This window comes from Pseudomonas fungipugnans (assembly GCF_029955235.1).
Taxonomy (GTDB): Bacteria; Pseudomonadota; Gammaproteobacteria; order Pseudomonadales; family Pseudomonadaceae; genus Aquipseudomonas; species Aquipseudomonas fungipugnans.
In genome coordinates this window covers 1,322,178-1,379,848 of record NZ_JARBWL010000001.1, presented here as the reverse complement: position 1 = coordinate 1,379,848, position 57,671 = coordinate 1,322,178, and the positions used below count along the sequence as shown (strand labels likewise).

Annotated in this window: 46 protein-coding genes and 2 pseudogenes (2 of these 48 cut by a window edge); 17 read left to right on the top strand and 31 right to left on the bottom strand. The window is 60.0% G+C overall.

The genetic code is table 11. The features are described 5' to 3' along the window. Positions 1 to 328 carry the 3' end of a hypothetical protein gene (locus POF45_RS05510; RefSeq protein WP_282315279.1) on the top strand. The gene continues 1,010 nt to the left of window position 1, outside the view, so 328 of the gene's 1,338 nt are visible here — the last part of the coding sequence; the start codon falls outside the window, past its left edge; the stop codon is at positions 326 to 328. A gap of 308 nt (positions 329 to 636) precedes the next feature. Here POF45_RS05510 and POF45_RS05505 read toward each other — a convergent pair whose 3' ends face one another. Continuing rightward, a complete protein-coding gene (locus POF45_RS05505) occupies positions 637 to 1,788 on the bottom strand; it encodes a M14 family metallopeptidase (RefSeq protein ID WP_259495013.1) in 1,152 nt (383 codons plus the stop codon). Positions 1,789 to 2,050: 262 nt separating this feature from the next. Here POF45_RS05505 and POF45_RS05500 point away from each other — a divergent pair. The 3 genes and pseudogenes from POF45_RS05500 to POF45_RS05490 all read left to right on the top strand — a co-directional run. After that, positions 2,051 to 2,208, top strand: a pseudogene (locus POF45_RS05500) (FCD domain-containing protein); the annotation flags it as partial. Positions 2,209 to 2,229: 21 nt separating this feature from the next. Next, positions 2,230 to 3,840, top strand: a complete 1,611-nt coding sequence (locus POF45_RS05495; RefSeq protein WP_282316005.1) for a gamma-glutamyltransferase family protein — start codon at positions 2,230 to 2,232, stop codon at positions 3,838 to 3,840. Between the two features lie 78 nt (positions 3,841 to 3,918). Next, a complete protein-coding gene (locus tag POF45_RS05490; protein WP_259495011.1) occupies positions 3,919 to 4,140 on the top strand; it encodes a hypothetical protein in 222 nt (73 codons plus the stop codon). A gap of 162 nt (positions 4,141 to 4,302) precedes the next feature. Here POF45_RS05490 and POF45_RS05485 read toward each other — a convergent pair whose 3' ends face one another. After that, positions 4,303 to 4,644, bottom strand: coding sequence for a DUF3077 domain-containing protein (locus POF45_RS05485; protein WP_259495010.1), 342 nt, complete (start codon positions 4,642 to 4,644; stop codon positions 4,303 to 4,305). Positions 4,645 to 4,773: 129 nt separating this feature from the next. Between POF45_RS05485 and POF45_RS05480 the strand changes: the two genes are divergently transcribed. Then, positions 4,774 to 5,421, top strand: a complete 648-nt coding sequence (locus POF45_RS05480; RefSeq protein ID WP_259495009.1) for a LexA family protein — start codon at positions 4,774 to 4,776, stop codon at positions 5,419 to 5,421. 42 nt (positions 5,422 to 5,463) lie between these two features. Here the strand turns inward: POF45_RS05480 and POF45_RS05475 are convergent, their stop codons facing one another. The 4 genes and pseudogenes from POF45_RS05475 to POF45_RS05460 all read right to left on the bottom strand — a co-directional run bounded on the left by POF45_RS05475 (position 5,464) and on the right by POF45_RS05460 (position 11,125). After that, complete coding sequence (locus tag POF45_RS05475; protein WP_282315278.1) at positions 5,464 to 7,413, bottom strand: acetyl/propionyl/methylcrotonyl-CoA carboxylase subunit alpha; 1,950 nt, start codon at positions 7,411 to 7,413, stop codon at positions 5,464 to 5,466. Further along, positions 7,413 to 8,228: a gamma-carboxygeranoyl-CoA hydratase gene (locus POF45_RS05470; RefSeq protein ID WP_259495007.1), complete on the bottom strand. Its 816-nt coding sequence runs from the start codon at positions 8,226 to 8,228 to the stop codon at positions 7,413 to 7,415. The genes POF45_RS05475 and POF45_RS05470 overlap by 1 nt, the downstream gene beginning before the upstream one ends. 112 nt (positions 8,229 to 8,340) lie before the next feature. Next, positions 8,341 to 9,949 (bottom strand): annotated as a pseudogene (locus tag POF45_RS05465) (carboxyl transferase domain-containing protein). 12 nt (positions 9,950 to 9,961) lie between these two features. Next, entirely contained in the window at positions 9,962 to 11,125 is a 1,164-nt protein-coding gene (locus POF45_RS05460; protein WP_259495004.1) for an isovaleryl-CoA dehydrogenase, read from the bottom strand. 294 nt (positions 11,126 to 11,419) lie between these two features. On the opposite strand from POF45_RS05460, the gene POF45_RS05455 reads away from it, so the two are divergent. After that, entirely contained in the window at positions 11,420 to 13,114 is a 1,695-nt protein-coding gene (locus tag POF45_RS05455; protein WP_259495003.1) for an AMP-binding protein, read from the top strand. 656 nt (positions 13,115 to 13,770) lie between these two features. On the opposite strand, the gene POF45_RS05450 is transcribed toward POF45_RS05455, so the two are convergent. The 3 genes from POF45_RS05450 to POF45_RS05440 form a co-directional block, all read right to left on the bottom strand. After that, positions 13,771 to 14,670 (bottom strand): hydroxymethylglutaryl-CoA lyase, encoded by a 900-nt coding sequence (locus POF45_RS05450; RefSeq protein ID WP_259495002.1) that lies wholly within the window; start codon positions 14,668 to 14,670, stop codon positions 13,771 to 13,773. A 150-nt stretch (positions 14,671 to 14,820) separates the two neighbouring features. Beyond that, positions 14,821 to 15,219 carry a MerR family transcriptional regulator gene (locus POF45_RS05445; RefSeq protein WP_259495001.1) on the bottom strand — a complete coding sequence of 133 codons (399 nt, stop codon included), beginning with the start codon at positions 15,217 to 15,219 and terminating at the stop codon, positions 14,821 to 14,823. A 257-nt stretch (positions 15,220 to 15,476) separates the two neighbouring features. Continuing rightward, positions 15,477 to 16,406: a LysR family transcriptional regulator gene (locus tag POF45_RS05440; protein WP_259495000.1), complete on the bottom strand. Its 930-nt coding sequence runs from the start codon at positions 16,404 to 16,406 to the stop codon at positions 15,477 to 15,479. A 154-nt stretch (positions 16,407 to 16,560) separates the two neighbouring features. On the opposite strand from POF45_RS05440, the gene POF45_RS05435 reads away from it, so the two are divergent. Further along, positions 16,561 to 17,790 (top strand): acyl-CoA dehydrogenase, encoded by a 1,230-nt coding sequence (locus POF45_RS05435; RefSeq protein WP_259494998.1) that lies wholly within the window; start codon positions 16,561 to 16,563, stop codon positions 17,788 to 17,790. A gap of 112 nt (positions 17,791 to 17,902) precedes the next feature. Here POF45_RS05435 and POF45_RS05430 read toward each other — a convergent pair whose 3' ends face one another. Next, on the bottom strand, positions 17,903 to 19,243 hold the full coding sequence (locus tag POF45_RS05430; protein WP_282315277.1) for a substrate-binding domain-containing protein: 1,341 nt from the start codon (positions 19,241 to 19,243) through the stop codon (positions 17,903 to 17,905). A gap of 192 nt (positions 19,244 to 19,435) precedes the next feature. Continuing rightward, positions 19,436 to 20,248, bottom strand: a complete 813-nt coding sequence (xthA, locus tag POF45_RS05425) for an exodeoxyribonuclease III (protein WP_259494995.1) — start codon at positions 20,246 to 20,248, stop codon at positions 19,436 to 19,438. A gap of 310 nt (positions 20,249 to 20,558) precedes the next feature. Between xthA and POF45_RS05420 the strand changes: the two genes are divergently transcribed. From POF45_RS05420 to POF45_RS05385, 8 genes are all read left to right on the top strand, one after another. Further along, complete coding sequence (locus POF45_RS05420) at positions 20,559 to 21,209, top strand: GNAT family N-acetyltransferase (protein ID WP_282315274.1); 651 nt, start codon at positions 20,559 to 20,561, stop codon at positions 21,207 to 21,209. Positions 21,210 to 21,274: 65 nt separating this feature from the next. Beyond that, the gene (locus POF45_RS05415) at positions 21,275 to 23,002 is read left to right on the top strand and encodes an autotransporter assembly complex protein TamA (RefSeq protein WP_259494993.1); all 1,728 of its coding nucleotides are present in this window, start codon (positions 21,275 to 21,277) and stop codon (positions 23,000 to 23,002) included. Beyond that, positions 22,999 to 26,670 (top strand): translocation/assembly module TamB domain-containing protein, encoded by a 3,672-nt coding sequence (locus POF45_RS05410; RefSeq protein ID WP_282315273.1) that lies wholly within the window; start codon positions 22,999 to 23,001, stop codon positions 26,668 to 26,670. Before POF45_RS05415 ends, POF45_RS05410 begins: the two co-directional genes overlap by 4 nt. Before the next feature lie 83 nt (positions 26,671 to 26,753). Next, complete coding sequence (locus tag POF45_RS05405) at positions 26,754 to 28,082, top strand: HdeD family acid-resistance protein (RefSeq protein ID WP_282315272.1); 1,329 nt, start codon at positions 26,754 to 26,756, stop codon at positions 28,080 to 28,082. Positions 28,083 to 28,253: 171 nt separating this feature from the next. Then, the gene (locus POF45_RS05400) at positions 28,254 to 28,727 is read left to right on the top strand and encodes a MarR family winged helix-turn-helix transcriptional regulator (RefSeq protein WP_259494987.1); all 474 of its coding nucleotides are present in this window, start codon (positions 28,254 to 28,256) and stop codon (positions 28,725 to 28,727) included. Beyond that, positions 28,724 to 30,193: an efflux transporter outer membrane subunit gene (locus POF45_RS05395; protein ID WP_259494986.1), complete on the top strand. Its 1,470-nt coding sequence runs from the start codon at positions 28,724 to 28,726 to the stop codon at positions 30,191 to 30,193. Before POF45_RS05400 ends, POF45_RS05395 begins: the two co-directional genes overlap by 4 nt. A gap of 15 nt (positions 30,194 to 30,208) precedes the next feature. Continuing rightward, positions 30,209 to 31,426, top strand: coding sequence for an HlyD/EmrA/EmrK family protein (locus POF45_RS05390; RefSeq protein WP_282315271.1), 1,218 nt, complete (start codon positions 30,209 to 30,211; stop codon positions 31,424 to 31,426). 64 nt (positions 31,427 to 31,490) lie between these two features. Further along, positions 31,491 to 33,020 (top strand): DHA2 family efflux MFS transporter permease subunit, encoded by a 1,530-nt coding sequence (locus POF45_RS05385; RefSeq protein WP_259494984.1) that lies wholly within the window; start codon positions 31,491 to 31,493, stop codon positions 33,018 to 33,020. A gap of 126 nt (positions 33,021 to 33,146) precedes the next feature. Here POF45_RS05385 and lpxH read toward each other — a convergent pair whose 3' ends face one another. Then, on the bottom strand, positions 33,147 to 33,899 hold the full coding sequence (gene lpxH, locus POF45_RS05380; RefSeq protein ID WP_282315269.1) for a UDP-2,3-diacylglucosamine diphosphatase: 753 nt from the start codon (positions 33,897 to 33,899) through the stop codon (positions 33,147 to 33,149). After that, positions 33,896 to 34,399, bottom strand: coding sequence for a peptidylprolyl isomerase (locus POF45_RS05375; protein WP_259494980.1), 504 nt, complete (start codon positions 34,397 to 34,399; stop codon positions 33,896 to 33,898). Before POF45_RS05375 ends, lpxH begins: the two co-directional genes overlap by 4 nt. 251 nt (positions 34,400 to 34,650) lie before the next feature. On the opposite strand from POF45_RS05375, the gene POF45_RS05370 reads away from it, so the two are divergent. Both POF45_RS05370 and cysS read left to right on the top strand, forming a co-directional pair. Beyond that, on the top strand, positions 34,651 to 36,351 hold the full coding sequence (locus POF45_RS05370; RefSeq protein ID WP_259494978.1) for a glutamine--tRNA ligase/YqeY domain fusion protein: 1,701 nt from the start codon (positions 34,651 to 34,653) through the stop codon (positions 36,349 to 36,351). An 18-nt stretch (positions 36,352 to 36,369) separates the two neighbouring features. Then, positions 36,370 to 37,752 carry a cysteine--tRNA ligase gene (gene cysS, locus POF45_RS05365; protein WP_282315268.1) on the top strand — a complete coding sequence of 461 codons (1,383 nt, stop codon included), beginning with the start codon at positions 36,370 to 36,372 and terminating at the stop codon, positions 37,750 to 37,752. 132 nt (positions 37,753 to 37,884) lie between these two features. Here cysS and POF45_RS05360 read toward each other — a convergent pair whose 3' ends face one another. The 18 genes from POF45_RS05360 to POF45_RS05275 all read right to left on the bottom strand — a co-directional run. Beyond that, positions 37,885 to 38,757, bottom strand: a complete 873-nt coding sequence (locus POF45_RS05360) for an undecaprenyl-diphosphate phosphatase (RefSeq protein WP_259494973.1) — start codon at positions 38,755 to 38,757, stop codon at positions 37,885 to 37,887. Positions 38,758 to 39,063: 306 nt separating this feature from the next. Then, positions 39,064 to 39,378: a helix-turn-helix domain-containing protein gene (locus tag POF45_RS05355; RefSeq protein ID WP_282315267.1), complete on the bottom strand. Its 315-nt coding sequence runs from the start codon at positions 39,376 to 39,378 to the stop codon at positions 39,064 to 39,066. Next, positions 39,368 to 39,718, bottom strand: a complete 351-nt coding sequence (locus tag POF45_RS05350; protein WP_282315266.1) for a type II toxin-antitoxin system RelE/ParE family toxin — start codon at positions 39,716 to 39,718, stop codon at positions 39,368 to 39,370. Before POF45_RS05350 ends, POF45_RS05355 begins: the two co-directional genes overlap by 11 nt. Before the next feature lie 337 nt (positions 39,719 to 40,055). Then, entirely contained in the window at positions 40,056 to 41,519 is a 1,464-nt protein-coding gene (gene nuoN, locus POF45_RS05345; RefSeq protein ID WP_259494970.1) for an NADH-quinone oxidoreductase subunit NuoN, read from the bottom strand. Between the two features lie 7 nt (positions 41,520 to 41,526). After that, positions 41,527 to 43,059 (bottom strand): NADH-quinone oxidoreductase subunit M, encoded by a 1,533-nt coding sequence (nuoM, locus tag POF45_RS05340; protein WP_259494969.1) that lies wholly within the window; start codon positions 43,057 to 43,059, stop codon positions 41,527 to 41,529. Positions 43,060 to 43,098: 39 nt separating this feature from the next. After that, complete coding sequence (nuoL, locus tag POF45_RS05335) at positions 43,099 to 44,952, bottom strand: NADH-quinone oxidoreductase subunit L (RefSeq protein ID WP_259494967.1); 1,854 nt, start codon at positions 44,950 to 44,952, stop codon at positions 43,099 to 43,101. Further along, on the bottom strand, positions 44,949 to 45,257 hold the full coding sequence (gene nuoK, locus POF45_RS05330; RefSeq protein ID WP_003223790.1) for an NADH-quinone oxidoreductase subunit NuoK: 309 nt from the start codon (positions 45,255 to 45,257) through the stop codon (positions 44,949 to 44,951). Before nuoK ends, nuoL begins: the two co-directional genes overlap by 4 nt. A 3-nt stretch (positions 45,258 to 45,260) precedes the next feature. Then, positions 45,261 to 45,761, bottom strand: coding sequence for an NADH-quinone oxidoreductase subunit J (nuoJ, locus tag POF45_RS05325; protein WP_259494966.1), 501 nt, complete (start codon positions 45,759 to 45,761; stop codon positions 45,261 to 45,263). 9 nt (positions 45,762 to 45,770) lie between these two features. Continuing rightward, positions 45,771 to 46,319 carry an NADH-quinone oxidoreductase subunit NuoI gene (gene nuoI / locus POF45_RS05320; protein WP_259494965.1) on the bottom strand — a complete coding sequence of 183 codons (549 nt, stop codon included), beginning with the start codon at positions 46,317 to 46,319 and terminating at the stop codon, positions 45,771 to 45,773. A 12-nt stretch (positions 46,320 to 46,331) separates the two neighbouring features. Next, positions 46,332 to 47,339 carry an NADH-quinone oxidoreductase subunit NuoH gene (nuoH, locus tag POF45_RS05315; RefSeq protein WP_201204594.1) on the bottom strand — a complete coding sequence of 336 codons (1,008 nt, stop codon included), beginning with the start codon at positions 47,337 to 47,339 and terminating at the stop codon, positions 46,332 to 46,334. Next, positions 47,336 to 50,050 (bottom strand): NADH-quinone oxidoreductase subunit NuoG, encoded by a 2,715-nt coding sequence (gene nuoG / locus POF45_RS05310; RefSeq protein ID WP_282315264.1) that lies wholly within the window; start codon positions 50,048 to 50,050, stop codon positions 47,336 to 47,338. The genes nuoH and nuoG overlap by 4 nt, the downstream gene beginning before the upstream one ends. A gap of 136 nt (positions 50,051 to 50,186) precedes the next feature. Next, on the bottom strand, positions 50,187 to 51,545 hold the full coding sequence (gene nuoF, locus POF45_RS05305) for an NADH-quinone oxidoreductase subunit NuoF (protein ID WP_259494961.1): 1,359 nt from the start codon (positions 51,543 to 51,545) through the stop codon (positions 50,187 to 50,189). Beyond that, positions 51,542 to 52,039 carry an NADH-quinone oxidoreductase subunit NuoE gene (gene nuoE, locus POF45_RS05300; protein WP_253429228.1) on the bottom strand — a complete coding sequence of 166 codons (498 nt, stop codon included), beginning with the start codon at positions 52,037 to 52,039 and terminating at the stop codon, positions 51,542 to 51,544. Before nuoE ends, nuoF begins: the two co-directional genes overlap by 4 nt. A gap of 2 nt (positions 52,040 to 52,041) precedes the next feature. Next, a complete protein-coding gene (gene nuoC / locus POF45_RS05295; RefSeq protein WP_259494960.1) occupies positions 52,042 to 53,826 on the bottom strand; it encodes an NADH-quinone oxidoreductase subunit C/D in 1,785 nt (594 codons plus the stop codon). Between the two features lie 73 nt (positions 53,827 to 53,899). Then, positions 53,900 to 54,574, bottom strand: coding sequence for a NuoB/complex I 20 kDa subunit family protein (locus POF45_RS05290; protein ID WP_008146035.1), 675 nt, complete (start codon positions 54,572 to 54,574; stop codon positions 53,900 to 53,902). Between the two features lie 10 nt (positions 54,575 to 54,584). Then, complete coding sequence (locus tag POF45_RS05285) at positions 54,585 to 54,998, bottom strand: NADH-quinone oxidoreductase subunit A (RefSeq protein WP_003223812.1); 414 nt, start codon at positions 54,996 to 54,998, stop codon at positions 54,585 to 54,587. A gap of 558 nt (positions 54,999 to 55,556) precedes the next feature. Beyond that, positions 55,557 to 56,882, bottom strand: a complete 1,326-nt coding sequence (aceA, locus tag POF45_RS05280) for an isocitrate lyase (RefSeq protein ID WP_259494959.1) — start codon at positions 56,880 to 56,882, stop codon at positions 55,557 to 55,559. A 492-nt stretch (positions 56,883 to 57,374) separates the two neighbouring features. After that, positions 57,375 to 57,671: the 3' portion of a secretin N-terminal domain-containing protein gene (locus POF45_RS05275; RefSeq protein WP_282315263.1), read on the bottom strand. Its footprint extends 465 nt past the window's final position; 297 of the gene's 762 nt are visible here — the last part of the coding sequence; its start codon lies beyond the right edge, outside the window; the stop codon is at positions 57,375 to 57,377.

Genomic DNA, 57,671 nt, shown 5'->3' with positions numbered 1-57,671 from the left:
AACTGCCGACACAGCGCGTGTTTGGCGTGAAAATGCTGAGCGACTTTCGTCTTATGTACACTTTGTCCCAAAAACACCTCAAATTGTTGATGGGCTAAGCGGGTATGATAGCGTTCGTTTCAAATGGAGTTTATCGCCACGGGCTGTGAAGTATGAAATATTTGTAAGGGGGGTATTGATTCCAACAAAAGTGGGGGAGAGTATCACTACGGAAGGTGTCGCAAAAGGTGTTCCAAGAGGCATGTGGTCATATTTTGTTGTTGCGGTTTATGCGGATGGAACGAAATCCCCGAGAAGTAATTATTTTCTGGCTAAGCCATATGACTAGTTTGGTTGTAGTTTGGATGTGAGTTGCTGCGTTTGGTGTCTTATTACTCGGTTTTTTATACCTATATTGAGGGTGAAAAAGGCGCAGGCAAGCGATGGTTAAATATGACCTCTATTGAGGTCATATTTAATTGTCTTCATAGCGCAATGTGGCGAGGACGAGTGTTTGTTGGGCTTGGAAGATCGTGTGCGGATGCGCGGCGCATGGAACGTCATAAAGATTGCAGGCTGCGCCAGCGCCTACAGGGTTTTTTGTACACCCGTAGGCGCTGGCGCAGCCTGCGATCTTTTGATCTGGTAGCTTAAGACTCAACGCAACGTATCAACCATATCGGCAACCGTGGTCAGCACATCCTTGCCCAGTTGCTTGGAGCGCTTGCCCGACCAACCCGTCAGCGGATTCGGCGCGTCGTTGTTGTCCTTGAACGGCATTTCCAGGGTCAGCGACAGGCAGTCGTATTTCTCGCCGACGCTGTTGCAGGCCAGGGTCATGTTGGCTTTGCCCGGTTCGTCGCGGGTGTAGCCGTGCTTGGTCTGGAAGTCCTTGGTCAGGTGCTTCAGGTGATCGCGGAAATGGGTTTCCAGCTTTTCGATCCGTGGCGTGTAGCCAGGATTGCCTTCGCAACCGGCGGTGAACACGTAGGGGATTTCTTCGTCGCCGTGGATGTCGAGGAACAGATCAACGCCGTATTGCGCCATCTGCTGCTGAACGAACAGCACTTCCGGGCTGATTTCCTGACTGGCGCTCTGCCAGGCGCGGTTCAGGTCCTGGCCCATGGCGTTGGTGCGCAGATGGCCGTGGAAGGCGCCGTCCGGGTTCATGTTCGGCACCAGATACAGGTCGGCGCCGGCCAGCAGTTTGTTCAGTACCGGATCGTCGTGTTTTTCCAGGCGCTCGATGACGCCTTCCATGAACCACTCGGCCATGTGTTCGCCGGGGTGTTGCTGGGCGATGATCCAGATTTTACGCCGGCCTTCGGCGCCGCTGCCCTTGCGCAACAGTTGAATGTCGCGACCTTCGGCACTTTTGCCGGTGGCCAGCAGTTCGGTGCCGGCCTTGGTCAACGCCTGCTCGATCAGCCAGTCATGGCGACCACGGCTGTAGGGTTCGAAATAGGCGAACCAGGCGTGGGTGGCAGTGGCTTCGAGGCTGAAGCGCAGGCAGTCGCCTTCGAAAATGGTCGGTACACGGAACCAGTTGACGTGATCGTAGGAGGCCACTGCCTGATAACCGTCCCAGGCCTTGTTGTACGAGGATTTGCTGGCGTTGCTCAGGCGAAACCAGTGTTCCTGGCCGACGTGAAGGCCGCTGGCCTTGAAGTGGAACCACTGGAAATGCGGGCTGCGGGTGTCTGGCTTGATGGCCAGCAGGGCTTGTAGCGGATTGCTGATGTCCAGTACTTCGATATTGCCGCTGTCGAAGTTGGCGCTGATATCGAAAGAGGATTTAGCCACGGTCATGGTCGGTTCCTGATTATGATTTTATGGCGCTACTTTACACGCAAGCGCCTGTTACGCCGTGCACCTTTTTTGCACCCCGCGGGTGACATATCGGGTCGTTTCAACTCGTTGCCCAAGCGGGCACCGGGCTTTGCCGCGCTACTCGATTTTTCAATAATTGCATTCAAACAATGGCCTGCAAGCCGCGCGTGTCAACTGGCGCGCAATGTGCTTTTTGGCTTTATGGATGATTGGATACAAAAATGCAAAAGGTGCATTCGATGAAATGCGCAACGCCCTCGAAGGCCTGGCGATCCGGGTGGCGGTGACGAACATCACGGAATGGCACTTCAGCCATCTGGAGCGCCTGCTCGATGAGATGGACGACTGCGCGAAGACGGCGCCGAGCGGGTCAGCCGGGTTCGTGAGTCCTTCAAATATTCCTTTTGTGTGAGTCCTGCCATGTTCGACTTTTCTGCTCATGAATATCCTTACGCCTCCCAACGGCAAAGTGTGTTTGCCAGACGCGGCATGGTCGCCGCTTCCCAGCCTCTGGCCGCGCAAGCGGGAATTGAAATCCTGCGCCGGGGTGGCAATGCCATTGACGCGGCGATTGCTACGGCCGCAGCGCTGACTGTGGTGGAGCCGACCGGCTGTGGTATTGGCGGCGATGCCTTTGCGCTGGTCTGGACGCAAGACAAGTTGCATGGTTTGAACGCCAACGGTGCGGCCCCCCAAGCCCTGACGATTGATGCAGTGAAAGCGGCTGGCCATCAGCAAATGCCCTTGCATGGCTGGACGCCGGTGACAGTGCCAGGCTGTCCTTCGGCGTGGGCCGAGCTGTCGCGGCGGTTCGGGCGCCTGCCCTTTGTCGACGTGTTGCAACCGGCCATCAGCCTGGCGCAAGACGGCTTTCCTGTGTCGCCGGTGGTTGCCCTGCAATGGCAATCGGCGCTGGAGAACTTCACCCTGAGCCGGGATGCCGTACTCGACAGCTGGTTCGAGACCTTTCTGATTGATGGCCGGGCACCGCGCGCCGGTGAGCTGTTTCGCAATCCGGCACAGGCACGGACATTGACCGAGCTGGCCGCCACCGAGTGCGACAGCCTTTATCGTGGTGCGCTGGCACAACGGCTGGACGTACATTCCCGGGCCACGGGCGGTTATCTGCGTGCCAGTGACTTGCACGATTACCGCGCGCAGTGGGTTGAGCCGATCAAGGTCAATTATCGCGGCGTCGACGTCTGGGAGATTCCGCCGAGTGGCCAGGGGCTGGTCGCGTTGATGGCCCTGAAAATTCTCGAAGGCTTTGATTTCGATCATCGCGACAGCCAGCAGACCTGGCACCGTCAGCTCGAAGCCATGAAACTCGCTTACAGCGATGGCCTGCACTACATCACTGACCCGGAACATATGCGGATCGCGGTGGACGATCTGCTGAACGAGTCTTATATCGCCCACCGGCGGTCGCAGATTGGCGAGCGAGCAGTTGCGCCGCAACCGGGTGATCCCCACGCCAGTGGCACTGTGTACCTGGCCACCGCTGATGCCGAAGGCAATATGGTTTCGTTTATCCAGAGCAACTACCACGGGTTTGGCTCAGGCGTGGTGCTGCCTGACAGCGGCATAGCCCTGCAAAATCGTGGCGAGGAGTTCAGCCTCGATCCAGCGCATGCCAATTGCCTGGCCCCTGGAAAGAAGACTTTCCACACCATCATTCCGGGCTTCCTCAGCAAGGACGGTGTGGCAATGGGGCCGTTTGGTGTGATGGGCGGCTACATGCAACCCCAGGGGCATGTGCAGATGGTCATGAACCTGGTGGATTTCGGCCTCAACCCGCAAGCGGCGCTGGATGCACCGCGTTGGCAGTGGCTGGGCGGGTTGAAGGTCGGCATCGAGCAGAACGCGTCACGGGACATGGCCGCAGCCTTGGCGCGTCGTGGGCATCAGGTTCAGGTGGTGTGCGATCTGACCCGCTACGGGCGAGGGCAGATCATCCTGCGTGATCCGCAAACCGGTGTGTTATGTGGTGGGACCGAGCCACGAGCGGACTCGCATATCGCCGTGTGTTGACGGCCAGGGGGCGGCGCGGGCGTGATGTTCTTGCCTGCCTGCTGCATTCGAGTTGCAGCGAAATGGGGGGCGTCCTCCTTGACGCAGACGCAGCTTAGAGGCTGCAGGATTGATTCTCAAGTGCTATTTGTCGTTAGTTTCAGCCAATGTGGCCGGGCATCTCTTGCCAACAGATATTCTTTTGATATCATCCGCGCCATCGAATTTGCAGCACCTGAAGACTTCATTAGCCTGAAGCCAAAGCCAGACCAACTGGCAAAAAAAGACCCGGCAAAAAGCCGGGTCAAAAACCGTGATTAGCCTGATGAGGAGATAGTCCAGGAGACCGACCTAAGGTCCCTGGTCCATCGACTGATCTCGCGATCAGCTGAATGCAATAATAATCATTATCATTTGCAAGTCAAATGTTTTTACCTGCCCGATTGGAAAATTCTTTCCCGTCGTCTTCAGATATCCCTCGTTTCAGTCGTTGCGGTCGTCATCCAGGGACCGGTCTACCAACGCCTGCGCCATATCGACCATGTGCACCACCGAGAACGCCAGGGCACGCTGTGGGCCTTGCAGGTTTTCGGCGGACTCATGCGCGGTCGCTGCGGCGCACCGCAGCAGGTCTGAAGCATGCACCAGTGCTTCCTCACGAGAAATGTTGCGGTTGACGTCGAAGAAACGCGACTCGATGGGTGCTTCTGAAACAGCTGGTTTCAAGTAATAGTCCAACGCCCTCTGCGCCGCCGCACTCCCTTGGGGCGAGGTGAAAGTGGTGTCTATCTGCATGTCGGACAAGTCAGTGCTGGCAATTGTCATGGTGATGGGAAACTCCGTAATAGGTTCAAATCCGTGAGATAATCCTAATACCAACTGTATTTGTGACGAGAATTTAAATACTACAATTTGTGTTTTGTTGGGCGGAGCCCCCCGCGTATCGTGCCGCACATGGATAAATGGATTGAATTGGTCAAGGCCAAGATGAGTGAACTCAAAATCACTCAGGAAATACTCGCAGAGCGTCTCGGGATGTCACAGGGTGGCATCGGGCACTGGCTGAATAGACGCCGGCAGCCGGGTATCGATGACATGAACCGCGTACTGCGGGCGCTCGGTATGGACTTTCTCGAAGTGGCGCTGGTCATCCGCGAGCCCGAGGTTTCGGCGCAGGATGAAATGCCTCTGGCGCACAAGTACAACCCGTACTTCCGTTACCCGGTCAGTGATTGGCGGCAACCGGCCGAGGTACGCGATGGCGAGGTGACGGCGTATGGCAAGGAGCGCTTCGAGCTTTCCGATTACCATGCCCAGGGCGCAGCGTTCTGGCTGGTAGTGGTCGGGGATGCGATGACGGCTTCCAGTGGCATCAGCATCGCCGAGGGCACGCTGATTCTGGTAGACCCGGCGATCGTGCCGGTGCCGGGAAAGCTGGTGATTGCCCAGTGGTCGGGCAGCAGCGTGGCGACGTTCCGCAAGCTGATCGAAGAGGGCGGGCAGCGTTATCTGGTCCCGCTCAATCCGACGTATCCGAAAGTCGTTTATACCGATGCGTGTCGAATTATCGGCGTTGTGGTTCAGGCAACTGCCAGATTCTGATCAGATCGGTCCTCACACGGTGTAGGACCGATCTTTATTTCCTCAGGCGAGTTCCAGCTCCACCAAGGCGCTGCCCTCGCTGACCATCTCGCCTTCCTGGCAAAACAGCGCTTTGACGATACCGGCGTGGGGTGCGCGGATACTGTGTTCCATTTTCATGGCTTCCAGCACCACCAGTTGCGCCCCGGCTTCGACTGATTGCCCGGCTTCCACCAGCACCCGCACGATGCTGCCATTCATTGGCGCGGTCAGCCCGCCCTGATGACTGTTGCTCGCCTCGACTGCCGAGATCGGGTCGTAGGCTTCGATACGGCGCAATTCACCTTCCCACTGCAGGTACAGCACATCACCCCGGCGAATGGCGCGATGCTGGCGGCGCACGCCATGTTGTTCGGTCAGTAATTGATCGCCTCGCAATTGTGCGGTGTGGGCGCCGCTCAGCGTCAGCGCCCGATCCTGACCTTCGCAGCTCAGGTGCAGGGTGATTTCGCTGGGCAACCCGGCCCGAAACCCATTATTGACCGCCCACAGTGATCCCGGATCTTCATCACGCGTGGCAGATGCCTGGCTTTGCGCGAACGCCTGGGCGGCGGCTTGCCAGAACGCATCGCTCAGCTCAGCGGGGGCGGGCAGCAGTTGCTCCTGATAACGCGGAATAAACCCGGTATCCAGTTCGGCTGCCGCAAACGCCGGATGCGCGATGATCCGACGCAGGAAGTTGACGTTGGTCTTGAGTCCGCCAATCGCGAACTCATCGAGCATGCTCAACAAACGCAGCCGCGCCTGTTCGCGGTCTTCGCCCCAGGCAATCAGCTTGCCGAGCATCGGGTCATAGAACGGCGAAATCTGATCACCTTCCTCAACACCGCTGTCCACTCGCCGTCCGGGACCTTCGGCCGATTCGCGGTACAGCGCCAACCGGCCGGTGGCCGGCAGGAAATCATTGGCAGGGTCTTCCGCGTACAGCCGTACTTCGATGGCATGGCCGATCAGCGGCACGTCGGCCTGGGACATCGGCAGCGGTTCACCGCATGCCACGCGAATCTGCCAGGCCACCAGGTCGAGGCCGGTGATGGCTTCAGTGACCGGGTGTTCCACCTGCAAACGGGTGTTCATCTCCATGAAGAAGAACTCGCCCCGCGAATCCAGCAAGAACTCCACGGTGCCGGCACCCACGTAGCCGATGGCCTGAGCCGAACGCACGGCAGCTTCGCCCATGGCGCGCCGCAGCTCAGGGCTCAGGCCGGGGGCGGGTGCTTCTTCAACGACTTTCTGATGGCGGCGCTGAATCGAGCAATCACGCTCGTTCAGGTACAGGCAGTTGCCGTGTTGGTCGGCAAAGACCTGGATTTCCACGTGACGTGGTTTGAGCAGGTATTTTTCCACCAGCATCCGCGAGTCGCCGAATGACGATTGCGCCTCACGCTGGGCCGAGGCCAGCGCTTCGGCCAGTTGGCTGACGTCCTCGACCACTTTCATGCCTTTGCCGCCGCCGCCCGCCGTGGCCTTGAGCAGCACTGGATAGCCGATGCGTTCGCAGGCAGCGCTGAAGGTGTCCAGGTCCTGCGCTTCGCCGTGATAACCCGGCACCAGGGGCACGCCAGCAGTTTCCATCAGCGCCTTGGCCGCAGATTTGCTGCCCATGGCATCGATGGCCGAGGCGGGCGGGCCGAGGAAAATCAGGCCGGCGGCTTCGATGGCGCGGGCGAACCCGGCGTTCTCCGACAGAAAACCATAACCGGGGTGAATCGCCTGAGCGCCGCTGGCCTGGGCGGCGGCGATCAGTTTGTCGATTTGCAGGTAACTGTCGGCGGCCTTGCTGCCGCCCAGGTCGACGCGAATATCCGCTTCGCGGCTGTGCCGGGCGTCACGGTCGGTGGCGCTGTGCACGGCCACGGTGGTCAGGCCCAGGGCCTTGGCGGTGCGCATCACGCGGCAGGCGATTTCGCCACGGTTGGCCACCAGCAGGGTGGTGAGAACAGGTGCGCTCATCAACGCGGCTCCTTGGAGGGGGTTGCGGCTTGCCAGCTCGGTGGGCGTTTTTGCAGAAAAGCCCGCAGGCCTTCCTGGCCTTCAGGACTGACGCGAATTCGGGCGATGGCGTTTTCGGTGTAGCGGCGCAGCGCCGGGGTCAGTGCGCCGTTGCTGACTTCACGCAGCAAGTCCTTGCTGACGCGCATGGCGGCGGGGCTGTTTTGCAACAGGTTGTCGATCCACTGATCGACGCGCTGCTCCAGCTCAGCCACCGGATAACTTTCCGACAACAAACCGATTTCCCGAGCCCGCTGGCCGCCGAACCGCTCGGCGGTCAGTGCATAGCGACGGGCCGCACGCTCGCCAATGGCTTGCACCACGAACGGGCTGATCACCGCCGGTGCCAGGCCGATGCGCACTTCCGACAGGCAGAATTGCGCGTCATCGACGCCGATCGCCATGTCGCAGCAGCTGATCAGCCCCAGCGCGCCGCCGTACGCCGCGCCTTGCACCACCGCCAGGGTCGGGATTTTCAGTTTGGCGAGGTTGTACATCAGCTCTGCCAGTTCCCTGGCGTCGTCGAGGTTGGTGTGGTAATCGAGTTCAGCCGATTGCTGCATCCAGGCCAGGTCGGCACCGGCGCTGAAATGCTTTCCACGGCCACGCACCAGCAGAAAACGCAGGCTGGCGTCGCCGGACACTTTGTCCAGCGCAAGGATCAGCTCGCGGATCATTTCGGCGTTGAAGGCGTTGTTCTTTTCTTCACGACTGAGCCACAGCGTGGCGAAACCACGCGGGTCGGTCAGCAGTTCGAGGGTGTTGAAGTCGCTCATGTTGGTCCGTCTCCACACTTGTGGGAGCAGGCTTGCTCGCGAAGAGCGATAACGCGGTGGTTCACATAAACCGCGGTGAACCCTTCGCGAGCAAGCCCGCCCCCACAGAAAATCACATCCGGAACACGCCGAAGCGGCTCGGTTCGATAGGCGCGTTCAGCGACGCGGACAAGGCCAGGGCCAATACGTCGCGGGTCTGCGCCGGGTCGATGACGCCGTCGTCCCACAGCCGTGCGCTGGAATAGTAGGGGTGACCCTGCTCTTCGTACTGATCGAGGATTGGCTGCTTGATCTCGGCTTCCTGTTCGGCGCTGAAACCCAGGCCGCTGCGTTCAGCTTGCTCGCGCTTGACCTGTACCAGCACGCCAGCGGCCTGCTCGGCACCCATCACGCCAATCCGTGCGTTCGGCCACATCCACAGGAAGCGCGGGTCGTAGGCCCGCCCGCACATGCCGTAGTTACCCGCGCCGAAGCTGCCGCCGATGATTACCGTGAATTTCGGTACCTTGGCGCAGGCCACTGCGGTCACCAGTTTTGCGCCGTGTTTGGCTATGCCGCCGGCCTCGTATTTCTGGCCGACCATGAAACCGGTGATGTTCTGCAAAAACAGCAGTGGAATGCCGCGCTGACAGGCCAGTTCGATGAAGTGCGCGCCTTTCTGCGCGGCTTCGGCAAACAGGATGCCGTTGTTGGCGAGGATCGCGATCGGGTAACCGTGCAAATGCGCGAAGCCGCACACCAGCGTCGTGCCGAACAATGCCTTGAATTCATCGAACACCGATCCGTCCACCAGACGGCTGATGATTTCGCGCACATCGAACGGTTGCTTGGCGTCCGCCGAGACCACGCCATACAACTCGTCGCTGCCGTACAGCGGCGCGACGGGCGTACGTTGTTGCAACTCGCCGAGCTTGCGCCAGTTGAGGTTGGCGACACTGCGTCGAGCCAGCGCCAGCGCGTGTTCATCGCTCTCGGCATAATGGTCGGCGACGCCGGAAATCTTGCAGTGCACATCGGCCCCGCCCAGGTCTTCGGCGCTGACCACTTCACCAGTCGCGGCTTTCACCAGCGGCGGGCCGGCGAGGAAAATCGTCGCCTGATTGCGCACCATGATCGCTTCGTCGGCCATCGCCGGCACATAGGCGCCGCCGGCGGTGCACGAACCCATGACCACCGCGATCTGCGGGATGCCCATCGCACTCATGTTGGCCTGATTGAAGAAGATCCGCCCGAAGTGCTCGCGATCCGGGAACACCTCGTCCTGACGCGGCAGGTTGGCGCCGCCTGAGTCCACCAGGTAAATGCACGGCAGACGGTTTTGCTGGGCAATCGTCTGGGCGCGCAGGTGTTTTTTTCACAGTCAGCGGGTAGTACGAACCGCCTTTCACCGTGGCGTCGTTGGCGACGATCATGCATTCAACGCCTTCGACACGCCCGATCCCGGCAATCACGCCGGCAGCTGGCACCTCTTCGCCGTAGACCGCATACGCAGCCAGTTGGCTGATCTCCAGAAACGGTGAGCCTGGATCGAGCAGGCGATTGATGCGCTCGCGGGGCAGCAATTTGCCCCGCGAGGTGTGGCGTTCTTGAGCTTTTGTACCACCGCCTTGCTGCACTTGAGCGAGCAGGGTGTGCAGGGCATCGACCTGTTTGAGCATCGCCGCGCTGTTGGTCGCGAACTCCGCTGAGCGAGGGTTGAGCTGGGTGTGCAGGATCGCCATGGTCAGCTCCGTTTAGCGGGTTTCGTTGAACAGTTCGCGACCGATCAGCATGCGACGAATCTCACTGGTGCCGGCGCCGATTTCATACAGCTTGGCGTCACGCAGCAGACGACCGGCCGGGAATTCGTTGATGTAGCCGTTGCCGCCGAGAATCTGGATGGCGTCGAGGGCCATTTGCGTGGCGCGTTCAGCACTGTAGAGGATCACCCCGGCAGCGTCCTTGCGCGTGGTTTCGCCGCGCTCGCAGGCCTGGGCCACCGCATACAGATAGGCGCGGCTGGCATTGAGCTGGGTGTACATGTCGGCGACCTTGCCCTGGATCAGCTGGAATTCGCCGATGCTCTGGCCGAACTGCTTGCGGTCGTGGATGTAGGGCACGATCAGGTCCATGCACGACTGCATGATCCCGGTCGGGCCGCCGGACAGCACCACGCGTTCGTAGTCGAGGCCGCTCATCAGCACTTTCACGCCGCCGTTGAGCACGCCGAGAATGTTTTCTTCCGGCACTTCGACGTCATCGAAAAACAGCTCGCAGGTGTTCGAGCCGCGCATGCCGAGCTTGTCGAACTTGTTGCTGCGGCTGAAGCCTTTGGAATCACGTTCGACGATGAAGGCGGTGATGCCATGGGCGCCCTTTTCCAGGTCGGTCTTGGCGTAGATCACGTAGGTGTTGGCATCGGGGCCGTTGGTGATCCAGGTCTTGCTGCCATTGAGCACGTAGTGATCGCCACGCTTGTCGGCGCGCAGTTTCATCGAGACCACGTCGGAACCGGCATTCGGCTCGCTCATGGCGAGGGCGCCGATGTGTTCACCGCTGATCAGTTTGGGCAGGTATTTGGTTTTCTGTTCGTGATTGCCGTTACGGTTGATCTGGTTCACGCACAGGTTGGAGTGCGCGCCGTAGGACAGGGCAACGGACGCCGAACCCCGGCTGATTTCTTCCATGATTACCACGTGGGCCAGGTAACCCAGGCCAGCGCCGCCATACTCTTCCGGGACGGTGACGCCCAGCAGGCCCATGTCACCGAACTTGCGCCACAAGTCAGCGGGGAACAGGTTGTCGATGTCGATTTGAGCGGCGCGGGGAGCGATCTCCTTGGCGACGAAGGACTGAACCTGATCGCGCAGCATGTCGATGGTTTCACCGAGGGCAAAGTTCAGGGAGGGGTAGCTCATGGATCACCTTTTGGCTTTTTTGTAGGGTGGGGAGGGCGGTGTTTCAGCTCTCTCCTTTACGTTAACGTAAGCCTGCGGTGGGTGACTGTCAATCACCTTTACGTTAACGTCAACTTGGGCGAGAGTAGGACCCGCTCAAGGTAGAAAAGCGGACCAGACCTGTGGGGAGCGAGCCTGCTCGCGAAGGCGGCTTTACATTCAACATTGATGTTGACTGGCATAACGCATTCGCGAGCAGGCTCGCTCCCACAGGGGATGGTCGCCCGCTCATCAATAAAGACAACAGGGGTCAACATGGATCAACCCAGTGCACATCCGCCGCGCAGCTATACCCGTGGCTCCCAGGAAAAAGCCTTGCTGGCGATGACCATCGGTGAGGCGTTCGATCACACCGTCGCGCAATACCCTGGCGGGGAGGCGCTGGTGGTTCGGCATCAGCAGTTGCGTTACACCTGGCAGCAATTGGCTGATGCGGTGGATCTGCACGCCAGGGCGTTGCTGGCATTGGGCCTGAAAACCGGCGACCGTCTTGGCATCTGGGCACCGAACTGTGTTCAGTGGTGCATCAGTCAGTTCGCCAGCGCGAAAATCGGCGTGATCCTGGTCAACATCAATCCGGCCTATCGCAGCTCGGAACTCGAATACGTGTTGAAGCAATCCGGCTGCCAATGGCTGGTGTGTGCCGGGGCGTTCAAGACCTCGGACTATCACGGCATGTTGCAGGAGCTGCTGCCGGAACTGGCGGAGCAATCCATCGGCCAGTTAAACAGCGAACGCCTGCCGGACCTGCGTGGCGTCATCAGCCTGGACCCCCGGCCACCCTCGGGTCTGCTGCCGTGGTCGCAACTGGCGGACCTGGCGGCCAGCGTCTCGGTGGCGCAATTGCACGAACGCCAGCACAGCCTGCACTTCGACCAGGCAGTGAATATCCAGTACACCTCGGGCACCACCGGTTTTCCCAAGGGCGCGACCCTCAGTCATTACAACATCCTCAACAACGGCTACATGGTCGGCGAGAGCCTCGGGCTGACGGCCAATGACCGGCTGGTGATCCCAGTGCCGCTGTATCACTGCTTCGGCATGGTCATGGGGAACCTGGGTTGCATCACCCACGGCAGCACCATGATTTACCCCAACGATGCGTTCGATCCGCTGCTGACACTGACCACCGTCGCCGAAGAACGGGCCACCGGACTTTACGGCGTGCCCACCATGTTTATCGCCATGCTTGATCATCCGCAGCGCGGCGGGTTCGATCTGTCGAGCCTGCGTACCGGCATCATGGCCGGGGCAACCTGCCCGATCGAAGTGATGCGCCGGGTCATCAGCGAGATGCACATGAGCGAGGTACAGATTGCCTATGGCATGACGGAAACCAGCCCGGTGTCGTTGCAGACCGGTCCCGCCGACGAACTGGAACTGCGCGTCACTACCGTGGGCCGGACCCAGCCGCAACTGGAAAACAAGATCATCGACGAGGCCGGCAATCTGGTGCCGCGCGGCACCCTCGGCGAACTGTGTACCCGTGGTTACAGCGTGATGCTCGGTTACTGGAACAACCCTGAAGGCACGGCTCAGGCCATTGATGAAGCTGGCTGGATGCACACCGGCGATCTGGCGACCATGAATGAAGACGGCTACGTGTGCATCACCGGGCGCAACAAGGACATGATCATTCGCGGCGGCGAGAATGTTTATCCGCGCGAACTGGAAGAGTTTTTCTTCACTCATCCGGCAGTGGCGGACGTGCAGGTGATTGGCATTCCAAGCTCGCGATATGGCGAAGAAATTGTTGCCTGGATCAAGTTCCATCCTGGTCACAGCGCCACTGAGCAAGAGTTGCAAAGCTGGTGCAAGGCGCGCATCGCCCATTTCAAGACGCCGCGTTACTTCAGGTTCGTCGAGGAGTTTCCGATGACCGTGACCGGCAAGATCCAGAAATTTCGCATGCGCGAGATCAGTATCGAGGAACTCAAGGCGATACCGTAGGAGCTGCCCGCGGGTGATTTGTGTGAGTCCGTCGAAAACGATGTTGAATGACAAATCGTTTTCGCGGGCAGGCCTTGCACCTGCAAAAACCGGTTTTACCAAACGCCAGAAAGCACAAAGGGGAGCCGAAGCTCCCCTTTAATTTGTCGTTGCGTGCTCTTTTTTATTATTGAGGGGCGGTCTGTTGTTGTTTTTGGCAACCGTGGCCCTTTACCGCTGTTTTTGTCGATCCCCATCCGGGATCAAGAGCAAACGTATTTTTTTGAGCGCTGATCTGCTTTTTCGCCAAGCGATCCAACCGATTCGGGAGCTACCTGACGGTAGTTTTATTGTTCTCTGCCCGGTTGCGGGTTGCTCCGAAAAGCACCCTGAAAAGCACACCTTCTCCAAAAAAATCTGTTAGCTGCGTCTCTGCCGTGTTGTTCTTGTTATGTCAGAGTCGTTACGTCTTATTTTTATTAGGTTTGCTGCTTTTTATTCTTGTTATGTCATAGAGATAGCAGGAGCCATGCCAACTTTTAAAAACCATTTAAAATCAATATGTTGACGTTTTTGGTGGTTTTTTATGTAAAGGCGAAACTGACAATTTGTTTCCGTGTTACTCGTTTGTACCCGCACCTCAGACATTGCGGTAACACCCGGACACACCCACCCTCCTACTGTGCGCTGCGCGCCTTGGCCACGCGCGAACCGGTAGGCCGCCCGAGTACGCTGCAAATCTGCTGACCTGCCGCAATCAGGGCGTCCAGGTCGATACCGGTCTCGATGCCCAGGCCGTTGAGCAGGTACACCACGTCTTCAGTAGCGACATTACCGCTGGCGCCCTTGGCGTACGGGCAGCCGCCCAAGCCGGCAATCGAGCTGTCGAACACCGCAATCCCTTCCAGCAGGCTGGCGTAGATATTGGCCATGGCCTGGCCATAGGTGTCGTGGAAGTGCCCGGCCAGTTTGTTGCGTGGTACATCGGCCGAGACCACTTCAAACATCCGGCGGGTGGCGCCAGCGGTGCCGGTGCCAATGGTGTCCCCCAGCGAGACTTCGTAGCAGCCCATGGCATAGAGTTCTCGGGCGACGAAGGCGACCTGTTCCGGGGCGACGTTGCCCTCGTAAGGGCAACCCAACACACAGGACACGTAACCACGCACGCTTACGCCATGTTGTCTGGCCGCGTCCATGATCGGCACGAACCGCGCCAGGCTTTCACTGATCGAGCAGTTGATGTTGCGCTGCGAGAAAGCTTCGGACGCGGCGGCAAACACGGCCACTTCCTTGACGCCCGCGGCGATGGCGTCTTCGAAGCCGCGCAGGTTCGGCGCCAGTGCGCCGTAGGTGACACCGGGCTTGCGCTGGATCTGCGCAAAGACCTCGGCGGAACCGGCCATCTGCGGCACCCACTTGGGTGACACAAAACTGCCGACTTCTATATAGCCAAGACCAGCGGCGCTGAGTGCATCGACCAGTTGCACCTTGTCGGCGACGCTGATGGGTTGGGCTTCGTTCTGCAGACCGTCGCGGGGGCCGACTTCGATCAGGCGTACGTGGGAGGGGAGAGTCATCGTGATTGACCTGTGGTGATTTTTGAATGTTCGCCGTTCCCTGTGGGAGCGAGCTTGCTCGCGATGAGGACGTCACATTCAATAATGATGGTGGCTATCGGTCCGCTATCGCGAGCAAGCTCGCTCCCACAGGGGATTTGTATAAGTCCGCTAAATGACTTGCTGGCTCTGAATCGTCTCCGCCAGCGCCTGGGTGCAACGCTCCTGCGCGGTATCCAGTTCCAGTTTCATCTGCTCGATGTCGAGCATCTGCTGTTCCAGTTGCTCGCGGCGTTCGGCAATTTTGCTGAGCATGGTTTGCAACTGCTTCTGGTTACCGCCGGCCGGGTCGTAAAGCTCGATCAGTTCGCGGCATTCGGCCAGGGAGAAGCCGATGCGCTTGCCCCGCAGGATCAGCTTCAGGCTGACTTTGTCGCGGGGTGAATAGATGCGTTCCTGGCCACGGCGTTCCGGGCTGAGCAGCCCTTGCTCTTCATAAAAACGGATGGCCCGGGTAGTGATGTCGAGCTCGCGGGCGAGGTCGGAAATGCTGTAGGTCTGGCTGCTCATGGGCGCGCTCGGAGAAGGTCATTGCGTTAAGCTAATGGCAGGTTGACGTATACGTCAAGGGTCATGATTCGTTGGTGTTCCTGCTGGCCTCTTCGCGGGCAAGCCCGCACCCACAGGGGCGGTGTGTTACGTCAGATCCAGTGTGGAAGCGAGCCTGCTCCCACAGGGGATCTATGTCATGCACCCAATGCTGTGTTCACAGCAGATCAAATGTGGGAGCTGGCTTGCCTGCGAAGAACGATAACGCGGTCCAACGGTTACGCCTTGTCCAGCTTCTTCTCATGCGCCGTCACCTGCTGGCACAACTCGATCATCTGCTCACGCATCCAGCGGTTGGCCGGGTCCTGGTCGGTGCTTTCGTGCCAATACAGATGCGTCTCCACCGGCGGCACGTCGTTGACCGGCAAATGGAACCAATGCAAGTCATTACGCCGGGCAAAGCGTTCCGGCACGGTCATGACCATGTCCGTCTGCTGCAACACCTGGGACGCCATCAGGTAATGCTGGGAGCGCAGGGCGATCTTGCGCTGGATGCCCATTTTACCCAGCGCCAGGTCCACATGCCCGAGGCCGTTGCGGCGGCTGGAAATATGAATGTGGGTCATGGACAAATAGTCATCGAGCGTGAATTTCTCCTTGCCCGCCAGCGGATGCCCCTTGCGCATCGCACACACGTAGCGGTCCTCCATCAGTTTGACGTGACGTACCTGGGGGTCGGTGTTGAGCGGCGCATCCACGGCAAAATCGAGACGTCCGGCTGCCAGTTCCTTGGTGGTTTCCCGGCGTTTGGAGAGGAAACTCTCGATGATCACCGCCGGTGCCAGACGCCGCAGACGCTGGAACAGCGCCGGCAGGATCACCGCTTCGGTGAGGTCGGTCATGCTGATGCGGTAGGTCTTGACCGCTTGCAACGGGTTGAAGATGCGGCTTTCCTGCACCGATACCCGCAGCAGCGAAAGCGCATTGCGCACCGGCCCGATGATGTTCTGCGCCATCGGCGTCGGCACCATGCCCTGGGCGGTTCGCACGAACAAGGGGTCGTTGAAGGTCTCGCGCAGCCGGGCCAGAGCGTTCGATACCGCCGGCTGGGTGATGCCGACAATCTGCCCGGCGCGGGTCAGGTTGGCTTCGGTATAGATCGCGTCGAAGACGATGAAAAGGTTGAGGTCGACCTTGCTCAGATTCATTGCGCGGCTCTCTTATTGTACGGCTGACATCAGCCGATCATATATCGGTGATGAATGTTAATACACGCCGAGAATAGGCTAGGTAAATTTTCGTAGCTCATCTAGCATCAATCTCATGATCTAAACCACCGCTTTCCCAACAAGGTAGATGCTCATGGATTTCGCTTATTCGCCCAAGGTTCAGGAACTGCGTGAGCGCGTGACCGCGTTCATGGACAGCTACGTTTATCCCGCCGAAGCCGTGTTCGAGCGCCAGGTTGCCGAGGGCGACCGCTGGCAGCCGACCGCGATCATGGAAGAGCTCAAACGCAAGGCCAAGGCTGAAGGCTTGTGGAACCTGTTTCTGCCCGAATCCGAGCTCGGCGCCGGCCTGACCAACCTCGAATATGCGCCGTTGGCGGAAATCATGGGCCGTTCGCTGCTGGGGCCGGAGCCGTTCAACTGCTCGGCGCCGGACACCGGCAACATGGAAGTGTTGGTGCGTTACGCCAATGAAGAACAGAAGCAGCGTTATCTCGAACCGCTGCTGCGCGGTGAGATCCGTTCCGCGTTCGCCATGACCGAGCCGGACGTGGCCTCGTCCGATGCCACCAACATGGCCGCCCGGGCCGTGCGTGATGGCGATGAGTGGGTGATCAATGGCAAGAAATGGTGGACCTCAGGCGCGTGCGATCCGCGCTGCAAGATCCTGATCTTCATGGGCCTGAGCGATCCCGAGGCACCGCGCCATGCCCAGCACTCGATGATTCTGGTGCCGGTGGATGCACCGGGCGTGAAGATCGTCCGTCCGCTGCCGGTGTTCGGCTACGACGACGCGCCGCACGGTCATGCCGAGGTGCTGTTCGACAATGTGCGGGTGCCGTACGAAAACGTCTTGCTGGGTGAAGGGCGTGGTTTTGAAATCGCTCAGGGTCGCCTTGGCCCAGGCAGGATTCACCATTGCATGCGCTCGATCGGCATGGCTGAACGTGCACTGGAATTGATGTGCAAACGCGCGGTGACCCGCACGGCGTTCGGCAAACCGCTGGCGCGGCTGGGCGGCAACATCGACAAGATTGCCGATTCGCGGATGGAAATCGACATGGCGCGGCTGCTGACGTTGAAAGCGGCGTACATGATGGACACCGTCGGCAACAAGGTGGCCAAAAGCGAGATTGCACAGATCAAGGTCGTGGCGCCGAACGTGGCGCTGCGGGTGATCGACCGGGCGATCCAGATTCATGGCGGGGCAGGGGTGTCCAACGACTTCCCGCTGGCCTACATGTACGCCATGCAACGCACCCTGCGCCTGGCCGACGGCCCGGACGAAGTGCACCGTGCGGCGATTGGCAAGTTCGAGATTGGCAAATATGTGCCTAAAGAGATGATGCGTAGCGGGCACTGACTGGCACCGAGTCATCGTTCATCGCGGGCAAGCCCGGCTCCCACATGATTGCACTGAACCTGTGGGAGCCGGGCTTGCCCGCGATGGCGCCGGCTCATTCAGCACAGCAATATCAGTAAACCCAAACCTCAACCCGCCGATTCCTGATCCGCCCCTCATCGGCCGTGTTCGTCGCTACCGGCATCTCGGCGCCAAAACCACGAATCTCGCGAAACACCACGCCGCTTTTCACCAGTTCCCGCCGTACCGCCATGGCCCGCAGTTTCGATAGCAGATCCGCCCGTGCCGGGTCGTTCTTGGCGTCGCCGAACCCCACCAGCGTCACCTCGCGGTTTTCCTTGTTGTGCTGCTTTATATAGTCGAGCACCCGGGTCAGGTCCTGCCGGGCCTTGTTGTCCAGAGTCGCGCTGCCTTCCTCGAAACGAAAATTCACTGACAGCCGCTGGGCATGTCGGCTGAGCGCCTGATAACCCTCGGGCATCAGCGCATTCGGGGTGACAGTCATGGCCTGGACGGTCTGGGCGATAAAGCCGTTGGCCGCGACGATGGCCTGGCCTGTGGCGCTTTGCGCATACGCCACCAATGCCTCGGCCCAGGCGTTTTTGTTATTGGGCGGGAGGTAAAAGAACAACCGGCGCGACAGCGGATAATCCTCAGTGGCGATCAGGCTGTTGAGCGGCAACATGGCCTGGGATTGACCATCGACAATCGCCACGGCCTTGGCCTGGCGCACGTAGGGCAAACCGATGAAACCGATGCCTTGCGGGTCCTGACTGACTGCATCGGACAGTTGTTCGCTGGACTCGAAGCGTTTCGCGACACTGTCCAGACTTTGCCCGTGACTGCTCAGGACCAGTTCCTTGAAGGTGTCGTAGGTGCCTGATTGATCATCGCGCGCATATAAATGGATCGAGCCGCCGATGCCGCCCAGTTCTTCCCAGGTTTTGGCTTCGCCGCTGAAAATTCGCGCCAGTTGTTCGGTATCGAGCTGGTTCAACGGGTTTTGCGGGTGAAGGATGATCGCCAGGCCGTCGATGGCGATGACTTGCTCGGCGCCGGGACTTTTCAGGTTGCCCAGGGATTTGAGGTCGGTGAGTTCGCTGTCCTTGATCGGACGCGAGGAGGCTGCCAGATCGGCAGTACCATTTTTCAGGGCGTTGAACCCGGTGCTGGAGCCGTGGGCGGCCACCTCGATCACCACTCGGCGGCCTTGGGCGGTCAGCCCGACGACGCGCAATTCGTTGGCCTTGTCCGGGGTTTCGCTGTGAATCTTGTGCAGGCCTTGTTCGCGCAACAAGCCTTCGACCAATGCCGGGCCCAACGCCGCACCGATGGTATTGGAGCCCTGGATTCGCAGCACGGGGCCGCTTTCCGGGATCGGCAATTCGCCGGCGTTCGCCATCAACGGCAGGCAGGCACACGCCATTAACAGGAACAATCCGCGCAGCGTCATGCCGACACCTTATAAAGCCAAAGGAAGTGCCGGGAGAATAAGTCAGTTGGATTTCAGAAATATGACGATTGGCCAAATGTGGCAGCGAGCTTGCTCGCGAAGGGGCCATGTCAGTCATTATCAGTCGCTGACTGACCCACCGCCTTCGCGAGCAGACCTGCTCCCACATTGGCTCTTTGTGAGCCTTGGGGATCAGCTCAATTCAAGCCAGATCGGCGCATGATCAGAGGGTTTTTCCATCCCGCGCAGTTCGTAGTCCACACCCGCCGCTTTCACCCGTGGCAGCAGGCCGTGGGAGGCCATGATCACGTCGATGCGCAACCCACGCTTGGGCTCGTCCTCGAAACCGCGGCTGCGGTAATCGAACCAGCTGAAAGTGTCGGTAACTTCGGGGTTCAGGTGACGAAAGCTGTCCACCAGGCCCCAGTTTTTCAGGCGTGCCATCCATTCGCGTTCTTCCGGCAGGAAGCTGCATTTACCGGTTTTCAGCCAGCGCTTCATGTTGTCCGGGCCGATGCCGATGTCGCAGTCTTGCGGGGAGATGTTCACGTCGCCCATCACCACCACCGGCTGATCGTTGCTGAACTGGCTTTCGAGCAAGTGCTGCAAATCGTTGTAGAAGCGCTGTTTGGCGGGGAATTTGGTCGGGTGATCGCGGCTTTCACCTTGTGGGAAATAGCCGTTCATGATCGTCACCGGCACGCCATTGGCGTCGGCGAATGTGCCCCAGATGAAACGCCGCTGAGCGTCTTCTTCATCGGTGGCGAAGCCTTTGTGCAAGGCAATTGGCTCTTTGCGCGAGAGCAGGGCGACGCCGTAGTGGCCTTTTTGCCCGTGGAAATACACGTGATAACCCAGCGCCTGCACCTCGGCCAGCGGGAACTGGTCGTCATGGACTTTGGTTTCCTGCAGGCCGATCACGTCTGGCTGGTGCTTTTCGATCAGCGCTGCCAGCTGATGCGGGCGAGCGCGCAGCCCGTTGATGTTGAAGGAGACGATCTTCATGGTCGGCAGTCCTGGCAAAAGGGCGATGCTAGCTGACATGTGGGGATGGGGCCAGTGTGGGGTGAGGGGTTTGGTGGTTGTCTGGCTGATTTGTATGGGCTGTCATGGCCCCTTCGCGGGCAAGCCCGCTCCCACAGGTTACAGGTGTGGTCTATACCTTGTGGGAGCGAGCCCGCTCCGGGCGGCGTTCCGACGAAGGGGCCATGACGGGTGACATTCATTTCGGATCAACACGGAACTGTGCCGTCACAAACGGGCTCGTACCAACAAGAGCACAGCCATTCAAGCCGTGCCGGGGAGAATCAACGTTATGCCTGACACCTCGACCGCCATTGCCGATATCCACATGCTCGACAGCGGCTACAGCCGCGAAGTGCGTTCCCTGTTGTACCAGGCCTATCGGCACGAGCCGACGTTCAGTTATCTGTTCGAAGCCGAACGTCCCGGTTACGAGCAGCGAGTGCGTGCCACGGTGCGAGAACTGGTCAAGCAACACTTTTTGCAAGACTTGCCAGCCATCGGCCTGCTGGTCAACGACCGCTTGATCGGCATCGCCCTGATCGCACCGCCACAACGACGCCTGGGCATTACCGAAAGCTGGGCCTGGCGTTTGCGCATGGTGCTGAGTACCGGTTTTCGCTGCACCCGGCGCTACCTTGAATACCACGATGCCGTCACCGCGTGCGTGCCCACCGATTCGGTGCACGTGCTGCCGTTGCTGGGTATTCACCCGCAGTTCCAGGGCAAGCACTTTGGCGAGCAGTTGCTGCAAGCCGTGCATAACTGGTGCGCGGTGGATGAGCACTCCCAAGGCGTGATTCTCGACACCGGCAACCCTCGATACCTGGAGTTCTACAAACGTCAGGGCTATGAAGAAATTGGCGAAGTGGCGGTAGGACCGATCCGCGAACACGTGTTTTTTCATGCCAATCCGCAGGTGTTACAAACTGCAACGGCATAACGGTCGAACTTTTAGGACATGTCCGGCTCTATCACGCTCCCAAGCCCGTGATAGCATCCGCGCCTATGAAGTTTCCAGGAAGATTTACCAGTGGCGTGCTCATGCTGTTATCCAGCTGCACGGCGCTGGCGCAAAGTGAATTGGATGTACGGGTCAAACCGTCCAACGATGAACTGAAAGCCAATATAGAGGGCTATATCGGCAGCCTCGGCGATCGTGACGAAGAAGCCTTGCTGCGCTTCAGTCGCGGCGCCGAGGAGCAGGCGCGCAAGGCCGCCCAGGCTTTGGGTTACTACCAGCCGCACATCGACAGTGAAGTGAAGGGCGGCAAGAACCCGCGCCTGACGCTGAACATCGACCCTGGCGAGCCGGTCCATCTGCGCAACGTCACCGTGCGTATCGACGGGCCGGCGGCCTCGCTCAAATCCTTTCGCGTACCGCCTGCGGAGCTGCTCAAGCCGGGCGATGTGCTCAATCATGGTCACTACGAAGACGCCAAGCGCCTGATCCAGAATCAGGCTTCGCGCTTCGGCTTTTTCAGCGGGCGCTTTACCAGCCAGAAACTGTTGGTGGACCCGCGCGCCGGTGTCGCCGACGTCGAGCTGATCTACGCCAGCGGCCCGCGTTACTCCCTGGGCAAGGTGACTTTCGAGGGCGACACGCCGTTCGACGAAGACTTGCTGCAACGCATGGTGCCGTTCAAGGCCGGCGCGCCCTACGACTCCGAACTGATCGCCGAACTCAACCAGGCCCTGCAATCGAGCGGCTATTTCGAGGGCGTACGGGTGGACGCGGCACCGACAGCGTCCAAGGACGATGTGATCCCGGTGGCAGTCAAGCTCGATACCCGCAAACCACGAACCATGGGCCTGGGCCTGGGTTATTCCACCGACGTCGGGCCACGGCTCAAGGCCAACTGGACCCGGCACTGGGTCAACCCGCAGGGCGACAGTTATGGCTGGGAAGCCGAACTGTCGGCACCCCGGCAGAACGTCGGGGTGTTCTACGACATTCCCCTCGACCCACCGCTGACTGACAAACTGCGTTGGGCCGCCGGCTATCAATACGAAGACATCGATGGCTCCGACACCCTGAGTAAACTGCTGACGGTCGGCCCCGAGTGGCACAGCAAGTTGCCCAGCGGCTGGCAACGGGTGATCTCGCTCAAATACCAGCGCGAGGAATACACCCTGGGCGATGATTCGGGCCTGAGCAATCTGCTGATGCCCGGCATCAGCTATTCGTACCTCAAAAGTGACAACCGGATCGACCCGCACAACGGCTATCGCCTGACCTTCGAAAGCAAAGTGGCCAAGGAAGGGCTGGGTTCGGACAACAACCTGGTCTACGGCACCGCGTTGATCAAAGGCCTGACCACGGTCTTCGATAACCACCGTTTCCTTGCTCGGTTGCAGGTCGGCGGCAGCGCCACCAACGGCTACAAGTCGGTACCGCCGTCCCTGCGTTTCTTCGCCGGTGGTGACCAGAGCGTGCGCGGCTACGACTATCAGAGCCTGTCCCCGGAAAACTCCGAAGGTGACCGCATCGGTGGCCGTTACATGGTTGCCGGCAGCGTCGAATATCAATACTCCATCGCCGAAAAATGGCGGATCGCGACCTTCGTCGATCAGGGCAACTCCTTCAATAAACTCGAACTGCCCAACCTCAAGACCGGGGTCGGTATCGGCGTGCGCTGGGTGTCGCCGGTGGGGCCGATACGTGTCGACCTGGCCCATGCGCTGGACGACGACGGCGGCATTCGACTGCACTTCTCCATGGGGCCTGAGCTGTGAAGCGTGGTTTGAAAATATCGGCGTGGGCCATCCTGACGCTGCTGATGCTCATTGTCCTGGCGCTGGCCACGGTGCTGGGCAGCGCCACCGGCAGTCGCTGGGCGCTCGGTTTGGTGCCGGGTTTGACCGTGGACAATTTCCAGGGCCGACTCGGCGGGCAATGGAGTGCCGATCATCTGTCGTGGCAACAGGGCAGCAGCCGGGTTGAGCTGAACAAGCCGATTTTCGCCTGGTCGCCGCTGTGCCTGACGCGCATGGCGCTGTGCATCGAGCAATTGAAAGCCGATCAGGTCATTCTGCAATTCCCGCCGAGTACCGAAGAGAGCAGCGGCCCGATCACGCTGCCCGATTTGAAGCTGCCATTGGCCATTGAGTTGGGCGACGTTGAGGTTGGCAGTCTGCTGTTTAACGGCAGTGAGCAACTCAAGGGTCTGAAGCTGGCGGCGCACTGGACCGTCAAAGGCCTGCAGATCGATTCCGTGAGCTTGCAGCGCGATGACCTGAGCCTGAACCTGACAGGTCTGCTGCAACCCACGGGAAACTGGCCGCTCAACGCCGAGGGCACCTTGACCTTGCCGGCACCGGGCACCGGCCCTTGGGCGCTGGCGCTCAAGGTCGATGGCGACCTGCTGAAAACCCTGAACCTGAAAGCTGACAGCAGCGGCTACCTCAACGGCCAGTTGACCGGCGAGCTGCAACCGCTGGCCGACAACCTGCCGGCCAAGGTGCGCATCACCGCGGACGGCTTCAAGGCCAGCGCCGACCTGCCGGACACCCTGCAACTCAATCAGCTTGAACTCACCGGCGCAGGCGACCTGAAAAACGGTTACCAGTTGCTCGGCAACGCCACGTTGCCCGCCGAGCAAGGCCCGGTGGCGTTGTTGCTGCAAGGCAAGGTCGACGCCAAGGGCGCGCAGATCGCCGGCCTCGACCTCACGGCCAACGACAAGCAAAGCTTGAAACTCACCGGTAATCTGGACTGGAGCAAAGGCCTGAGCGCCGAGGCGAAAATCGATTGGCTGGACTTCCCGTGGCATCGTCTCTATCCACTGATCGACGAGCCGCAAGTGGCGCTGCGCAGCTTCAACGGCGAAGTTTCTTATACCGACGGCAAGTACCTCGGCAACTTCAAAGCCGCACTGGACGGCCCGGCCGGTGCATTCAGCCTGAGCAGCCCGTTCAGCGGCGACCTGACGAAAATCTACCTGCAACAATTCACCCTCGAAGCCGGGCAGGGCAAGGCCGAAGGCCACCTGAACCTGCAATTTGCCGATGGCATTGCCTGGGACACCGCGCTGGACCTGTCGGCGATCAACCCGGCGTACTGGATGGCGGAACTGCCGGGCACGCTGGCCGGACCGTTGCGCAGCAAAGGCGAGATGAAGAACGACACGCTCAGCCTGAGCGCGGACCTGGACCTCAAGGGCAAACTGCGTGGCCAGCCCGCCGTGATCCAGGCCAAGGCCGATGGCGCTGGCGAGCAGTGGAACCTCAATGCGCTACAGATTCGTCTCGGCGACAACAGCATCAACGGCAAGGGCAGCCTGCAACAGAAACTCGCCGGCCAGATCGACATCAAGATGCCGCGCCTGGCTCAACTGTGGCCACAACTGCGCGGTCAACTCAATGGCCAGGTCGACGTCGCCGGCACGCTCAAGGCGCCGCAAGGCAAGCTTGGTCTGCAAGGCACGCAACTGGCCTTTCAGGACAATCGCCTGCAAAGCCTGAATCTGGACGCCACCCTCGACAGCGCCCAGCGGGCGAAGATCGACCTCAAGGGCAGCGGTATTCAGGCCGGTGAGACCGCGTTGGGCGTGCTGACTGTCAGCGGTCAGGGCGACATCAAAAACCAGAAACTCAGCCTCGATCTGCAAGGGCCGCAGCTGAAACTGGCCCTCGGTCTGGACGGTGCGCTGGACAACGGCAACTGGCGCGGGCGTCTGGCCAGCGGCGATATCCAGGCCGGTGGCCAGGACTGGAAGCTGCAAGGTCCGGCGAAGCTGGAGCGGCTGGCGGACGGCAAGGTCAACTTCGGGGCTCATTGCTGGATGTCCGGCCCGGCCAGTTTGTGCGGCGAGGACCAGCGTCTGATGCCGGACCCGAAGCTGCGTTATCACCTCAAGCAATTCCCCATCGACAGCCTCGCGCAATGGCTGCCCAAGGATTTCGCCTGGCAGGGCAAGCTCAATGCCGACCTGCAACTGGACCTGCCGGCCAGCGGCCCGAACGGCCAGATCATGGTCGATGCCAGCGGTGGCACCTTGCGCATGAAAGAAAAGGACCAGTGGCTGGACTTTCCGTATCAGGCCCTGACCCTCACCAGCAAACTCACGCCCAAGCGCATCGACACCAGCCTCAATTTCGTCGGCGGCAAGCTGGGCGAGCTGATGGTCCAGGCGCAGATCAACCCGCTGGCCAAGAACAAGCCGATCAGCGGTTCGTTCCGCTTGAGCGGTCTGGACCTGTCGGTGGCGCGGCCATTTGTGCCGATGGTCGAGAAACTCACCGGGCGCCTTAACGGCAGCGGCACGATTGCCGGTGGGTTGCTGGCGCCGCAGGTCAACGGCAATCTGCAACTCAGCGATGGCGAGATTTCCGGCGCCGAGCTGCCGATGAGTCTGCAAGAACTGCAGCTCCAGGCAACGATTGTCGGCGAAACCGTGCGGCTCGACGGTGGCTGGAAAAGCGGCAAGACCGGGCAGGGCACGCTCAGCGGCAATATTGCCTGGGGCCAGGCGCTGATGGTCGACCTGGCACTCAAGGGCACGCAGTTGCCGGTCACGGTCGAGCCCTACGCCAAGCTGGACGTGGCGCCGGACCTGAAAATCTCGATCAAGGACAACAAGCTGGCGATCGCCGGCAAGGTGCTGGTGCCCAAGGGCGAAATCATCGTGCGCGAGTTGCCGCCGTCCACGGTCAAGGTCTCTGAAGATACGGTGATCGTCGGCCAGCAGACCGAAGAGGGCAAACCGCCGATGGCCATGGACATGGACATCGATGTGGTGGTGGGCGATGACAAACTCAGTTTTGCCGGATTCGGCCTGACCGCCAACCTGCAAGGTCATGTGCACATTGGCAACAACATGGACACCCGTGGCGAGCTCTGGCTCAACGACGGTCGTTACAGTGCCTACGGCCAGCGCTTGAGCGTGCGTCGCGCGCGTCTGCTGTTTGCCGGTCCCATCGATCAGCCGTATCTGGACATCGAAGCGGTGCGCGTGGTGGACGATGTCACGGCGGGCATCCGCCTGAGCGGCAGCGCCGAGCAGCCGACCACGCAGATATTTTCGGAACCGGCCATGAGCCAGGAACAGGCATTGTCCTATCTGGTGCTGGGGCGTCCGCTGACCAGTAACGGTGAAGACAACAACATGCTCGCACAAGCGGCGCTCGGCTTGGGCTTGATGGGCAGCGCCGGGGTGACCAGCGGCCTGGCCAAGGATCTGGGGATTCAGGACTTCCAGCTTGATACCCAGGGCAGCGGCAACACCACGTCGGTGGTGGCCAGCGGCAATATTTCGGAGAAGCTCAGCCTGCGTTACGGGGTGGGAGTGTTCGAGCCGGCCAACACCATTGCCTTGCGCTATAAACTGAGCAAGAAGGTCTATGTCGAGGTGGCCAGCGGTGTGGCCAGTTCGCTGGATATCTTCTACAAACGGGATTTTTAGGGCCGCGTACGATATTCCCGTGATGTATTAGACTCAACGGCAATAAAGAGCCGCAGGTCCCCCGGCGTACAGAGCGAGGTCATATGGTTCGTTTGAGTGTGATCTTGCTCGGTAACGACTTCGTCCGCAGACGCTGGTCGACGCTTGCTTTGGTGGGCGTTGCCTGGGGGGTTGCCGGCATCGCCATCTTCATTGACGCGCTGGATGGCGTGACCTACTTCCCGCTGCACGTCTTCGGCTATCTGTTGCTGGTCGAGGCCTTGATCATCCTGCTCGTTCCCACCCCTCAAACGGGTACGGCATCGGCCTTGCGCAGGGCACGAGGCGTGACTTTCCTGATATTGGGCCTGCTGATTGTCGATTCGCATCATGCGGCGAGCCTGATTCTGGCAGTGCTTTTTGGCGTGGCGTTTTTTGCCGATGGCTGCTTTCGTCTGGCCGCGGCCGTGGTGGTGCGTTTCAGCGGCTGGCAGCTGGCACTGCTGACGGGGCTGTTTGAAATAGCTTTTGCGCTGTTCATCCTCGAACCGTACCCGACGCTCTACGCCGGCACCGTGCCGTACTGCATCGGCATGAGCATTTTCCTGTCGGGATGTGTGTTGTTGCGGCAGGCCTTTCGACTCCGGGGCTGGCAGTCGCCGACCACGCCATCCGTCAACCGCGAGACTGCTCCCGGTCCGCGCCCCGACGCGCTGGTGATCCACGTCTGGACGCCCGGCGGCACGGCTGAAGACAGCGTGGTGAGCAATCCACTGCTCAGCCGTTATATCGCGGCGGTGGACATCAAGGGCGTCGTTTCAGCTGGCCACGCCGCCCTGGAATGTGGCCCGGACCTCTACATCAGCCATTACCCGGCTGACGACATTGACCGTTCGACGGGTGATTTCGTGCGCCTGTTGCGGGCCACGCCGAACAACGATGTGGCCGGCCGGTTTCTGCCCAGCTATTCGAGCGAGGTGGCCGAGTGGTGTGAGTCTTCGGTGCAAGTCCGTTTCGAACGCTACGACGTCGTGCGGTTGAAGGCGTTCTGGGCTGATTATCAGCGCAACACCACTTACAACCTCACCAGCCGCAATTGCTCCAGTGCCGTCGCGCATAGCCTGGAGGCTGCCTTTGAAGGCGCGATGAATCGTGGCCATTCGAGCATGATGGATTTTGCCCGGGTGATCATGAGCCCTGAGTTCTGGGTGGCGGCGCAACTGCGCAAGCGGGCAGAAGCCATGGCCTGGACCCCGGGCCTGCTGCTCGATTACGCGTTGGCCTTGCATGCGGCCATCGAGCCAGCACCGCCCGGCTGGTACAGCGTATCGGCGAGTATCAAACGCGCCAGTGGTTACGCGGCTGATGCCCTGCGCGGGCGTGCAGTGCATCCCGTGCAACCGCCTCCTGTCGAACCTCCCGACCCGTCCTGAGTGCGGCAGGCGCATAGCCCAGGCATTGTGCAAAACCCCTGAACCGCGCCGTGCTTCTACAGCCATTTATCCGCTAAATACAAAGCACCCTAACTATTACGTTGACATTCGCTGCCTAGGCAGTAACATCTCGTCATACATTCTCTGCCTAGGCAGCTAAATGGTGGACAGATGAAGCATTTCACCCCAGACGATTTCCGCAATTGCCACCTCGGGCTCCTGCTTGGGCGCGCTGCGTTGCTCAAGGACCGGATCATCGACTCGCACATGGAACCCCACGGCATTACCGCCGCGCAGTTCAAGGTGCTGATCATCATGGCCCAGTACGGCGTCGATACGCCGGCCGAGCTGTGCCGTCACCTGTCCCTGGACAGCGGTTCGATGACACGCATGCTCGACCGTCTGGAGCAGAAAGGTTTCCTCGCCCGCCAACGCTCCGAGGCGGACCGGCGTCAGGTGCAGTTGATGCTGACCGAAGAGGGCCAGAAGCTCGCCGACCGTCTGCCGCACATCGGTGCTGAAGCAATGAATGAACTGGCGGGGGCCATCAGCCCCGCTGAGCTGCAAACCCTGGAACAGATCCTCAAGAAAATTTTGCTGGCAGCCGGTGACCCGATCACCGTGCAGCGGGTAGGTGATAAATGAGCAGTAAAGTATTTCGTACCCGCCTGAGCCTGGTGCTGCTGGCCATGAGCCTGGCCGGTTGCGCCAGTTACAGTGGTTTGAACACCCAGGGCGTCAACCTGCAAGCCAAGAGTCTGAACGCCGGGCAGTCGCTGACCGGTGTGACGCTGTCGCCAGCGGCATGGCCGAAAAAAGACTGGTGGACCAGCCTGGGTGACCCGCAGCTCGACGGCCTGATCCGCGAAGCGCTGCACGATAGCCCGGACATGCAGATTGCCGAAGCCCGCGCCCATCAGGCCAGCGCCGCAGCCTATGCCGCCGATGCCGCGCGGATGCCGACGCTGGATGCCGGCGCCAGCGTGACGCGTGCGCGTCTGGCCAAGGACCAGGACCCGAGTGGCCGGGGCGACATCTATGACACCGTGCGCAACGTCAGCGCCACCTTCAATTACAACTTCGACCTCTGGGGCGGCCAGCGTGACGCCTGGGAAGCTGCGTTGGGCCAGGCCCGCGCCGCTGAGGTTGATCAACAGTCCGCGCAGTTGACCCTGGCCGCCGATGTCGCCCGTGCCTACAGCGATCTGGGCCAGGCACACATTGTTTATGATTTGTCCAATGACGACCTCAAACGCACCCGGCAGATGCTTGATCTGAGCCAGCGCCGCCTGAGTGCCGGCATCGACAGTCAATATCAGCTGCAGCAGACCGAGAGCCTGGAAGCGACTTCCGAGGCCAACCTGATCGACGCCGAAAAGCGCCTGAACAGCGCGAAAATTGCCCTGGCGGTGTTGCTCGGCAAAGGCCCGGATCGCGGCAATGAGATCGCCCGGCCAAACATCCTGCAGTCCAGCGCCGTGGCCTTGCCGTCGGTGCTGCCGGCAGAACTGCTTGGTCGTCGCCCGGATCTGGTCGCAGCCCGCTGGCGGGTCGAGGCGGCGAGCAAGAACATTGCTGCCAGCAAGACTCAGTTCTACCCCAACCTGAACCTTAGCGCCTCGGCCGGTGCCGAATCGTTACTGGGTGATGCGATGTTCGGTTCTGCCAGTCGCTTCTTCAGCATCGCACCGACGATTTCGGTGCCGATTTTCGACGGTGGCCGCTTGCGCGCCAACCTCGATGCCAAGGATGCCGATTACGATCTGGCCGTGGCGCAGTACAACAAAAGTCTGGTCAAGGCCCTGGGCGATGTCAGCGACACCATCAACCAGTTGCGTGATATCGGCCGCCAGATCGGTGCGCAGCAACACGCCACCGAGATTGCCCAGGACTCTTACAACACCGTGGTCCAGCGCTACGGTTCCGGCATCGGTAACTACCTGGACGTGCTCAGCATCGAGCAGCAACTGCTCCAGGCCCAGCGTCAGCTGGCCAACCTGAATGCCGAGCAGATCGACTTGTCGATCCAACTGATGCAGGCGCTGGGCGGCGGTTTCCAGAGTGAAACCATCGCCTCGGCCACCCCAGCTCCAGCCAAGCTGAACAACTAATTCAAGGTAACTGTCATGGCCAATGCCGAAACAAATACTGTTCCATCCAATCAAGCGTCTGACAAGGCACCGGATACCAGCAACCCGCGCAAACGCAAGGTCATGCTGACGGTGCTAGTGATTCTGGTGCTCCTCGCCGGCGCTGGCGTCTGGGCATATCACGAGTTTTACGGACGCTGGAACGAAAGCACCGACGACGCCTACGTGAACGGCAACGTGGTGGAAATCACCCCGTTGGTCACCGGCACCGTGGTCAGCATCGGCGCCGATGATGGCGATCTGGTTCACGAAGGCCAGGTACTGGTCAACTTCGACCCGAACGATGCCCAGGTCGGCCTGCAAAGTGCCCAGGCCAATCTGGCGCGCACCGTGCGCCAGGTTCGCGGCCTGTACAGCAACGTCGATGGCATGAAGGCGCAGGTCAATGCCCAGCAGGCCAACGTGCAGAAAGCCCAGGACAACTTCAACCGCCGGAAAAACCTCGCCGCTGGCGGCGCGATTTCCCAGGAAGAACTGTCTCACGCTCGCGATGACCTGACCTCGGCGCAAAACGCCCTGGCCAACGCTCAGCAACAACTCAAGACCACCAGCGCACTGGTCGATGACACCGTGGTGTCGTCGCACCCGGACGTGATGTCCGCCGCCGCGCAACTGCGTCAGGCGTACCTGAACAATGCTCGCAGCACGCTGATTGCACCGGTTACCGGTTATGTCGCCAAACGTTCCGTGCAACTGGGTCAGCGGGTTCAGCCGGGCACCGCACTGATGGCGGTGATTCCGCTGGATCAACTGTGGATCGACGCCAACTTCAAGGAAACCCAACTGAGAGACATGCGCATCGGCCAGCCGGTGGACATCGAGGCTGATCTGTACGGCAGCGACGTGAAATTCAGCGGCACCATCGACAGCCTCGGCGCCGGCACCGGTAGCGCGTTTGCCTTGCTGCCAGCGCAGAACGCCACCGGTAACTGGATCAAGATCGTTCAGCGTGTGCCGGTACGGATTCACATCAACGCCGACGAACTGGCCAAGCACCCACTGCGGGTCGGCCTGTCGACTCAGGTCGATGTGAGCCTGCGCGACCAGAGCGGCCCGGTGCTGGCGCAACAGGCGCCGCAAAAGGCCTCGTTCAGCACCAATGTCTACGACAGTCAGTTGGCCGAAGCCGACGCAATGATCGCCCAATTGATCCATGACAACAGCGCCGTCGTCAGCAAAACCGCACAGCGCTGATTCGCCAATCCGTCAGCCGCGCCGTTGAAGGGCGCGGCGCCCACCCGGTTTCAAAGGATTCGCGATGAGCAATAACGCGTCTTTCACGCCGCCCAGCCTGGTGCTCGCCACCATTGGCCTGTCGCTGGCGACCTTCATGCAAGTGCTCGATACCACCATCGCCAACGTGGCCTTGCCGACGATTTCCGGCAACCTGGGCGTGAGTTCGGAGCAGGGCACCTGGGTCATCACCTCGTTTGCCGTGAGCAACGCCATTGCGCTGCCGCTGACCGGTTGGCTCAGCCGGCGTTTCGGCGAGGTGAAGCTGTTTCTCTGGGCCACGATCCTGTTTGTGCTGGCATCGTTTCTGTGTGGTATCTCGACTTCGATGCCCGAGCTGATTGTTTTCCGGGTGGTTCAAGGCCTGGTGGCCGGTCCGCTGTACCCGATGACCCAGACGCTGCTGATAGCGGTCTATCCCCCCGCCAGGCGTGGCATGGCCCTGGCGTTGCTGGCGATGGTCACGGTGGTGGCGCCGATTGCCGGCCCGATCCTGGGTGGCTGGATTACGGACAGTTATAGCTGGCCGTGGATCTTCTTCATCAATGTGCCGATCGGGATTTTCGCGGTGATGGTGGTGCGCTCGCAGCTCAAGGCGCGCCCGGTGGAAACCAGTCGCCAGCCGATGGACTACGTCGGTCTGATCTCGCTGATCATTGGCGTGGGCGCTTTGCAGGTGATCCTCGACAAGGGCAATGACCTGGACTGGTTCGAGTCGAACTTCATCGTCATCGGTGCGGCGGTGTCGGTGATTGCGCTGGCGGTGTTTGTGATCTGGGAGATGACCGACAAGCATCCGGTGGTGAATCTGCGGCTGTTTGCCTATCGCAACTTCCGTATTGGCACGATTGTGCTGGTGCTGGGTTACGCCGGGTTCTTCGGCATCAACCTGATCCTGCCGCAGTGGCTGCAAACCCAGATGGGTTATACGGCGACCTGGGCCGGGCTGGCGGTGGCGCCGATCGGGATTCTGCCGGTGTTGATGTCGCCCTTTGTCGGCAAGTACGCGCACAAGTTCGACCTGCGTCTGCTGGCCGGGCTGGCGTTCCTGGCGATTGGCCTGAGCTGCTTCATGCGCGCCGGCTTCACCAACGAGGTGGACTTCCAGCACATCGCTCTGGTGCAGCTGTTCATGGGCATTGGCGTGGCGCTGTTCTTCATGCCGACCCTGAGCATTCTGATGTCCGACTTGCCGCCGAGCCAGATTGCCGATGGCGCCGGCCTGGCGACGTTCCTGCGGACCCTGGGCGGCAGCTTTGCGGCATCACTGACCACCTGGATCTGGATTCGTCGGGCTGATCAGCATCATGCGTACCTGAGCGAAAGCATCACCGCCTATGACCCGGCGACCCGAGATGCCTTGCACTCCCTGGGTGGGGCGGGGACCCCGGCGTATGCGCAGCTCGATCAGGTGCTGACCAGCCAGGCGTATATGCTCTCCACCGTGGATTATTTCACGCTGCTGGGCTGGGGATTCATGGGGTTGATGCTGATCGTATGGCTGGCCAAACCCCCATTTGCGGCGAAGGCTGGGCCTGCGGCCTCCGGTCACTGATTGCAGCGCGGTCAATAATGTGGGAGCGAGCCTGCTCGCGAAAGCGGCTTAACATTCGATGAAGAGGTTGAATATGAGTCCGTCTTCGCGAGCAGGCTCGCTCCCACAGGGTTTTGTGTTTGGTCGTTAGTGGGTGGGTGCGGCCAGTTGCGGCGGTGGCGCAAAATCAAACGGCGCCAGGGCAAACCCGTTCTCGTCCACCTGCAATGCCCAACCCTGGCGGTCCCAATCCCCCAGCACAATGCGTCTGGCCGCCTGCTCGCCAATCTGCAACTTGTGAATGGCGGGGCGGTGGGTGTGGCCGTGGATCAGGGTCTTTACCCCAAACTGTTGCATGATCCGCGGTACTTCGTCCGGCGTGACATCGACAATGTCATTGGCCTTCATCCGCACTTGTGTCCGGCTTTCGCTGCGCAGCTTGCGCGCCAGTGTGTGCCGGGTGCTCAAGGGCAGGTGCCGCAGGATGAACAGGGTGATGGGGTTGCGCAGGTAACGACGCAGCTTCATATAGCCTTCGTCGCGGGTGCAGAGGCTGTCGCCGTGCATCAGCAGTACTGGCTCGCCGTATAACTGCACGACACTCGGGTCCTTCAACAACGTGCAGCCGGCCTCTTTACAGAAGGCCTTGCCGAGCAGGAAGTCGCGGTTGCCATGCATCAGAAAGATGGCCGTGCCGCTGTCGCCGAGATCGCGCAGGGCCTGGCAGATGGAGCGCTGGAAGGGCGTCATGGCGTCATCGCCAATCCACACCTCGAAAAAGTCGCCCAGGATGTACAACGCACTCGCCAAGCGGGCACGTCCGGCGAGCAAATCCAGAAACGCCCGGGTGATGTCCGGGCGCTCCTCTTCCAGATGCAAATCTGAAATCAGCAGTATCACTCAATGATCTCGGCTTTCTCGATGATCACGTCGTCTGCTGGCACGTCCTGGTGGCCGGCCTTGGAAGTGGTGGAAACACCTTTGATCTTGTCAACAACGTCGGTGCCTGCAACGACTTTGGCGAATACTGCGTAGCCCCAGCCCTGAACGTTCTTGCCGCTGTGGTTCAGGAAGCTGTTGTCAGCGACGTTGATGAAGAACTGGGCGGAAGCCGAATGCGGCTCCATGGTGCGCGCCATGGCCACGGTGTACTTCTCGTTCGGCAGGCCGTTGTCGGCTTCGTTCTGGATGCTTGGGCGCTTGTCTTTCTTTTCTTTCATGCCTGGCTCGAAACCGCCGCCCTGGATCATGAAGTTGCCGATGACACGGTGGAATACAGTGTTTTCGTAGTGGCCGGCCTTGACGTATTCGATGAAGTTGGCAACGGTGATCGGTGCCTTTTCAGCGTTCAGTTCCAGGACGATGTCGCCATGGTTGGTGGTCAGTTTGACTTGGGTCATGATCGGTACTCTTTTATGAATTCGTGGGTTTCGGGGCGTTTGAGCCCGCAACCGGTCTGGTCTGTTTCGACCAAGGTGCGCAGTTTAGCGCGACAGGCGTTAATTTCGAGGCAGTTTTTCAAAACAGGTGGATTAAACGCACCTGATTTAGGGCCTGCTCTGTCAGCGGCTTGACGGCATCGGCTATGATAGCGGCTTTGTTTTGTCAGGCCTTTCGTTCCGGCCACGCACTTGTATGTTCAAGGATCCTAATGAGCAAGCCCACTGTCGACCCTACCTCGAATGCCAAGACCGGCCCAGCCGTGCCGGTCAACTTCCTGCGGCCGATCATCCAGGCAGACCTGGACTCGGGTAAGCACACGCAGATCGTCACCCGTTTCCCGCCTGAGCCCAACGGCTACCTGCACATTGGTCACGCCAAGTCGATTTGCGTGAACTTCGGCCTGGCCCAGGAATTTGGCGGCGTCACGCACCTGCGTTTCGACGACACCAACCCGGCCAAGGAAGACCAGGAATACATCGACGCGATCGAAAGCGACATCAAATGGCTGGGCTTTGAATGGTCCGGCGAAGTGCGCTACGCCTCGCAATATTTCGACCAGTTGCACGACTGGGCCGTCGAGCTGATCAAGGCCGGCAAGGCCTACGTCGATGACCTGAGCCCGGAGCAAGCCAAGGAATACCGTGGCAGCCTGACCGAGCCGGGCAAGAACAGCCCGTTCCGTGACCGCTCCGTGGAAGAAAACCTCGACTGGTTCGCCCGCATGAAGGCTGGCGAATTCGCTGACGGCGCACGCGTGTTGCGGGCCAAGATCGACATGGCCTCGCCGAACATGAACCTGCGCGACCCGATCATGTATCGCATCCGCCACGCCCACCACCACCAGACTGGCGACAAGTGGTGCATCTACCCGAACTATGACTTCACCCACGGTCAGTCGGACGCCATCGAAGGCATCACCCACTCGATCTGCACCCTGGAATTCGAAAGCCACCGTCCGCTGTACGACTGGTTCCTCGACGCCTTGCCAGTGCCGGCGCACCCGCGTCAGTACGAGTTCAGCCGCCTGAACCTGAACTACACCATCACCAGCAAGCGTAAACTCAAGCAACTGGTCGATGAAAAGCACGTGCTCGGCTGGGATGACCCGCGCATGTCCACGCTGTCGGGCTTCCGCCGCCGTGGCTACACGCCTGCGTCGATCCGCAATTTCTGTGACATGGTCGGCACCAACCGTTCTGACGGCGTCGTCGATTTCGGCATGCTCGAGTTCAGCATCCGTCAGGACCTGGACCAGAACGCTCCGCGTGCCATGTGCGTGCTGCGTCCGTTGAAAGTGGTGATCACCAATTACCCGGAAGACCAGGTCGAGAACCTCGAACTGCCACGTCATCCTCAGAAAGAAGAACTGGGCGTGCGCAAGCTGCCGTTCGCCCGTGAAATCTACATCGACCACGATGATTTCATGGAAGAGCCGCCAAAAGGCTACAAGCGCCTGGAGCCAACCGGCGAAGTGCGTCTGCGCGGCAGCTACGTGATCCGTGCCGACGAAGCGATCAAGGATGCCGATGGCAACATCGTCGAACTGCGTTGCTCCTACGACCCGGAAACGCTGGGCAAGAACCCTGAAGGCCGCAAGGTCAAAGGCGTGATCCACTGGGTGCCGGCGGCGGCCAGCGTCGAGTGCGAAGTGCGTCTGTACGATCGTCTGTTCCGTTCGGCCAACCCTGAAAAGGCTGAAGACAGCGCCAGTTTCCTGGACAACATCAACCCTGAATCGCTGCAAGTTCTCACTGGTTGTCGTGCCGAGCCTTCGCTGGGCAACGCACAGCCGGAAGACCGTTTCCAGTTTGAGCGCGAAGGTTACTTCTGCGCGGATATCAAGGACTCGAAACCGGGCGCTCCGGTATTCAACCGTACCGTGACCTTGCGTGATTCGTGGGGCCAGTGATTCTTTAAGGAAACTGTTGTGCTAACGATCTACAACACGCTCACCAAGAGCAAAGAAGTCTTCAAGCCGCTGGATGGCAACAAGGTGCGCATGTACGTCTGCGGGATGACCGTGTACGACTACTGCCACCTGGGCCATGGCCGCAGCATGGTCGCGTTCGACCTGGTGACCCGCTGGCTGCGGTTCAGCGGCTACGACCTGACCTACGTGCGCAACATCACCGACATCGACGACAAGATCATCAATCGCGCCCGTGAAAACGGCGAGTCGTTCGAAGCGTTGACCGAGCGCATGATCGCGGCGATGCACGAAGACGAAGCGCGCCTGAACATCAAGAAGCCGGACATGGAGCCGCGCGCCACCGGCCACATCGCCGGCATGCACGCGATGATCCAGACCCTGATCGACAAGGGCTACGCCTACGCGCCGGGCAATGGTGACGTGTATTACCGCGTCGCCAAATTCATGGGCTACGGCAAGCTGTCGCGCAAGAAGATCGAAGACCTGCGCATCGGCGCGCGGATCGAAGTCGACGAGTCGAAACAGGACCCGCTGGACTTCGTGCTGTGGAAAGGCGCCAAGCCGGGCGAGCCGAGCTGGGCGTCGCCGTGGGGCGATGGTCGTCCGGGCTGGCACATCGAGTGCTCGGTGATGTCGACCTGCTGCCTGGGCGAGACGTTCGACATTCATGGCGGCGGCAGCGACCTTGAGTTCCCGCACCATGAAAACGAAATCGCCCAGAGCGAAGCGGCCACCGGCAAGACTTACGCCAACGCGTGGATGCATTGCGGCATGATTCGCATCAATGGCGAGAAGATGTCCAAGTCCTTGAACAACTTCTTCACCATTCGCGACGTGCTGGAAAAGTACCACCCGGAAGTCGTGCGTTACTTGTTGGTGTCAAGCCACTACCGCAGCGCGATCAACTATTCGGAAGACAACCTCAAGGACGCCAAAGGCGCCCTGGAGCGTTTCTACCACGCGTTGAAAGGCCTGCCGAACGTGGAGCCGGCTGGCGGCGAAGCCTTTGTCGAACGCTTCACTCAGGTGATGAACGACGACTTCGGCACGCCGGAAGCCTGCGCGGTGCTGTTCGAAATGGTGCGCGAGATCAACCGCCTGCGCGAGAGCGATCTGAACGCAGCGGCCGGTCTGGCAGCGCGCTTGAAGGAACTGGCCAGCGTGCTGGGCGTGTTGCAGCTCGAAGCCGATGACTTCTTGCAGGCCGGCGCTGAAGGCCGTGTTGACGCAGCTGAAGTTGATGCGCTGATTCAGGCGCGTCTGGCAGCACGCGCCGGCAAAGACTGGGCCGAATCCGACCGCATCCGCGACCAGCTCACCACCATGGGCGTGGTGCTGGAAGACGGCAAGGGCGGCACGACTTGGCGTCTGGCTGACTGATTGGTTTATTGCTTACAAAATAAAACCCGCCTTGTGCGGGTTTTGTTTTTTTGGGCTGGAGAGATATTAACGGTGCCTGACAGATTGTTTGCGCGAGCAAGTCGACCCTTGATTAAGAGCCCTGCGCCAGGATCAGCTCAAGAACCCGGTGCTCACCGCCACAATCAGGAAAATCCCCAGCACTGCGCGGTAGATGACAAACGGCCAGGTGGAGAACTTCTCCAGAAACTTCATCAGGCCCCAGATGGCGAAAAATGCCGAGACGCTGGCGATGACCAAGCCGAAAATCAGATGAGCCCAGGCTTCTGCCGGGAGCTGCGCATGGAACAGTACCCACAGTTCTTTCAGGCCGGCCAGGGCGATAGCGGGCAGGCCCAACAGGAAGGAGAAGCGTGCCGCTTCTTCGCGTTTGAAGTTGAGGAACAGTGCGGCTGTCAGGGTTGAGCCAGAACGGGAAACGCCTGGAATCAGCGCTCCGATCTGGGCAATGCCGACAATCAGCGCGTCGCGCAGGCGCATTTCTCCAACGGTGCGGCGATGGCGGCAACTGAGTTCGGCGGCGGCCAGCAGAACGGCCATCACCACGCATGAAATCCCGATCACCATCAGGCCTCTCATGGGCGAGTTGCAGGCGTTCAGTGTCGATGACAAGGCGATGCCAGCAATACCGATGGGGATGGTTGCCAGCACGATGGCAACGGCCAGCTTGAACCACTGGTTGCTGTAATCACCTTGGCGCACGGCACCGATACTGCCCGTGACGACTTGCCTCACATCCCGCCAGAAATAACTGACCACTGCCGCCAGCGCGGCCAGTTGCATGGCGGCGGAAAACGCCGAACCGGGATCGGGCCAGCCGAGCAGGGCGGGCACGATGCGCATATGGGCAGTAGAGGAAACGGGCAACAGCTCGGTAATACCCTGAATGATGCCCAGGATGCCGATTTGCAGGTAATCCAGAGAGGCGAAGCCAATATCAAGGCCGGCGGAACAGATGTTTGTCAAAGCACTTATCCTGTGAGAATAAGAGGGGAGGGAGGTGTTTGGCTCTAGGAGAGTAGATCAAAAAGCTGAAACATTTCGTCACGTTTAGCCGGCGCAGTCAATCACTGATAGGCGCAGGTCGCTTGCTGGACAAAACCTGTCTTGAACGCTTGCCAATTGACCTAGGATTAATACATCCCTGTGGCGAGGGTGCTTGCTCCCGCTGGGTCGCGAAGCGACCCCCTCTCTTCAGAAAAGAAACGGACTGCTACGCAGTCCAGCGGGAGCAAGTGCCCTCGCCACAGGTTTTTTGCGCTTAACGACAATTCAGCTCAACGCCGCCAGCCGTTCAGCCGTTTCCGGAAAGCGCTCGACCAGACGAATCAAAGTAGTGGCCTGCGCATTCGGTTGTGCACGTCCTTGCTCCCAGTTTTCCAGGGTGCGGGTATTTGTACGCAAATACATCGCGAATACCGACCGGGAAAGATTGAGCTGTTGGCGGATGGCTACCACCTCCTCGGCAGTGATTGGCACCAGTTTTGGTAACTTGACCTTGTGGGTTCGCAGCGTGACCTTGCCTTGACGCTCGTCGGCCAAGGCTTCGAGGCCATCCATCAGTTCGGTAAAAATGTCACGTTTCATAGTGGGATCTCGTGTTGATTTCTCTATCTAGCGCTTGTCTGAAAAGTTTCTTCTGGGAAGGCGATAGGTCGTCTTGCTCGTTTTTGCTATAGACGGTGAACAGCCAGAATTGATCAAAACCTGACCACCAGTAATAAATCACCCGTAATCCGCTGCGCTTGCCTTTGCCTCGTCGCTGGTCGGAGAAGCGGATTTTGCGCAACCCGCCCATACCTTCCACGAGATCGCCTGCTTCAGGGTTTTTCAGCAGCTCCAGTTGAAAACTGCGGAACAGATCGTCGTCCAGGTAGTCATTCCTGTGCTTTTGAAATACGGGTAATTCGATAAAGAGAGCATCCATGTTCTGTACGTTACCTGCGTATATTTCTATCACAAGAATCTAATAGGTCAAGGCGTCCGTCTCGTTCTATTCGGTCAAGTCATTACGGTACATTTGCGTGTGGGATGGGGGTGTAGGACGAGGCTGGGTTGCCGGTGGGATGTGGGCGAGAAGGGGAGAGAAGCGGTGATCAAAACGTCGTAGCCTGCGCGGGGTCCTACATCTGGAATATGTCCTCAATGTAGGAGCTGCCGCAGGCTCGGGCCGCGTTCGGACGATGTTTTGATCTTTGAAGCCCAAACGCAAAAACGGCACCCGAAGGTGCCGTTTCTGTTTTCTATCGGGTAACGCTAAACGATCAACCCGCCAGACCCGCCTGCTGAACCAGCGTCAGCAACGGCTGTGGGTACAGGCCGAGGAAGAAAGCCAGTACCGCGATGGCCAACAGCATCACGCCGCCTGCACGTTGTTCCCAGTGCAGCTGCGCATCGTGGCGACGCAGGTTCGGCTCGATCAGGTACAGGGTGACCATCACGCGCAGGTAGTAGAAGACGCCGATGGCGCTACCTACAACCAGAGATGCAACCAGCCACCATTGATGCGACTCGACACCGGTCGCGATGATGTAGAACTTGCCGATGAAGCCCGCGGTCAGCGGGATACCGGCCAGGGACAGCATCATCACGGTCAGTACCGCGGTCAGGTACGGACGGCGCCAGAACAGGCCGCGGTATTCGTACAGGGCATCCGCGTCGCGACCTTTGTACGGCGAGGACATCAGGGTGATCACGCCGAAAGCGCCGAGGCTGGTGATCACGTAGGTGACCAGGTACACGCCGATGGCTTCCATGGCCAGACCCTTGCTCGCCACCAGGGCGATCAGCAGGTAGCCGAAGTGGGCGATGGACGAGTAACCGAGCAGACGCTTGAGGTTGCTCTGGGTCAGCGCCAACAGGTTACCGAACAGGATCGAGGCCACGGCGATAACGCTCAGCACGGTGCTCAACACACCGCTGCTGGCCGCTGGCGAGATCTGGAACAGACGCACCATCACCGCAAACACCGCCACTTTGGAAGCGGTCGCCAGGAACGCCGCCACCGGTGCGGGAGCACCTTCGTAAACGTCCGGAGTCCAGAGGTGGAACGGCACCAGCGACAGCTTGAACGCCAGACCGATCAACATCATGCCCAGGCCCATTTGCGCCAGCGAGCTTGGCAGGCCGGTGGCCGCCAGGGCCTGGCCGATGCCGACGAAGCTCAGGCTGCCGGAATCGGCGTAGAGCAGGGCCATGCCGAACAACAGGAACGCGGAACCGGCTGCCGACAGCACCATGTACTTGATGCCGGCTTCCAGCGAACGCTTGTTGAAGAAGGCATAAGCCACCAGACCGTAGACCGGCACCGACAGCAGTTCCAGACCGATGAACAACCCGGCCAGGTGCTGCGCGCTGACCAGCACCAGGCCACCGGCGGCGGCCATCAGGATCAGCAGGTACAGTTCTTCGCGGTTGCCTGGGTAACCCGTACCGCCATCGCCGAGGTAGGCGTGGGCGAGGGTCACACAGGCGAGGGTGGCGACCAGGATCAGCGCCATGTACAGACAGGCAAAGTTATCGATCTGCAGCAATGGGGTCACGGCCAGAGGCGCGACTTTCAAGGCAGGCAGGATCGACAGCAATGCCAGGTTCAGACCCGCCACCGAAATCAGGAAGGTCTGTGCGTGGTTGCGGCGCCAGGCGATGGCCAGCATCACCACGATGATCGTGGCGGTGGTGATCAACAGTGGCGCCAGCGCGATAAAGTGTTGAATCGTGAATTCCATAGCGCTCTTACCGGGCCGAAGCGAGTTGAGTGAAGGCGGTACCGAGCCACTGCTGCACGCCATGCATCGTCGCGGCAGAAGTGTCTAGGAACGGTTGCGGGTAGACGCCGATGTAGATCAGCAATACCGCAAGACCGACCACCATGATCAGTTCGCGAGCATCCATGCCGTGCAGTACCGCGTCCGACTTGGACGGGCCGAAGTAGGCACGGTGAATCATGATCAGCGAGTACACCGAACCGAACACCAGGCCGGACGTCGCAATCGCGGTAATCCAGGGTGCCGTGGCGAAGTTGCCGATCAGGATCAGGAACTCACCGACGAAGTTGCCGGTGCCCGGCAAGCCCAGCGACGCCGCCGCGAAGAACAGGCTGATGGCCGGCAGGTAAGCGATCTTCGACCACAGGCCGCCCATTTCACGCATGTCGCGAGTATGGGTGCGCTCGTACAGCTGACCACTGAGGATAAACAGTGCCGCCGCCGAAACACCGTGGGCCAGCATCTGGATCACCGCGCCTTGCAGCGCCAGTTGGCTGCCGGAGTAGATGCCGATCAGCACGAAACCCATGTGGGAAACGGACGAGAAGGCGATCAGACGCTTGATGTCGGTTTGCGCGAACGCCAGGAACGCACCGTAGAAAATCCCGATCAGACCCAGGGTCATGGCAATCGGCGCGAACTCGGCCGAAGCATTCGGGAACAGCGGCAGGGCGAAACGCAGCAGACCGTAAGCAGCGGTCTTCAACAGGATACCGGCCAGATCGACCGAACCCGCGGTTGGCGCCTGGGCGTGAGCATCAGGCAGCCAGGAGTGGAACGGTACGACAGGCAGCTTGACCGCGAAGGCGATGAAGAAGCCGAGCATCAGGATGTACTCGGTGGTCATCGACATCTTGGTTTTCAACAGGTCGGCGTAGTTGAAGGTAATCACGCCGGTGTTGTTGAAGTTGACCAGTACCAGACCCAGGATCGCCACCAGCATGATCAGGCCGGAAGCCTGAGTGAAGATGAAGAACTTGGTCGCCGCGTAGATCCGGGTTTTCTTGCCGTCCGAAGAACTGTGACCCCAGAGCGCGATGAGGAAGTACATCGGCACCAGCATCATTTCCCAGAAGAAGAAGAACATGAACAGGTCGAGGGCCAGGAACACGCCGACGACACCGCCCAGGATCCACATCAGGTTCAGGTGGAAGAAGCCAACGTGACGTTGAATCTCTTTCCACGAACACAGGACCGAGAGGATACCCAGCAGGCCGGTCAGCAGGATCATCAACAGCGACAGGCCGTCGAGGGCCAGGTGCACGTTGATGCCGAAGCGCTGGATCCAGACGTGCTTGAACTCAAGCGCCCAGGTCGGATCGGCGCCAGGCGCCGGAGCAAATGAATAATTACCGTGGGCCCACAGCCAGAGGCCGAGCGCGAGTTCCAGGGTCATGGTCAACAGCGCAATCCAGCGGGGGAGGGTGGCGCCGAAGCGCTCACCCATCCAGCACAGCAGGCCGCCGATGAAGGGGATCAGGATTAGCCAAGGCAGAATCATGACGGGCTCGTTTCCTTTCGCAAGTTCGCAAGGTTCATATCAGACCGCTACCAGCACGATGGCGCCGATAACCAGCACGGCACCAGCAGCCATCGAGGCGGCATACCAACGCAATTGACCGGTCTCGGTGCGGCTCAGGGCGGTGTGACCGCCTTTGGCCATACGCGGGATCAGACCGATGGTCTGGTCGAGCGGGTCTTTGCGCAGTACATGGCTGATCGCAAGGTACGGCTTGACGAACAGTTTGTCGTAGATCCAATCGAAGCCCCAGGCAGCGAACCACCAGGCCGAAAGGAAGCGGCCGATGCCGCTGTTGGCAATGGCGGTGACGAAGCGACGCTTGCCGAGGAACAGCAAGGCGGCCAGCAGGATACCGGCCAGGGCGATGGCGCCCGAAGCGATTTCCAGACTGTGCTTGGCTTCGCCGCCGGCATGGCCGACGCTTTCCGGCAGCACGCCGTGCAGCGGTGGGACGATCATTGCGCCGACGAAGGTCGACAACACGATCAGCACCGACAGAGGCAGCCAGTGGGCAATGCCGTGACCGGCGTGGGCTTCGGTCTTCGCTTCACCGTGGAACGCAATGAAGATCAGGCGGAAGGTGTACAGCGAGGTCATGAACGCACCGACCAGGCCGGCGTACAGCAGGCCGTGGTTGCCGCTGGCGAACGCTTCCCAGAGGATTTCGTCCTTGGAGTAGAAGCCTGCGGTCACCAGTGGCAGGGCGGACAGTGCCGCGCCGCCGACGATGAAGCTGGTGTAGGCCAGTGGCAGTTTCTTCCACAGGCCGCCCATCTTGAAGATGTTCTGCTCGTGGTGGCAGGCAACGATTACCGCACCGGAAGCAAGGAACAACAGGGCCTTGAAGAAGGCGTGGGTCATCAGGTGGAAGATCGCGCCTTCCCATGCACCAACGCCCAGCGCCAGGAACATGTAGCCGATCTGGCTCATGGTCGAGTAGGCGAGGATACGTTTGATGTCGGTTTGTACCAGTGCGGCAAAACCTGCCAGCACCAGTGTCACGCCGCCGACGATACCGACCAGGTGCAGGATATCCGGCGCCAGGGCGAACAGGCCGTGGGTACGGGCGATCAGGTAGACGCCTGCGGTGACCATGGTTGCGGCGTGGATCAGTGCCGAAACCGGGGTAGGACCGGCCATCGCATCCGCCAGCCAGGTTTGCAGTGGCAGTTGCGCGGATTTACCGACAGCGCCGCCCAGCAGCATCAGGGTTGCCAGAACGATCCAGAAGTCGCCGACCTTGAAGTGCTCAGGTGCCCGCACCAGCAGTTCCTGGACATTCAATGTGCCCAGTTGCTGGAACAGGATGAACAGGCCGATGGCCATGAACACGTCGCCGATGCGGGTCACGATGAAGGCTTTGAGTGCCGCGTTACCGTTGTTGCGGTTGCTGTAGTAGAAACCGATCAACAGGTACGAGCACAGGCCCACGCCTTCCCAACCGAAGTACAGGAACAACAGGTTATCGCCCAGGATCAGGAACAGCATGCTGGCGATAAACAGGTTGGTGTAGGCGAAGAAGCGCGAGTAACCGTCTTCACCGCGCATGTACCAGGACGCGAACAGGTGGATCAGGAAGCCGACGCCAACCACTACACCGAGCATGGTGACCGACAGGCCATCCAGGTACAGGGCGAAGTTTGGTGTGAAGCCTTCCACCGCCATCCACTGCCACAACACCTGGGTGTAGTGACCGCCTTCAGGAGGGGCAACGTTGAACTGCCAGATCACGTAGGTCGCGACGATGGCAGACAGGCCGATGGAACCGACGCCAATCAGCGCCGAGAGGTTTTCCGAGAAGCGGCCGCGCGAAAACGACAGCAGCAGGAAACCAATGAGAGGGAATACGAAAGTCAGATAGAGAAGATTCATCCGCGCATCTCGCTGGCAGCGTCGATATCGAGCGTGTGGAAGCGGCGATACAGTTGCAGCAGGATCGCCAGGCCAATACTGGCCTCGGCGGCTGCCAGGCTGATCACCAGGATGAACATGATCTGTCCATCCGGCTGACCCCAACGTGCACCGGCAACGATGAAGGCCAGTGCAGAGGCGTTCATCATCACTTCCAGGCTCATCAACACGAAAAGAATGTTGCGGCGGACCATCAGGCCAACCAGGCCGAGGCAGAACAGGATGCCGGCAACGGCCAGTCCATGTTCAAGAGGGATAGCAGGCATGAATTACTCCTTCGCCTCGTTACGGCCCAAATGGAACGCCGTGACGGCTGCGGCAAGCAGCAGCATCGAGGCGAGTTCGACCACCAGCAGATACGGACCGAACAGGCTGATGCCCACGGCTTTTGCGTCGACGGTGGTGTGGCCGATGGCCTGACCGCTGGAGTGGCTGAACAACACGTACAGCAGTTCAGCCAGCAGCAGGCCGGCAAGAATCACCGGCCCGATCCAGATACCGGGTTTGAGCCACACGCGTTCTTGCTGAACCGAGGCAGGGCCCAGGTTCAGCATCATCACCACGAACACGAACAGCACCATGATGGCGCCGGCGTAGGCAATCACTTCCAGCACACCGGCAAACGGTGCGCCGAGGGCGAAGAAGGTCATGGCCACGGCGATCAGCGAGATGATCAGGTAGAGCAGGGCGTGCACAGGGTTGGTGTGGGTGATCACGCGAAGCGTGGACACGACAGCAACACCCGATGCGAAATAGAAAGCGAATTCCATCTTTCTTCCTTAAGGCAGCAAGCTCTTCACGTTGATCGGCTGGGCTTCATTCTGTGCGGCGCCTTTGGGCTTACCGGCGATGGCCATACCTGCAACACGATAGAAGTTGTAATCAGGGTTTTTACCGGGACCGGAGATCAGCAGATCTTCTTTCTCGTAAACCAGGTCCTGACGTTTGAACTCGGCCATCTCGAAATCCGGTGTCAGCTGGATTGCGGTGGTCGGGCAGGCTTCCTCGCAGAGGCCGCAGAAAATGCAGCGCGAGAAGTTGATGCGGAAGAAGTCCGGGTACCAGCGACCGTCTTCGGTTTCAGCTTTCTGCAACGAGATGCAACCCACCGGGCAGGCCACGGCGCACAGGTTGCAAGCTACGCAACGCTCTTCGCCGTCGGGATCACGGGTCAGCACGATACGGCCACGGTAGCGCGGCGGCAGGTACACGGCTTCTTCCGGGTACTGCAGCGTGTCGCGCTTGCGGAAGGCATGGCCGAAGATCATCACCAGGCTGCGAAGCTGGGTGAAGAAGCCATGCACGATGTCAAAAATGTACTTGAACATGATTCTCTATCCTCACTGAGCCGCGACGGCGGGCGTGTTGAGCAACACGATCGCAGCGGTCACCAGCATGTTGACGAGGGTCAGCGGCAGGCAGAACTTCCAGCTGAAATCCATCACTTGGTCATACCGTGGGCGCGGAATCGAGGCGCGCAGCAGGATGAAGATCATGATGAAGAACGCGGTTTTGAGCGCGAACCAGATGAACGGGATCTGCGGCAGGATGCCGAACGGACCGTGCCAGCCACCGAAGAACAACGTCACCAGCAGCGCCGAAATCAGCACGATACCGATGTACTCGCCCACGAAGAACATGCCCCATTTCATGCCGGCGTATTCAATGTGGTAACCGTCGGCCAGTTCCTGTTCCGCTTCCGGCTGGTCGAACGGGTGACGGTGAGTCACGGCGACGCCGGCGATGAAGAAGGTCAGGAAACCGAAGATCTGCGGGATGATGAACCACAGGTGCTGGGCCTGGTAGTCAACGATGTCGCGCATGTTGAACGAGCCGACCTGGATCACGATGCCCATCAGCGACAGGCCCATGAACACTTCATACGACACGGTTTGTGCCGAGGCCCGCAAGCTGCCCAACAGGGCAAACTTGTTGTTACTCGACCAGCCGGCGAACAACACCGCGTAGACCGACAGGCCGGCCATGGCGAAGAAGAACAGGATGCCGATGTTCAGGTCCGCCACGCCCCAGGTCGGGGTGATCGGGATGATCGCGAAGGCAATCAGCAGGGCGCTCATGGCCACGACCGGTGCCAGGGTGAAGATCATCTTGTCGGCGAACGGCGGCGTCCAGTCTTCCTTGAAGAACATCTTGATCATGTCGGCCGCGATCTGGAACGCGCCGAACGGGCCGACGCGGTTCGGACCATAACGGTCCTGCCAGAGGGCGAGCAGACGACGCTCGACCCAGCTCAGCAGCGCGCCGCAAACCACCACGGCGAGCAGAATCACGATGGCCTTGAGGACGGCGATGATCACGTCGATCACTTCAGGCGTGAACCAGGTCATTGAGCTGCCTCCTGCAGACCGTCAACGGATTTACCGAAAATCGCTGGCGGAATGCCCGCGATACCGGCCGGCAATGCAACCAGACCAGCACCCAGTTCTTCGTTGATACGCAGCGGCAGACGCAAGGTCTGGCCGGCGACGTTCAAGCTGAGCAAGGCACCTTCATTGACGCCCAGGCGGTCGGCTTCGGATTTGGCCAGAGCGACGTAAGCGGCTGGAATGCGCTCTTGAACCGGTGCGGCTTTGGAAGAAGTCTCTTCGCTGCCGAACAGGTGGAAGAACGGCACAACCTGCCAGGTGCCTTGAGCCGGGTTGAAGGCGCGCGGAACACTGGCGAACCAGTTCAGCGAGTCACCGGTGCTTTCGATCAGGCGGGTGCCTGGGTCGCCAGCACGGATGTGACCACCGACTTCGTCCTGGAACTTGTTCCAGGCTTGCGGCGAGTTCCAGCCCGGCGACCAGGCGAATGGCACTTGCTGACGCGGTTCGACCGAACCCGAATAACCTTCCATCGAGAAGGCAAACGCGGTGTCGATGTCTTGCGAAGTACGCGGTTCGTGCACGCTGATGTCTGCGCGCATGGCGGTACGACCAGAGTAACGCAGCGGTTCGCGGGCCAGTTTCAAGCCCTTGATGCGGAACGAGGCGGACGGTGCGGCATCAACGATGCGCGCCAGTTGCGGCGTGCTCGCAGCGCAGGCGGCAGTCACGTGGTCCAGCTGGGTCCAGTCGATTGGCTGGTTCAGCAGGGTGGCGCGCAGGGCGTGCAGCCAGCGCCAGCCTTCGTGGACCAGGATGCTGGCGTCCAGGTACTTAGGATCGAACACCTGGAAGAAGCGCTGGGCGCGGCCTTCCTGGCTGACCAGCGTACCGTCGCCTTCGGCGAAGCTGGCAGCGGGCAGAACCAGGTGCGCGCGATCGCTGGTGGCGGTCTTCTGATGGTCGGCAACAATCACCACTTTCGCGGCGTTCAGGGCGGCATCAACGCGGGCTTTGTCGGTACGGGTGTACAGATCGTTTTCCAGCACGACGATGGCGTCGGCCTTGCCGTCGATCACGGCTTGCAGCGCTTCGTCGACCGAGTTGCCACCGAGCATGGCCAGGCCAAGGCTGTTGGCCTCTGGCACGATCAGGCTGATGGAACCGTTCTTCTCGCGCAGCTTCAGGGCCTTGGCGATGTTGGCCGCCGCTTCGATCAGCGCCTTGGAGCCCAGCGACGTACCGGCAATGATCAGCGGACGCTTGGCGGCCAGCAGGGCATTGGCGATGCGTTGCGCCAGTTCAACGGCTTCAGCGTCCAGGCCTTCAACAGCCGGTGCGCTGGCGTCGAGGGCGTGAGCCACGGCGAAACCGATGCGGGCCAGATCGTCGGGTGCAGCGTGTACGCATTCTTCTGCGATGTCGTCGAGCTTGGTTTCAGCCAGGCTGGCGATGAACAACGGGTTCAGCGCGTGCTGGCCGATGTTCTTCACGGCGGCGTCGAGCCAAGGCTGAACGCGCATGGCGTCGGCCATGTCTTCAGCTTTGCCCTTGACCGATTGACGCAACGACAGCGCCACACGGGCAGCGGTCTGGGTCAGGTCTTCACCGAGGACGAAAATGGCATCGTGGTCTTCGATGTCGCGCATGTTCGGGATTGGCAGCGGGCTGTCTTTCAACACCTGCATGACCAGGCGAATGCGTTCCAGCTCAGCGGCTTCGATACCGGAGTAGAAGTGCTCGGCACCGACCAGTTCGCGCAACGCGTAGTTGCTTTCGAGGCTGGCACGCGGCGAACCGATACCGACGATGTTGCGACCGCGCAGCAGGTCAGCGGCTTTATCCAGCGCTTCGTCGAGGCTCAGTTTGGCGCCGTTAGCCAGCAATGGCTGACGCGGACGGTCTTCGCGGTTGACGTAGCCGTAACCGAAACGGCCACGGTCGCACAGGAAGTACTGGTTTACCGAGCCGTTGAAACGGTTTTCGATACGACGCAGTTCACCGTAGCGTTCGCCCGGGGAGATGTTGCAACCGCTGGAGCAGCCATGGCAGATGCTCGGCGAGAACTGCATGTCCCATTTGCGGTTGTAACGCTCGGAGTGAGTCTTGTCGGTGAACACACCGGTCGGGCAGACCTCGGTGAGGTTGCCGGAGAACTCGCTTTCGAGGGTGCCGTCTTCAACGCGACCGAAGTACACGTTGTCGTGGGCACCGAATACACCGAGGTCGGTGCCGCCAGCGTAATCCTTGTAGAAGCGCACGCAGCGATAGCAAGCGATGCAGCGGTTCATCTCGTGGGAAATGAACGGGCCCAGTTGCTGGTTCTGGTGGGTGCGCTTGGTGAAGCGATAACGGCGCTCGTTGTGGCCGGTCATCACGGTCATGTCTTGCAGGTGGCAGTGACCGCCTTCCTCACAGACCGGGCAGTCGTGAGGGTGGTTGGTCATCAGCCATTCGACGACGCTGGCGCGAAACACTTTCGCTTCTTCGTCTTCGATGGAGATCCAGCTGCCGTCGGTGGCAGGGGTCATGCAGGACATGACGATGCGACCACGGGTGTCGTTCTCGTCGGTGTACTGCTTGACCGCGCACTGGCGGCAAGCGCCAACGCTGCCAAGGGCTGGGTGCCAGCAGAAATAAGGGATATCGAGGCCTAGCGACAGACACGCCTGTAACAGGTTGTCTGCCCCATCGACTTCGAGCTCTTTGCCGTCTACGTGGATAGTGGCCATGGTTCAAAGTTCTTCGTTGGCCCGGTGTCAGCGGGCGTGGCTAATGGAATCTTGTTATTCGTCCGAATCCAAACAGCCTCGAAAGGCGTCATCGAACGAGAAGGCGAGGGGCACGGACCCTTCGCCTTTTTAAGCGTTACGCACCGACCATGGTCGCTGTTACCACCTGATTGAGATCGCCCGCGCGGGTTGGCGCGATACCGGCCTCGAATTCAGAGCGGAAATATTTGATTGCGCTGCCCAATGGCTCCACGGCGCCCGGTGCGTGAGCACAGAAGGTCTTGCCAGGGCCGAGGAAACCGACCAGACCCAGCAGGGTCTCGATATCGCCGGCTTGCCCTTCACCGTTCTCGATCGCACGCAGCAGCTTGACGCTCCACGGCAGACCATCACGGCACGGGGTGCAGAAGCCGCACGACTCGCGGGAGAAGAACTCTTCCATGTTGCGCAGCAGGGAAACCATGTTGACGCTGTCGTCCACCGCCATCGCCAGGCCGGTACCCATACGGGTGCCCACTTTGGCAATGCCGCCGGCGTACATTTGTGCGTCCAGGTGTTCCGGCAGCAGGAAGCCGGTACCGGCACCGCCTGGCTGCCAGGCCTTGAGCTTGAAGCCGTCGCGCATGCCGCCGGCGTAGTCTTCGAACAGCTCGCGACCGGTGACGCCGAACGGCAGCTCCCACAGGCCCGGGTTCTTCACTTTGCCGGAGAAGCCCATGAGCTTGGTGCCCATGTCTTCGCTGCCTGCGCGGGCCAACGATTTGTACCAGTCCACGCCGTCGGCAATGATCGCCGGCACGTTGCACAGGGTTTCAACGTTGTTCACGCAAGTCGGCTTGCCCCACACGCCAACGGCGGCAGGGAAGGGCGGCTTGGAGCGCGGGTTGGCGCGACGGCCCTCGAGGGAGTTGATCAGTGCGGTTTCTTCACCGCAGATGTAACGCCCGGCACCGGTGTGGACGAACAGCTCGAAATCGAAGCCGCTGCCCAGGATGTTCTTGCCCAGCAGGCCCGCTGCCTTGGCTTCTTCCACGGCACGGTTCAGGTGCTTGGCGGCGGTGGTGTATTCGCCACGCAGGAAGATGTAGCCACGGTAGGTTTTCAGTGCGCGAGCACTGATCAGCATGCCTTCGATCAGCAGATGGGGCAGTTGCTCCATCAGCATGCGGTCTTTCCAGGTGTTCGGCTCCATTTCATCCGCGTTGCACAGCAGGTAGCGGATGTTGATGGATTCGTCCTTGGGCATCAGGCCCCACTTCACGCCAGTGGGGAAGCCTGCACCGCCGCGACCTTTGAGGCCTGCATCTTTCACGGTCTGGACGATCTCGTCCTGGGCCATGTCGGCGAAGGCTTTGCGCGCAGCGGCGTAACCGTTCTTGGCCTGGTACTCGTCGAGCCACACGGCTTCGCCGTCGTCACGCAGACGCCAGGTCAGGGGGTGAGTCTCGGCCGAGCGCTTGATGCGGTTGGCAGGACCGAAGGAGGTCAGGGTCATACGTAGCCCTCGAGCAATTTGGCGACGCCAGCTGGCTGCACGTCACCGAATGTGTCGTCGTCGATCATCAACGCCGGCGCCTTGTCGCAGTTGCCCAGGCAGCAGACCGGCAGCAGGGTGAAACGACCGTCGGCCGTGGTCTGACCCAGGCCAATGCCCAGCTTGCCCTGAATTTCGCTGACCACGGACTCGTGGCCACCGATGTAGCAGACCATGCTGTCGCAGACGCGAATGATGTGACGGCCAACGGGCTGACGGAAGATCTGGCTATAGAACGTCGCCACGCCTTCCACGTCGCTGGCCGGAATGCCGAGGATCTCGCCGATGGCGTACAGAGCGCCGTCAGGCACCCAGCCACGTTCCTTCTGGACGATCTTCAGGGCTTCGATCGACGCCGCGCGCGGGTCTTCGTAGTGATGCAGCTCGTGCTCGATGGCCGAGCGCTCGGTTTCACTCAGGGTGAAACGGTCTGTCTGGATAAGCGTGCTATTCATGCTTAACGGTCCACGTCGGCCATAACGAAATCGATGCTACCCAGGTACGCGATCAAGTCCGCGACCATGCTGCCTTTGATCACCGAAGGGATCTGCTGCAAGTGCGGGAAGCTTGGGGTACGAATCCGGGTGCGGTAGCTCATGGTGCCGCCATCGCTCGTCAGGTAATAACTGTTGATGCCCTTGGTCGCTTCGATCATCTGGAAAGATTCGTTGGCCGGCATGACCGGGCCCCACGAAACTTGCAGGAAGTGCGTGATCAGGGTCTCGATGTGTTGCAGCGTGCGCTCTTTGGGTGGCGGCGTGGTCAGCGGGTGATCCGCCTTGTACGGGCCTTCCGGCATGTTGCGCATGCACTGCTCGATGATCTTCAGGCTCTGGCGCATTTCTTCGACGCGCACGATGCAACGGTCGTAGGCATCGCCATTGGCCGCCAGCGGGACTTCGAATTCGAAGTTCTCGTAGCCGGAGTACGGACGCGCTTTACGCAGGTCGAAATCGCAACCGGTCGAACGCAGGCCGGCACCGGTGACGCCCCATTCCAGGGCTTCCTTGGTGTTGTAGGCGGCGACGCCGATGGTCCGGCCACGCAGGATGCTGTTGTCCAGTGCGGCTTTCTGGTACTCGTCCAGACGCTTTGGCATCCATTCGACGAAGTCCTTGACCAGCTTTTCCCAGCCGCGCGGCAGGTCGTGGGCGACGCCACCGATGCGATACCAGGCCGGGTGCAGACGGAAACCGGTGATGGCCTCGATCACCGTGTACGCCTTCTGGCGGTCGGTGAAGGTGAAGAACACCGGGGTCATGGCGCCGACGTCCTGGATGTACGTACCCAGGAACAGCAGGTGGCTGGTGATCCGGAAGAACTCGGCCATCATGATGCGGATGACGTCGACCTTCTCGGGCACCTTGATACCGGCCAGCTTCTCGACCGAGAGCACGTACGGCAGGTTGTTCATCACGCCGCCGAGGTAGTCGATACGGTCGGTGTACGGAATGAAGCTGTGCCAGGACTGACGCTCGGCCATCTTCTCGGCACCACGGTGGTGGTAGCCGACGTCGGGCACGCAGTCGACGATCTCTTCACCGTCCAGCTGCAGGATGATGCGGAACGCACCGTGCGCAGAAGGGTGGTTGGGGCCGAGGTTGAGGAACATGTAGTCCTCGTTCGGACCGGAACGCTTCATGCCCCAGTCTTCAGGCTTGAAGCGCGCGGCTTCTTCCTCAAGCTGTTGCTTGGCCAGGTTCAGGGTGAACGGGTCGAATTCGGTGGCGCGGGCCGGGAAGTCCTTGCGCAGCGGGTGACCTTCCCAGGTCGGCGGCATCATGATGCGGGTCAGGTGCGGGTGGCCGGCAAAGTCGATGCCGAACATGTCCCATACTTCACGCTCGTACCAGTTGGCGTTCGGCCAGATACCGGTGACGGTCGGCAAGCTGAGATCGCTCTCGGACAAGGCGACCTTGATCATCACGTCACTGTTACGTTCGATCGACATCAAGTGATAGAACACAGTGAAGTCGGCGCCGCTTGGCAGCCCTTGACGCTTGGTGCGCAGACGCTCGTCCACGCCGTGCAGGTCATAGAGCATGACGTACGGCTTGGGCAGGTTGCGCAGGAAGCTCAGGACTTCGACGAGTTTGGCGCGGGCAACCCAAAGCACCGGCATGCCGGTGCGGGTAGGCTGGGCGGTGAACGCCTCGGGGCCAAAACGGTTGTTCAGTTCGACGACCACATCCTGGTCGTCTGCCTTATAAGGCGGGATGTACAGAGCGCTGCCTGTAGTCATGGTTATTTTATCGCTTTGGGTCAACGTAAAGAATGAAGCCAGTGTCTCGTTCTATGAAAGAAGCAGATCTGGATCAGACTTCGTCGGGGCTGCGCAGGTTGGTGACTGCGATTCGCTGTTCGCGGCGCTGTTCCTTTTGCGAAGGCATCTCGGCGCGGTACACGCCTTGATCGCCAACGACCCAGGAAAGCGGACGACGCTCCTGTCCAATCGACTCCTGCAACAGCATCAAGCCTTGCAGAAAAGCTTCAGGGCGGGGCGGGCAGCCAGGCACGTAGACGTCCACGGGCAGGAACTTGTCCACCCCTTGAACGACGGAGTAGATGTCGTACATGCCACCGGAGTTGGCGCACGAACCCATGGAGATGACCCACTTCGGTTCGAGCATCTGCTCGTAGAGACGCTGAATGATCGGCGCCATCTTGATGAAGCAGGTCCCGGCGATAACCATGAAATCCGCCTGGCGCGGCGATGCCCGGATAACCTCGGCGCCAAAGCGCGCGATGTCGTGGGGCGCCGTGAAGGCGGTGGTCATTTCCACGTAGCAGCACGAAAGACCGAAGTTGTACGGCCACAGGGAGTTCTTGCGCCCCCAGTTGATCGTGCCGTTAAGCACGTCTTCGAGCTTGCCCATGAAAATGTTTTTGTGAACTTGATCTTCTAACGGATCGGAAACGGTTTCCCGTTCGCCAATCGGATACTGCTCGTTAGGAGCATCGGGGTCGATCCTGGTGAGATTGTATTGCATTGCCAAAGCCTCATTGTTTCAGCTTCGCCTGCCGCTTGCGACGAGCTTCCGGAGCCCAGTCAAGGGCGCCCACTCGGAACAGGTAGACAAGACCTGCCAACAGAATTGCTATGAAAACGAGAGCTTCGACGAATCCGGTCCAGCCGCTTTCGCGGACGGACACAGACCAGGCAAAGAGAAAGAGGGCTTCGATGTCGAAGATCACGAAGAGCATCGCGACCAGATAGAATTTGGCTGAGAGCCGCAAGCGGGCGCCACCGGTGGGTAGCATGCCGGACTCGAACGGTTCGTTTTTGCTGCGGCCCCAGGCTTTTGACCCAAGGAGGCTGGAGACGCCGAGCATGAAGGCGCAGAGGCCGACGACGCCCAGAAGGAAAATGGCAAAGCCCCAGTTGTGGGCCATGAGTCCTGTCGCTTCGGGCATGCTGGTAATCCTTAACAGAGAGCAAAGGTCTCTGAGCTTGATAGAAACAAAGCAGTGACGATATGTCGCAGCAATCAATCGCGGTGATTTTATGGCTAAACACCGAGCAAGTAAAATTCCTATAGCGAAATTATTTATTGGAATAAGGACATAGCGCACCTCCAAAGCTCTGCAGCCCATGCGGTCCGGGCATTAGCCGGCATTTGATGAATTATGTTTTGTGGGAAATGTAACGAACATAGTTGTAGCTAAATGATAATCAATATTGTTTGCAGGGGTTTTTAAACTGATTAACGGGGTGGTGGCCGGAAAGTTGTCTTATATGCGTGTTACTGCAAGTAGCGGGTGAGGTCGTTTTAGCGCATTTTTCTGAGGGTGGCGCTGCTCTGGATCAATGACTTTTGCATAATTTTGAAGGCTGATGCATCCCTCTGTGGGTTTTGTGGTGTGTGCTGAATCATGGGCAAAAAAAAGCCCCGAACCAGTCGGGGCGTCAGAGGTGCGACGTTGCGGTTAGCTGTCTATCCGGTCCGCAACGGCCGTTTGTTCAGGCGAAGATCAGTGGAACTGTTCTTCTTCAGTCGAACCGGTCAGCGCGGTGACCGAAGACGTGCCGCCCTGAATCACGGTGGTCATGTCGTCGAAGTAGCCGGTGCCCACTTCCTGCTGGTGAGCCACGAAGGTGTAACCCTTGGCGGCGTCAGCGAATTCCTGCTCTTGCAGCTTCACGTAGGCGGTCATGTCGTTGCGGGCGTAGTCGTGCGCCAGGTTGAACATGCTGTGCCACATGTTGTGAATGCCGGCCAGGGTGATGAACTGGTGCTTGTAGCCCATGGCGGACAGTTCGCGCTGGAACTTGGCGATGGTCGCGTCGTCCAGGTTTTTCTTCCAGTTGAAGGAAGGCGAGCAGTTGTACGACAGCAGTTGGTCCGGGTATTCCTTCTTGATCGCTTCAGCGAAGCGACGCGCTTCGTCCAGGTCCGGCTTGGCGGTTTCGCACCAGATCAGGTCGGCGTACGGGGCATAGGCCAGGCCGCGAGCGATGGCTTGATCCAGGCCGGCGCGTACTTTGTAGAAGCCTTCCTGGGTACGTTCACCCGTCACGAACGGCTGGTCGTATGGGTCGCAGTCCGACGTCAGCAGGTCAGCGGCGTTGGCATCGGTGCGCGCCAGGATGATGGTCGGCGTGCCGGCCACGTCAGCGGCCAGGCGGGCGGCGGTCAGCTTCTGTACGGCTTCCTGGGTTGGAACCAGTACCTTGCCGCCCATGTGGCCACATTTTTTCACGGAAGCCAGTTGGTCTTCGAAGTGAACGCCGGCGGCGCCTGCTTCGATCATGCTTTTCATCAGCTCGTAGGCGTTCAATACGCCGCCGAAACCGGCTTCGGCGTCAGCCACGATTGGCGCGAAGTAATCGATGTAGCCTTCGTCGCCCGGACCTTTGCCGGCTTTCCACTGGATCTGGTCAGCACGACGGAACGAGTTGTTGATGCGCTTGACCACGGTTGGAACCGAGTCCACCGGGTACAGCGACTGGTCCGGGTACATCGATTCGGCGGAGTTGTTGTCCGCAGCAACTTGCCAGCCCGACAGGTAGATCGCCTGGATACCGGCTTTGACTTGTTGCACAGCCTGGCCGCCGGTCAGGGCGCCCATGCAGTTGACGAAATCTTTCTCAGGGCGGAAGGACGGCTTGGCACCCTGGGTCACCAGGTTCCACAGCTTCTCGGCGCCCAGTCTTGCAAAGGTGTGCTCAGGTTGAACCGAGCCACGCAGGCGGACGACGTCAGCAGCGGAGTAAGCGCGTGTCACGCCTTTCCAGCGTGGGTTTTCAGCCCAGTCTTTTTCGAGGGCTGCAATTTGCTGTTCGCGTGTCAGTGCCATGGAGATAAACCTCGTCGCATAGGTCTTGGGTGGAGAGTTCCTGCTCCTGCCAGATACGCATGGCGTAGATGGCTGCTCGCTGACCAGAAGCTTAGGCGGTCAAGTCGGATTCGGCGGGATTGGCGACGGGATGAACGATGGGCTCGAGGGGAAGTGAGCAGGTAAGGGCGGGCTGGCGAGCGCATTCGGGCATCGTGGGCCTTCATGTGAACATCAGGTGTGTGCCGGGTTACCTAAATACGCTTCCGTCCCTCGGGACAACTTCGTTCCAGTCGGCAACCTCGTCAAACACACCTTGTGGGCGGTACAGACACGAAACGGCTCGCGGGGGTGGGTGCGGGCAGCGCTTCGAAGGCCCTTGCCAGGGCCTCTGATTAGCGGGAGCGAGGCCATCATGCCTCTGCTTTTTTGCCTCGTCAAACGTTTTGTAGTGCTTTTTTTCAAGCACTACATCTTTGGTCTAATACGACTAATCGGTCAGTTTTTGGTGCTTTAGTCCAAAGTGTCGACTTTCACCCGCAACGTCATGTCATCCCGGCCCTGAGTAGAGTAGCTGCGGGTCAGCGCCTGTTTATCGGCCTGAGTCTCACGATTCACGCCGGCCAGGGTGATCCACTCGCCGAGGCGCCCCGTGACAGTTGTGTCGGTACTTTGCACATTCACTACATCGGGACGTTCCTGGCTCATGCGGTCACGGTTGGTGCTGATGGCCAGGTGGACGGTGTCACCGGTGACGCTGGCGGTCACGTAGAACCCCTGGGTGACGTTGCGATAGTTGGTCTGGCTCTG

Coding starts and splice junctions, on each gene's coding strand:
- POF45_RS05400 (WP_259494987.1), top strand. CDS start 28,254: ATGAAGCATTTCACCCCAGACGATTTCCGCAATTGCCACCTCGGGCTC.
- POF45_RS05475 (WP_282315278.1), bottom strand. CDS start 7,413: ATGAGCGCACCTGTTCTCACCACCCTGCTGGTGGCCAACCGTGGCGAA.
- POF45_RS05420 (WP_282315274.1), top strand. CDS start 20,559: ATGCCTGACACCTCGACCGCCATTGCCGATATCCACATGCTCGACAGC.
- nuoC (WP_259494960.1), bottom strand. CDS start 53,826: ATGACTACAGGCAGCGCTCTGTACATCCCGCCTTATAAGGCAGACGAC.
- POF45_RS05445 (WP_259495001.1), bottom strand. CDS start 15,219: ATGAGCAGCCAGACCTACAGCATTTCCGACCTCGCCCGCGAGCTCGAC.
- nuoK (WP_003223790.1), bottom strand. CDS start 45,257: ATGCCTGCTATCCCTCTTGAACATGGACTGGCCGTTGCCGGCATCCTG.
- nuoF (WP_259494961.1), bottom strand. CDS start 51,545: ATGACCCTGACCTCCTTCGGTCCTGCCAACCGCATCAAGCGCTCGGCC.
- nuoN (WP_259494970.1), bottom strand. CDS start 41,519: ATGGAATTCACGATTCAACACTTTATCGCGCTGGCGCCACTGTTGATC.
- POF45_RS05415 (WP_259494993.1), top strand. CDS start 21,275: ATGAAGTTTCCAGGAAGATTTACCAGTGGCGTGCTCATGCTGTTATCC.
- nuoG (WP_282315264.1), bottom strand. CDS start 50,050: ATGGCCACTATCCACGTAGACGGCAAAGAGCTCGAAGTCGATGGGGCA.
- POF45_RS05450 (WP_259495002.1), bottom strand. CDS start 14,670: ATGACTCTCCCCTCCCACGTACGCCTGATCGAAGTCGGCCCCCGCGAC.
- POF45_RS05395 (WP_259494986.1), top strand. CDS start 28,724: ATGAGCAGTAAAGTATTTCGTACCCGCCTGAGCCTGGTGCTGCTGGCC.
- POF45_RS05370 (WP_259494978.1), top strand. CDS start 34,651: ATGAGCAAGCCCACTGTCGACCCTACCTCGAATGCCAAGACCGGCCCA.
- POF45_RS05470 (WP_259495007.1), bottom strand. CDS start 8,228: ATGAGCGACTTCAACACCCTCGAACTGCTGACCGACCCGCGTGGTTTC.
- POF45_RS05375 (WP_259494980.1), bottom strand. CDS start 34,399: ATGACCCAAGTCAAACTGACCACCAACCATGGCGACATCGTCCTGGAA.
- POF45_RS05460 (WP_259495004.1), bottom strand. CDS start 11,125: ATGAGCTACCCCTCCCTGAACTTTGCCCTCGGTGAAACCATCGACATG.
- POF45_RS05495 (WP_282316005.1), top strand. CDS start 2,230: ATGTTCGACTTTTCTGCTCATGAATATCCTTACGCCTCCCAACGGCAA.
- POF45_RS05405 (WP_282315272.1), top strand. CDS start 26,754: ATGGTTCGTTTGAGTGTGATCTTGCTCGGTAACGACTTCGTCCGCAGA.
- POF45_RS05505 (WP_259495013.1), bottom strand. CDS start 1,788: ATGACCGTGGCTAAATCCTCTTTCGATATCAGCGCCAACTTCGACAGC.
- POF45_RS05430 (WP_282315277.1), bottom strand. CDS start 19,243: ATGACGCTGCGCGGATTGTTCCTGTTAATGGCGTGTGCCTGCCTGCCG.
- POF45_RS05455 (WP_259495003.1), top strand. CDS start 11,420: ATGGATCAACCCAGTGCACATCCGCCGCGCAGCTATACCCGTGGCTCC.
- POF45_RS05290 (WP_008146035.1), bottom strand. CDS start 54,574: ATGCAATACAATCTCACCAGGATCGACCCCGATGCTCCTAACGAGCAG.
- nuoM (WP_259494969.1), bottom strand. CDS start 43,059: ATGATTCTGCCTTGGCTAATCCTGATCCCCTTCATCGGCGGCCTGCTG.
- xthA (WP_259494995.1), bottom strand. CDS start 20,248: ATGAAGATCGTCTCCTTCAACATCAACGGGCTGCGCGCTCGCCCGCAT.
- POF45_RS05485 (WP_259495010.1), bottom strand. CDS start 4,644: ATGACAATTGCCAGCACTGACTTGTCCGACATGCAGATAGACACCACT.
- nuoJ (WP_259494966.1), bottom strand. CDS start 45,761: ATGGAATTCGCTTTCTATTTCGCATCGGGTGTTGCTGTCGTGTCCACG.
- POF45_RS05385 (WP_259494984.1), top strand. CDS start 31,491: ATGAGCAATAACGCGTCTTTCACGCCGCCCAGCCTGGTGCTCGCCACC.
- aceA (WP_259494959.1), bottom strand. CDS start 56,882: ATGGCACTGACACGCGAACAGCAAATTGCAGCCCTCGAAAAAGACTGG.
- nuoL (WP_259494967.1), bottom strand. CDS start 44,952: ATGAATCTTCTCTATCTGACTTTCGTATTCCCTCTCATTGGTTTCCTG.
- nuoI (WP_259494965.1), bottom strand. CDS start 46,319: ATGTTCAAGTACATTTTTGACATCGTGCATGGCTTCTTCACCCAGCTT.
- POF45_RS05440 (WP_259495000.1), bottom strand. CDS start 16,406: ATGAATCTGAGCAAGGTCGACCTCAACCTTTTCATCGTCTTCGACGCG.
- POF45_RS05285 (WP_003223812.1), bottom strand. CDS start 54,998: ATGCCCGAAGCGACAGGACTCATGGCCCACAACTGGGGCTTTGCCATT.
- POF45_RS05350 (WP_282315266.1), bottom strand. CDS start 39,718: ATGGATGCTCTCTTTATCGAATTACCCGTATTTCAAAAGCACAGGAAT.
- POF45_RS05435 (WP_259494998.1), top strand. CDS start 16,561: ATGGATTTCGCTTATTCGCCCAAGGTTCAGGAACTGCGTGAGCGCGTG.
- nuoH (WP_201204594.1), bottom strand. CDS start 47,339: ATGACCTGGTTCACGCCTGAAGTGATCGACGTGATCATCGCCGTCCTC.
- POF45_RS05480 (WP_259495009.1), top strand. CDS start 4,774: ATGGATAAATGGATTGAATTGGTCAAGGCCAAGATGAGTGAACTCAAA.
- nuoE (WP_253429228.1), bottom strand. CDS start 52,039: ATGAATAGCACGCTTATCCAGACAGACCGTTTCACCCTGAGTGAAACC.
- POF45_RS05390 (WP_282315271.1), top strand. CDS start 30,209: ATGGCCAATGCCGAAACAAATACTGTTCCATCCAATCAAGCGTCTGAC.
- POF45_RS05355 (WP_282315267.1), bottom strand. CDS start 39,378: ATGAAACGTGACATTTTTACCGAACTGATGGATGGCCTCGAAGCCTTG.